Here is a 57,671-nt window from a genome sequence, read left to right as displayed (position 1 = left end):
GAGGTCTTAAGATGCTTGTATCCCTCTGCTTCACCTGCTCATCCTCTACCTCACGGTCTAAGATAGACTGTTCTCTATGCTCATTCATCTTGTCACTCCTCCTTAGCAGTATCCGTTCTCCTGCTTCCAGTATAGGAGGTTCCCATTTATATTAGCTGTGCTATTATTTATATATATTGCGATTTGTCAGAGCCATATCAAGGAAGGGGTGATGTTAGGTTGAAGCTGATTGAGCAGCTGCAGCTCGGCAGTGATTCCATATTGTTCAACCACGAGTCGAAGCATGAGGAGAGACATTTTTTTCATGCGCATCAGGGGTTCGAGGTTCTCTATATTCGTGAAGGTTCCGGGGAAGTTATCGTGAATGGGGAGATGACGCCGGTTCAGGATCATACCTTGCTGTTCTTCCAGCCGTTCCAGCTCCATCGAATTCGTATGAGGCAGCAGCAAGACGAATCCTATACCCGATCGGTCTGTGTATTCGATCCCTCCCTGCTGCATCCTTACCTTCAGCTGTTCCCGGCCCTTAAGAGGTTCTATCATCAACTGCTGAGCGGCACCCACAGGAAGCAGAGCGCTTCCCTTGAAGATACTTCAAGAATTGAGCAGCTGTTCGAACGTTATGACCGGCAGCGACGAACGGTTGGCAGAGAGGACACCCAGGAGACGAAGATCTGGTTCCTCCTTGACTTGGTTCGTCTGCTAGAGGATGTGTTCGGTGCGAGCTCAGTTGATTCTGCATTGGTAATAAGGCAGAAGAAGGCCAATCCTCATACCGATAGAATCATGGCCTGGGTAGAGCAGCATTATCATGATAGCAGCCTCCAGCTTGATAGGCTTGCTCACCATCTGCATCTCTCGCCCTATCATCTCTCTCACCTGTTCAGTCAGGATACCGGCGTCACGATCTCCGAATATTGGACAGCGCGCAAGCTGCGCGAAGCTTGTCTCCTGCTCGTATCAACCGATGAATCGATAGGCAGTATAAGGAGGAGAGTGGGCTACTCCAGCGACTCCTACTTCTGCCAGACCTTCAAGACGCACATGCAGATGTCTCCCAATCAATATCGAAGATCCGTCAGGAGCGCATTCGCTCCTTAAGACTTGCGATATTCACGAGGCGGCATGCCCGTCTCGCGCTGGAACAGCCTGGAGAAGTAGAAGGAGTCGGTGAAGCCGCATGCTTCAGCGACTTCAGCAATAGGCTGAGCAGTGCTGCGAAGCAGCTGCTTCGCATGATCGATTCGAATCTTGTTCAAGTAGCGGATTGGACTTACGCCAGTATGCTCCTTGAACAGCACAGAGAAGTAACCGGGGGACAACGATACATGGTCAGCCAGCAGCTCACGGGTCAGTGGATTCTGATAGCCTGCCTTCATATATTGAATGGCGAGGTGAACCGCCAGCTTGCCTGAACTCTCCTCCTCGCTTATCGCCTGCAGCTCATGAATGAGCTGAATCGTCTGGAGGAATTGCAGCCGAAGCTGCCATTCGTAGTCAACGTTCTTGCCGAGCCACCATTCATATGCTTGCTGGAACGATTCTTTTACCGCCTCATGGTTCAGTCTTCCGAGCTCTAGAGGCAAAGGACCTAACACTTCACGAACAAGCATCTCTCCGCTCTCCCAGTAGACACAGCGGCATTGGAATTGATACGACATATAATGGAGCGGAGCGCTGTGGCTCGAGGTAATGGTCATCGCTTCCCCTGGCCATACCTGGAACAGATCTCCTTGCTTAAGCGGCTGCCGCTTCCCCCCTAAGGTCAGCTGCCCCTCCCCTCCCAGTACATAGGCTAGAGAGTGGAGTGTCGTTCGATTCCGCTGTATCTCATAATTGAACTTCTCCCAGAATAGCCGATCCCGTACCGCCACTTCGATGATGCGAGGGGTCAGGCCAGCGAAGAACTCGTAATCCATAGTTGGCAATCCCCCTATATTCGACTACCTGTCAATTACCAAGCTGTGGCATAGCTATCCGGTTATCCAGCTGATTGCTCCCGATATTGGCCTGGCGTACGTCCCACATGCTTCTTGAATACCCGGTTGAAGTGAACGGGCTGATACCCGACCATTGCAGCCACCTCATTCACCTTGAAGCATGTATCGCGAAGCAGCTCCTTCGCCTTGGTTAACCGAAGCTCTGTTAAGTAATCAATGAAGTTCACACCAGCCATATTCTTGAATGCTGTGCTTAGCTTCTGCGGATAGGTGCCGCAGGCTTCCGCGCAAGCTTCAAGCGAGAGGTCCTGTGCATAATGCTCTTCCAGATAGGCTATAGCCTTGTCAACCAGAGCCTTGTGATTCCCCTGAACCGCTTGAACATACTCGGTTAGAAAAGGCGCCAGAACCTGGCACTCAAACCATACTCTCAGCTCTTCAGCGTCCCGTATAGCGAGCAGCTCCGTATACAGATTCACATCCCCGAATAGAGATTCCCTGCTGAAGCCCGTCTCCTCCACTATAACATACACCCGGCCTAACAGCTGCAGCAGCGACTGCTGCAAATCATCGAAGGTGCCGCTCTGCTCTGCACGATCCACATATCGCTCATACAGACGCAGAGCTTCCTCGCTTAGACCCATCCGCAGCGCTTGAATAAGGTCCCGATCCCCCATGTCGCGATCTCCGCCAGGCTCATTCGGGACTTGCACCTTCAAGTAGACATCATCCATATCGAGTATCTGATTATGCTCACCAAGATGTCTATGCCTTGCTGCTTCGCGCGTCTCCTTCACCAGGCTTGGGAAGTCTCGCAGCCTAGGATGGAGACGGCTGATCAGTACCGTGGCATGCAGCTTAAGCAAGGTCTGGAGCGTTGCTGCTGCTTCCTCTCCCAATCGATGGATATCCGACTTCAGCATACCTTCATGACCTTCGGCAGACATAGACAAGAATACACCGACCGAGAGATCCTGGAAGTTCAATATCTCCGCAGTCCACCCTTGCTGGGACACCAGTTCCCCAATAATATTAGCCGCGGCGAATGAGATCAGCGGCTCATCTCCGGAGGTGAATCGGCCGGACTGATTCAGCTTATAGAAGCCATGCAATTGGAAGAGCAGGAACGCGTATTGCCGATCCGTCGTCTCCCAGCCATGCTCTTCCAGCCGAGCCCGGAGATCCTCCTCCGAGAAGCTTCTCAAGTGCCCCTGCAGCAGCTGGAGCAGGAAGCTGTTCTTAATGGTAGGCAGCTGCTGTTCATAGCGCTGCTGCAGCACTTGACTCTCCCGGTTCAGATGCTTCCACTGATCTTCGATCCATGCGAATTCATCTTCCGGCTGGTGCCGGCCAATAAGCCTCTTCATTGGCTGATAGAGCTTCTTCGACAGAATCCAGGACAACCCGGCAGCTAGCAGCAGGCATACTCCAGCTGTGAATAGAACGAAGCTGGACAGCTTCTGTACCGGACTAATGACATCAGCTACGGATACAGCCGATACATAGGACCAGTCGCCATGCAGCCTCCGGAACTGGCCTGAGGATACCGTATAGAGGCCCTTATCCTGCTTCCATTCGAAGCTGCTGGCCGGTGCGGTCTCTGAAGATCTGCTCTGGAATGCCTTCATCAGCTTCATGGTGTCTTCGCGATTCTCACCTATGCCAGGTATAATAGAGCCGTCATCCAGCAGCAGCAGCGAGGTTCCCTCCTTGCCTGCATTTAGTTCGGCCAGCATACGGCCCATATAGGCATGATCCAATTCGATGAGAAGAATGCCGTAGGTTGCTCCGATACCCGGCAGCTTCATGGTAAGAAGCAGCGGTTCATCCCGCTCAGTGAAGGGAGCGGCGGCGGGTCCCCGCTGCCAGAATACAATCTCCTCCCTCTCCAGCAGCTCGCTCACGAACGAGCGGGATGGAGCGGATACAGAAGCCGCAATTCCGCCGTCCGACACAACCCAATCGCCGCTCTCGGGAAGGACGAGATAGGTCTGTCTAATGAGCGGGCTCGAGCCCTTAATTACGGATAAGGCATGATAGATCTCGTGGGTTTCCGTGAAGGAAGTGCGCAGATTAATATGGCGGAGCCGTTCATCGAACTTCGGACTAAGCATCCACTCTGCAGCCATCAGTTCTAGATTAGTCAGCGTGTCATCCATTCGTTTCGTCGCATTTGCCAGCATCATTTGATGCGTTTCTGCGAAGTCATTTTTAATGGAAGCGGTTCCAACACTATAGAACAAAATACTGATTACACCAGCTGGAAGACAGGCCGCGACGAGCACCCAGATCAAGCTTCGGCGAAAATATCTGCCCTTCCACAGCATGACGATTCCTCCTGACTCACGATTATCTATGTTCATTATAGTCTTCAGATGAAGATAGGAAAAGACCGAAGCTTCAGCTCCGGTCCTCCACAATCATCGGGCAGCTCTTGCCGCATTCATCTCTTCCGTCATCTTCTGGAATGTCGGGTCCTTCTTCAGCCCTTCGACGAACGTATCCCAAGCCTCAAGCGGTTCCTTCCCCATAATGACCTTCGTCTTCATGTCTTGAATCTTCTTCGCATAATCGGCTCCATACTTCACTGCAGTATCGGATACGAGATTGTATGCAGGATCCAGCACACTAATCTCTGCACGCTGATCGATTACAGCTGTATTCTGATCATACATCTCCCTAGGGATGCCCGGCAGGAACGCCCTCTGGTGCTTGACGAATTCTCCATAGATCTGGCCGAGATAATTCTGTCCAACGAAGTCTGTCTTCGCTTGCTCAGTGGCGACCTTGAACCCGTTATCGTCCTTATAATGAACTTCAGGCAGGCCATAGTTGGCAAGCTCCGATCCTTCCGTTCCATAGCCGTAATCCATGAAGGCAAGTATCTTCTTCAGCTTCTCCTCTGAGACGGTCTTAGGTATCGCATAGATGCCAAGTACGCCGCTGTCCTTCCCAGCGAACTTGCCATGCGGCCCAGTCACATAAGGAAGCGGATACATAAGAGCGTTAGGATCAATCTTGCGAAGCGCTTCGGTGAACAGCCACTGCGGATTAATGGCTGTACCGATCATGCCGGCTTTGCCGCCCATCAGCAGATCTCGGGATTGGCTGTATTGCAGCACGGCAAAGTCCTGAACGAGCACCTTGTCCTTGTAGGCTCTATTCAGCCAAGCAAGCGCATCCTTCATCTCCGGCAGCTCTACCGATGGTGTAAGCTTGCCGTCTATATCCTTCCAGCTGCCTGGTACACCGGTATAGATTTTCTCCACCCATGCCAGGTTGCCCATATTATCAAGATTGACTTGACCGGTAATACCGAAGGTGTCATCCGTCCCGTTGCCGTCAGGATCCTTCTCTGAGAAGGCTTTGGCTGTCTCATATAATTCTTCAATGGTCTCCGGCATCTTCAGACCAAGCTTCTCCACCCAATCCTTGCGAAGCATGGGAAGATCCCCGCCCCCGTCTGTCGGGCGAACCCTCGGCAAGCCGTATATTTTCCCACCCGTTCTCGCATTGTCCCAGATCAGCTTAGGCAGCGCCTTCATGTTAGGATAATCTTGCACATAGGGCTCAAGATCCCAGAAGGCTCCTTGCTTGGCCATGGTCGTGAACTGGGCGTCCGTTGTGCTGCCAATGAGCATGAGATCAGGAATATCGCCCGAAGCAAGTGTCAGCTTGGTCTTCTCCTGCAGCGTATTAACTGGCGTCCATATAATATTGAGCTTCGTATTCGTACGCTTCTCAATCTCCTGCAGGACAGGATTGTTCTCTGGCAGCACCTCTGGCGTCTGCTGGTTCGTGAAGATGCTGATCTCTGCTGGAGCTTCCTGCTTAGCCGCTCCTTCGCTGTCTGGCTTAGGGCTCACTTGATTGCTGGTGTCCTCTGCGTTGTTCCCTCCCGTACAAGCGCTTAACAGCATCACGGCTAGTACGGCGGTTACTCCTTGGTAATGTCCTCTCTTCATAGCTTGCTGCCTCCCTTAATTAATATTGTACTTCATTGTTGCTATAAGCTCATCCCTTCACAGAGCCGATCATAGCCCCCTTGGCAAAATGCTTCTGAAGGAATGGATACACCGCTAGTATAGGTACGGTTGCAATAACGACGGCAGCCATCTTCGCGGTCTCGGATGGAATAGTCATCTCGCTGGCTATGCTGTTCATGAAATCGCCGGAAGCGACGCCTGACCCGTCGATTAACATAATCTGGAGAAGAACTTGGAGAGGGCGCTTATCCGGATCATTAATATACAGCACACCTGAGAAGAAGGTGTTCCAATACGCTACGGCGTAGAATAATCCAAACGCGGCCAACGCGGCCATAGACAGCGGCAGGATGATTCGAAAAAAGATGCCTACATCCGTACATCCATCTATCTTAGCTGCTTCCTCCAGCTCACTTGGAATGCTATCGAAGAAGCCCTTCATTAGAAGAACATACCAGCCGCTCGTTAATACAGGCAGGATGAGCGCCCATACACTGTTGATGAGGCCTAGGTCCCGCACCAGCAAATAATGAGGAATCATACCCGGGTGGAACAGGATCGTAAGCAGAATGCCTAGCAGCATGATACGGCGTCCTCTTAGCCGCTTCCTGGACAGGGCATACGCTCCCGCAGAGGTGATGACGAGACTGCAGGCCGTTCCAACGAGAGCCAGGAAGCCGCTGACCAGCGTCGCATCGAGGAAGGAACGATTGGACAGCAGATATTGGTAAGAGATCAGTGACCAATCTGTCGGGAACAACACAAGCCCCTTGCGCAGGAATTCGGTCGGGTCCGTGAAGGACACGGCAAATACATAATAGAGCGGGAACAGGGCCAGCAGCGTGATGATGAACAGCAGAGTGACATTAAGAGCAACGAACAGCCGATCTGAGATACTGGTCATTCTCAACTTAATACACTCCTTCTTCCCCGAATTTTTTGGCCAGCTTATTCGCCCCAAGGACAAGAATAACCCCAACCACCGACTTGAACAGACCGATCGCTGTGCTATAGCTGAACTCCGCATTCTGAATACCCGTACGATAGACGTACGTATCGAACACATCTGCCACTTGAGATACAGCTCCATTCATCATGAGATAGACTTGCTCGAAGCCGACATCAAGAATATTACCGATCTGCAGGATGAGCAGGATAAGAATGATGCTTCGAATCGCGGGCAGCGTGACATGCCATGCCTGACGGAGCCGGCTTGCTCCATCGATCCTTGCTGCTTCATACATCTGCGGATCTATGGAAGCCATGGCCGCAAGGAAGATGATCGTGCCCCAGCCTGCCTCCTTCCAGATCGACTGGACGGTCAACAGCAGCCAGAAGGTATCGGGATTCGTCAGGAAGTCAATCTTCGTTCCTCCTGCAGCAGCGATCAGCTTATTCACAATCCCTTCTGATTGGGATAGGAGTAAGTACGTTATTCCCGCAATGATAACCCAAGACAGGAAGTGGGGCAGATAGATCATCGTCTGAACGAATCGCTTGTACGCCACACTCCTTAACTCATTAAGCATGAGAGAGATAATAATGGGCAGCGGGAAGAAGAATAGAAGATTGAGCAAGCTGATCATAAGCGTGTTGCGGAACAGCATCGGGAAGTCGGAATGGCTGAAGAACCGCTGGAAGTGGTCCAGCCCAACCCATGGGCTCTTACTGAATCCGAGATAGGGTGAGAAGTCTTGGAAGGCAATCAGCACCCCCCACATCGGGTAATACTTGAATAGGATGAAAAAAACGATCATTGGTAGAGCAAGGGCATATAGCAGCCGATCCCGCTTAACCTCTCTCCACAGGACCGCGGCTGCCGCCCTTAGCTGAGCTTGCTTGGCTATACCCATCATGCCGTAATCACTCGCTTTCCTTTTGGGATACCTTCACCCTACTTCAGCTATGGATTACGTGCCATATCCCTTTTATCGTTTTCCATTACATCGGGTATGCATTTTTTCTACGCGCACATTTGTTTGTTTTCGAATCGATACCTCAGGGTAATAATGTTGCAATGAAGGCATTGATACCCTTAAGGAGGAAGAGAACGATGAGATTGCACAACAAGGTTGCCTTGGTCACTGGGGCAGGTTCAGGTATAGGTCGTGCGGCAGCGCTTCGAATGGCTGAGGAAGGTGCCAAGGTTGTCCTGGTTGACCTGCATCAGGAGGAATTGGACGATGTGAAGCGCAGAATTGAGAGGGCCGGCGGAGAGGCTATTACCGCGCAAGCGGATATCTCCAAGGAAGAAGAGATTGGAAGTGCATGCAGAGCAGCTAACGAACAGTGGGGCAAGCTTGATATTGTTTTTGCCAATGCGGGTATTAATGGTACTCTGTCTCCTATCGAGACGATGGAGCTGGAGGACTGGAATCAGACCCTTAACATTAACTTGACCGGCACATTCCTGACGGTGAAGCATGCGGTTCCAGCGCTGAAGAAGCAAGGCGGCAGCATCATTATTACAAGCTCCATCAACGGCAATCGTGTATTCTCCAACTTCGGAATGAGCGCATACAGTACTTCCAAGGCTGGTCAGACGGCCTTCATGCAGATGGCAGCGTTAGAGCTTGCCCAATTCAAGATTCGGGTGAACGCAGTATGCCCGGGTGCCATTGAGACGAATATCGGAGAGAACACGAATCGCAAGGATGAGGTGGATGAGATTGCAATCCCGGTGGAATTCCCTGAGGGCGATCAGCCTCTAAGAGATGCGCCGGGCAAGGCGAGCCAAGTAGCGAATCTGGTCCTGTTCCTCGCTTCTGACGAATCTGATCACGTGACGGGTACCGCGGTCTATGTTGACGGTGCCGAATCTTTAATTCGCGGATAACCGCTAGAATAGACAGTCTTATTAGCCCCACCCCTTCTGTCGCCAGATGGGGTGGGGCTTTTGTATGATTTTTTTTTGACCGTGATATGATTCAATGGACCCTCCGTCCGTGTAATGGATGCTTAGAGCTAATATTAGAGATAAGCGGAGGGATTAGGACATGCTGTTGGAATGCTTCTATCATGCACCTCGAAGCAATTGGGCTTATGCCTATGACAAGGACACGATTCATCTGCGCATTCGGACGAAGAGAGATGATGTGGAGCGCGTAACGGCTATTGCCGGAGATAAGTATGACTGGAATGCCCATCATACGAATTATGAGATGCAGCGCGTCGCTTCGGATCGTATGTTCGATTACTGGGAGGTCGGCATCAAGCCGAAGTATAAGCGCTATTCCTATGGCTTCCAGCTTGAGGCTGGGGATGAGACGGTATGGATGACGGAGACAGGCATTCACCATGAGCAGCCTACCCCGCCCGGGGGCTACTATGAGTTCCCGTATATTCATGAGATCGATATCTTCACTGCCCCAGACTGGGCCAAGGAAGCAGTCTTCTATCAGATCATGCCTGATCGGTTCGCTAACGGCGACCCCAGCAATGATCCTGAAGGCACACAGGAATGGGGCGGGCAGCCCCAGATTGACAACTACTTCGGAGGAGATATCCAAGGCGTCATCGACCATCTCGATCATCTGGAGGACCTGGGCGTTAATGCGATCTACTTCACGCCGCTATTCGTCTCTCCGACCAACCATAAGTACGATACGGTCGATTACCTGAAGATTGATCCCCAGTTCGGAGATATTGAGCTGCTTAAGAGGCTGGTGGAAGTCTGCCACGAGCGCGGCATCCGCGTCGTGCTGGACGCGGTATTCAATCATTGCAGCGAGCAGTTCGCCCCGTTCCAGGATGTGCTGGAGCATGGGGAGAAGTCCAAGTACCGCGACTGGTTCCACATTCATGAGTTCCCAGTAGGGGTACATGATGGGATTGCGAATTATGATACCTTCGGATTCTATGGACATATGCCTAAGCTGAACACGGGCAATCCAGAGGTGAAGGAATATTTGCTGGAGGTAGCTGACTTCTGGCTGAGAGAGGTTAAGATTGACGGCTGGCGGCTTGATGTTGCGAACGAGATTGACCATCACTTCTGGCGCGACTTCCGCAAGACGGTCAAGTCTGCTAATCCTGAAGCCTATATTATCGGGGAAGTATGGAGCAACTCGCTCATGTGGCTGCTTGGTGATCAGTTCGACTCCGTCATGAATTATCCGTTCTCGGATAAGGTGCTGCAATATTTCTCAACAACTTATATGGATGGAACGACCTTCTCGAACGAGATTAGCCACCTGCTCATGCGTTATACCCAGCAGATGAATGAAGTAATCTTCAATCTGCTGTCCAGCCATGACACGCCGCGTGTATTGAATCGTGTCGGCGGTGACAAGCGGCGCCTGAAGCTGGCAGTTGTGTTCCTGTTAACTTATATCGGTACCCCGTGCATCTACTACGGCGATGAGATTGGGCTCGATGGCGGGGATGATCCGGACTGCCGCAAGTGTATGGAGTGGGACCGAGAGAAGCAGGATCGCGAGCTGTTCGACTTCTACAAGCTGCTCATCGCCCTGCGCCGCGAGCACTCGGTTCTGCGCCACGGCCGCTTCGGCTTCCTGAAGGCTGACGATAACGATACGCGCATCATCTATGAGCGAATCGATGAGTCGATGCACTTCACGGTGTGGATGAACAACACAGAGGAGCACACGACCCTGTCCCATCCGATCGAGACCAATGATTGGTTCGACGCCCTGTCAGGCGAAGGCGTCCAGCCGGAGGACGGCGTCATGAACATCGAGCTCGATCCGCTTGGGTACAGGATTCTGTATCGCAAGATCGACTAAGACACATGCAAAGAGCGCAGCAGAGATGCTGCGCTCTTTTCTATTTACTCGACACCAATATAACGTGATAACAGTACAGTCGCTTCCGCACGCGTGATGAATCCACGAGTACGAACATACCAATCTTCGTCCCCTTCCACCAATCCGAGTACATACAGCTTCTTTAATGATGTTTTGGCCCAAGCATGTGTCTGATCATAATCAACGAAGTAGATCTCATCATCAGACGGAACTGCCATGTTAGAGAACTCAGGAGAATTGCCAAGCATGGTGAAGGCTTCTTCTCTTGTTATTGGCTTTGTAGGTTCGAATAGACCTTGTCCTACTCCCTTGCTTAGACCCGCTTGATGCAAGGCAGCGATGTAAGGAGCAGACCAACGGTTATAAGACACATCGGTGTAAGGAGATTTACCACTAGTTAACTTAGGAACTGCAAGCTCTAACGTCCGAGCAAGAATAACGGCATACTCTTCTCTTGTAATCTGATTTTTGGGCTGGAAGCTTTCCTTCGTTCTGCCTGATACAAGTTCTAATCCATGCATCACTTCTATGTTGCGTCTAGCCCAGTAACCTCTAGGTACATCTCTGAACGAATTCTCTCGATCAATAAGAAAGAATCTTTGGGTAACCATTTCATTCGTATTTTGTCTACCCAACTCCTCTTCGTTAATCCCTATCCCATGAAAAGTTACTTTATGAATCCCCTCTTTTAAGCTTGCAGGATTCAAGCTAAAAGTAAAAGAGTTCTTTATTTCAGGAACCGGATAAGCAATCGTATCATCAATTATAATCTCAAGCTTGTCATAGTGCTTGCCAATGGCAAATGTCCATGTCTCCTTTAGGTCCATAAATAAGGGCATGTCAGGTACACTAAAGGATGGTTTCTCCGTATCAATATCAAGGCCAGGTCCCTCTATGTAGAACACGAATCCGTAATCGTCCTGTACTTGTGTAGTCAAAACATAGGACCCGCTTCCTGGTAAAGGAATAGAGGTAACCGCGTTATGCTTGATTTGCACGTCGCCAACTTTTTTACCGTCAGGTTTCCATATTGTTATGGTTCCTTTGTTATTATAAGCATAGAAGTTCAGACTTCCTCCTTCTGCCTTAAAGTTCACCCTGTAGGCATACATCCAATTATCGTAGCTTCCAAAGCCTAGACGAGCAGAATTCATATCCGTGTCATTATTCGTATGGAGAGGGATTCGAGCTTCTTGCAAGAAATAATTCTTTTCCCCCTTATAATGCAGTTCCGGGACGACCAATGTATAGGTAGAATTGGCCTGAAGGGTCGGTAGTTCAAAATAGCATTCGTCAGAAGTCGCCGCATCCTTGCTTTGCGGGGTGGGAATCTTAACTCCTTGTACATCCTCAATGGTAACAGCGTAAGCAAAACACCCACTACTGAAGGACAAACGAAGTTTATCCGTATCCCTGCTAATAGCCCCATTACTCCCCAGTATAGTTGAAGTTGAATTCTGAAACTTGTCCTTGTAGGCGTGAACTCGTTGAAGTTCAACCTGTATTTCTTCCGGCTCTTCGGGCTCTGCATGAGCAGGCATTGGAGAGCAGAGGAAAAAGATCGTGCATAAGAAGGTTATTACTATTGAGCTTCTAACCAATGCAATTACTTCCTTCCAGTCTTGAAATGATGAGCAATTCAATATACCTCCACTCCGGCAAAAAGTTTCGGTTACCCCCGCATCCAAATTCATCCAGACAATACGATGAATAAAAAAATCACTGAACCAAGGTTGGTCCAGTGATAGTTAATCATTCTATAAAACTTGAGGTGATAATCCAGCAGTCGGTCTAGCTCGTTGACTATCCTCACTGAGGTCACTTCGTGCTATTGACTGTTCCACAACATCATTGTCTGCTATTAAACGATTATCAGCTGCCGCTGCCTCAGCATCTGCTGCTTGCGCTTCAAGCTGCTGTATCCTGCGCTCAATTAGCTCTTCATAGATCTCGCGGTACTGTCTGGCGGACTCCGTCCAGCTGTAATCCCCGCTCATTGCGGTGCGCACCAGCCTCTGCCAGTCGTCCGAACGAGTGTAGAAGGCAATAGCTCTGCGGATGGTGTACAGCATATCATGCGCGTTGTAATTGGTGAAGGAGAAGCCGTTGCCTTCACCAGTGAACTCGTTGTACGCCTGCACCGTATCGTTCAAGCCGCCTGTCTCGCGTACAATCGGGATGCTGCCGTAACGCAGCGCCAGCAGCTGGCTCAGCCCGCATGGCTCGAAGCGGGAAGGCATGAGGAACAGATCAGAGGCTGCATAGATCTGCCTGGCCAATCCGTCGTCGAACTTCGTCTGAACGGCGAGCTTGCCCGGGTACCGAGCGGCATAATCTCGGAACATCTGCTCATAGCGGTCATCGCCGGTTCCTAATACAACAAGCTGGACATCATCCGCTTCCATCACCTCATGCAGCACATGAGCAACGAGATCGAGGCCCTTCTGGTCCGTTAGTCTGCCTACCATTCCAATGAGAGGCACACTCTCATTAACGTCCAATCCAACTAGACGCTGCAGCTCCTTCTTGTTCGCAGCCTTGCCCTGTATCGCATCTTCCTCACTGTACATCTGGAACAGCTTCGCATCCGACCTTGGGTCATACAGTTGGTCGTCAATACCATTGACGATGCCTCGCAGCCGGCCGCCAGCCCAGCGCAGCGCACCGTCCAGCCCCTCGCCGAAGTGGGGAGTGCGAATCTCATCGGCATACGTTCGGCTCACTGTCGTGACAATATCGGAGTAATTGATGCCGCCCTTCATGAAGTTCACACAGCCCTCATGCTCCACCCGGTCATACTGGAAGTAATCATGAGTCAGCCCTAGCAGCTCATTGAAGACACCGTAAGGATAGATGCCCTGGAATTGCAGATTATGAATGGTATACACGGTGCGAATTGAAGTATAGAACAGATCATGCAGGTAATGCTTCTGCATCAGGACCGCGATCATCGCCGCATGCCAATCATGGCTGTGGATAATATCCGGCTGGAATTCCAGCTCCGGCAGCGCCTGCAGGACTGCCCGATTGAAGTAAGCGAATCGCTCTCCATCATCGTAATAGCCGTAAGCGCCATCCCTGGCCCCGAAGTAATACTCATTATCTATGAAGTAAAATACAACTCCATCATATACCAGCTTGAACAGCCCGCAATAAACCCTTCTCCAGGCGAGCGGCACCTCGATATTGCCGAGATACTCCATTCGATTGCGATATGTCTCTGGAATGTTTTTGTATCGCGGCATAATGACGCGAACATCTACTCCGCTCTCCTTCAGCGCCTTCGGCAGAGCGCCAATGACATCGGCAAGCCCTCCAGTCTTAAGGAATGGACTTCCCTCTGCTGCCACTTGGAGTACCTTCATCGTATTCACTCGCTCCCCTCACATTGTCCGTACCTGTCTCATTAACATTACTCTGCTCTAGTCTCAGAGCTGTTCGCCAAGCCTATTGAATCGTTATATTAAGCTTCAGCAGTGAGCCTCTTGCGCCGTCTAGACTTAACACTCTCTGCCGCCTTGCTCTCCGCTTCCTTGCCGCTGCCAGCTTCAGCCTTGATCTTGCTTGCTGTGCGGACACCCTTCTCACGCTTCAACCATATGACGCTCATTGGCGGCATGGTAAGCTCAAGGCTGAACCGCTGATTATGCCAAGGAATACGTTCAGCCTTCAATGAACCTCCAGACGAGATTCCTTCACCGCCGAATTCCGCAGCATCACTGTTCAACAGCTCTAGATAACTTCCCGACATCGGCACGCCAATTCGATATTGATTCCTCTGAACCGGCGCGAAGTTGCAGATAACGATGATCTGCTCTCCTCTTGCCTTGCCTTGCCGCAGGTATACGATAATGTTCTGAATGTGATCTTGATGATCGATCCAGGAATAGCCGTTCCAGCTGTGATCGGCCTGCCACAATGACTTCTCCTTCAGATACAGATGATTAATCGTTCGTGTGTAGTGCTGCATCTGCCGATGCTTCTCGTAATCAAGCAGCAGCCAGTCCAGTCCTTCTTCGTCCTTCCATTCGATGAATTGGCCGAATTCGCCGCCCATGAAGAGCAGCTTTTTGCCAGGAGAAGACATCATGTAGCCTAGCAGCGTCCGCAGACCCGCGAACTTCTGCTCATAGGAACCCGGCATCTTGTTCAGCAGCGACTTCTTGCCATGCACCACCTCATCATGAGACAGCGGAAGCGTATAGTTCTCTTCGAATGCATAGGCAATTGGGAATGTTAATAGAGATTGGTTAGCCGCCCGATAGATCGGGTTGAGCTCGACATACTTCAGCGTATCGTTCATCCAGCCCATATTCCACTTGTAGTTGAACCCTAGCCCGCCGCTCTCCACAGACGCCGTCACACCCGGCCATGAGCTGGATTCCTCCGCCATCATGAGCGCCTCTGGATAATGAGCGAACACCTCACGATTCAGATTCTGGATGAATAACACCGCACTAAGGTCCTCACGTCCGCCTTGCTCATGAGGACGCCATTCCGTTCGGTCGAAGTCTCGCAGCAGCATACTCGTAACGGCGTCAACTCGAAGGCCGTCGATGTGATAGACGTCCATCCAGAAGAGGGCGCTTGAGATAAGGAAGCTTCGCACCTCAGGCTTGCTATAATCGAAGCCAAGCGTACCCCAGCCCGGCTTCTCGGAGATGAGCGGATCCGCGTGCTCGTACAAGGCGGTTCCATCGAACTGTCTTAATCCATGTGCATCCTTCGTGAAGTGAGCAGGCACCCAGTCCAGCAGCACGCCGATTCCGAGGCGATGGCACTCATCCACGAAGTACATGAAGTCCTTAGGCGAACCGTATCTGCTAGTTGCGGCAAAATACCCCGTAGCCTGATATCCCCATGACTTGTCATAGGGATGCTCCGTAATCGGCATAATCTCAATATGCGTATAACCCATCTCCACGACGTAGGGAACAAGCTCTTCAGCCAGCTCTCGGTAAGTATAATAGCTCCCGTCCTCATGCCGCTTCCAGCTGCCCAGATGAACTTCATATATATTAAGAGGACGCTCATAGGGACGCTTACGTCCCTTCATCCACTTCTGATCCCGCCAAGCGTAACCGTCAAGAAAACTAGTAACCGAAGCCGTCTTCGGCTTGACCTCGCATTCGAACGCATATGGATCAGACTTCAGGAACACTTCTCCAGATTGAGAGGTGATCTCATACTTGTACAGAGTTCCTTCGCCCATTCCTTCTATGAACAACGTCCAGAGACCTGAGTCTTCCATGCGGGACAGTGCATCATACGTACCGTCCCATCCATTCTTATCAGACACCAGCCTAACCTGTCTTGCATTCGGAGCCCACACGGTGAACCTAACTCCAATCTTGCCATCTTGTTCTACTCTGTGCGCTCCCATCATACGATAACTTCTATACAAAGTACCCTCATGAAACAGAAAAACATCGTTCGGCGGCAGCGTTGCAGTCAGCACCAAATCACCCACCCGTTCCCCATTTTTTTTTAAAATCTATTACCCGTTCTGAGCGCTGTTGAACCATGAACGAATCCTCTACTCTATTATTCGCTGCTCCCTCCCTTTTTTCCCTCTTCCTGATTCAATTTGGGAGCACGAGTTTAATAGAAGATACCAAATGATTCCGGGAGGGACTTACATGTCTACGACAAACTGCATCGCACTTATTCTTGCCGGCGGAGAAGGCAAGCGGCTTGCGCCCTTAACTCAGAAGATGGCGAAGCCTGCTGTACCTTTTGGAGGAAACTATCGAATTATAGATTTCCCGCTGAGCAACTGCATTAACTCTGGCCTGAGTACGATTGGCGTTGTAACTCAGTACAAGGCTGAATCGTTACATGACCATATCGGCAGCGGCGAAGCGTGGAGCGTTCGACAGAATTGCACGATAGATCTGCTTCCACATACGAGGGTGGGCACGTCAGAGTATGCAGGCACGGCTGATGCCGTCTATCGAAATATGGACTATCTGGATCGAGTGAACCCGGAGCACGTATTAGTGCTGTCGGGCGACCATATCTATCATATGGACTACCGAGAGATGCTGGAGCAGCATGCTTCCAGCTCTGCGGATATGACGATCGCGGTTAAGCAAGTGCCTTGGAAGGATGCCCATCGCTTCGGTATCTTGTCAGCAGACAAGGATTCCCGTGTAACGGCATTCCAGGAGAAGCCCGCCAAGCCAGAGAGCAACCTAGCTTCTCTTGGCATTTATATTTTCAAGTGGGAGGTCCTTCGGGAGCTGTTACATATCGATGCACAGAACTCGGAGTCCAGCCGCGACTTCGGCAAGGATATTATCCCTCAGATGCTGGAAGCTAAGGCGAACATGTACAGCTACACATTCGATGGTTATTGGAGAGATGTAGGCACGGTCGACAGCTTGTGGGAGTCTCATATGGACTTGCTGAACGGGGAATTCGAGCTGGAAGGCAGTGCTTGGCCGATGTATACGTCGGAGCCAGTGGCGGTTAACGATCGGTATCCCTACCGCTTCGCGGATGTGCAGCAATCGCTGACCCATGGCCGCTGCTCAGTCGAGGGAGACTTGGATCGATCGGTCGTATTCCGCGGTGCGCGGATTGGTCGCGGCAGCAACATTACGGAGAGCATAATTATGCCTAATGTACAGGTGGGACGGCATGCGCAGATTCATCGGGCTATTATCGGGGAAGGCACCATTATTGAGGATGGAGCCATCGTAGGAGATCCACATGGCGAGATTGTCGTTATCGGCGCGAACGAGCTCGTCCTTGCAGATGAACGCTTCCTGCCGAATGCAGCCCACGTAGTAAGCGGACTGTATGCGAAGACAGCAGCCATTGCAGATGATGTATCTCTGGTGAATACACCAGCCTAATGGATAATAAGCCCTAAGCGAGCAAGCTAGTCGCTAAGGGCTTTGTTTATGATAGAGCAGCTGAGCGCGTCATATCGTGCAATAAGTTGGCTTCTAAGTCGGTTCATTCACCATGCGATTCGTGATGGAGCCGAGCTTCTCTATCTCAATCGTCACGATATCCCCATCCTGCAGGTACACCTGCTTCTCAGGAGGATACCCTAGCACAACTCCTTCCGGTGTGCCGGTCAGAATAATATCTCCAGGCTCCAGTGTGAAGTGCTGCGAGATGTAGCTCACAATCTCATCACATGGGAAGATCATATCTGAAGTGTTCGAGCTCTGGCGCACTTCCCCATTCACCGTGCAGCTAATGGCGAGAGTATTTGGATCGCCGACTTCGTCCGCCGTAACCACATAAGGCCCAAGCGGGGAGAAGTCATCGCACACCTTGCCAAGCATCCATTGCGGGGTGCGCAGCTGCAGGTCGCGTGCAGACAGATCGTTAACGCAGCAGTAGCCGAACACATGATGGAGCGCTTCCTCACGTGATACATACTTCGTCTTCTTCCCGATGACGATGACGAGCTCAGCTTCGTAATCTACCTTATTCGTCGCTCTCGGCAGCGCAACATCACGGCCATGCGCGGTCAGCGTGTTCGGGAACTTGTTGAACAGGATCGGATACTCTGGAATCTTGGCATTCGTCTCTTCCGCATGCTTGCGATAGTTCAGTCCCACGCAGATAATCTTGCTAGGCGCCGTCACGCATGGAGCTAGCGATAGAGCCGATTCGCTTAGTAAGAGCGATTCCGCTGCATCATGACCGGCGGTTAGCACATAATCCTCAACCTTCTTAAGCGCAGAGAGCGCCTCCGCTCCTCCTTCAATGGCTTCATGAATCGTTCTCGGAGCAGCTATCCCCGCCTTGCTTGCCGCTTCAGCAACGGCAATGACCCCTTGCTCCGTCCGAATGCCAAGCCGGTTCCCATCTCGCTCGATATAAGTTAACAGCTTCATTATGTAATCATTCTCCCTTCCATTATTCGTTCGCTTGCTTTATTCGTTCCCTTGCATTATGCGTTCTTGCCGAATACGACACCGCCGTCAATGTACAACGGAGAACCCATCATGAACTTCGACTCGTCTGAAGCGAGGAACAACGCGGCTTGCGCCACATCCTCAGGCATGCCCAGCTCACCGCTGAGCTGTCTTGTCTTCAAGGATGCGATAGCAGCCTCAGGATCATCATAAGAGTTCTTCAGATATTGTTCAACGAATGGTGTGAAGATCGTTCCCGGAAGCAAGGCATTGACTCGAATGCCGTAAGCGGCATAATCGACTTGCATCGACTTCGTTAAGGCGAGCACCGCCCCCTTCGTAGCTGCATAGGAAGCTCTCCGCGCCAGTCCAATCTCCGCAATACAAGAAGACATATTAATAATACTTCCATGCCTGCGCTCCATCATATGCGGAACAACATATTTGCTAGTGAGATATACACCCTTAATATTAATGCTCATCACGCGGTCCCACTGCTCAGGCTCCACTTCATGAAGCGCGCCAACCCCGCTAATACCTGCGTTATTGAATAGCACATCGATAGACCCTTCTTGTTCAAGCGCCTGCCGGACCATCGCTTCAACACTGGCTGCATCCGTCACATCTGCCTGGATGAACCTCGCCTTGCCGCCTAGACTTACAATCTCCTCTACTGCAGCTTGCCCCTGTGACTCGGAGATATCATTAACCAATACAGCAGCGCCTTCCTTCGCAAAAAGAACCGCAGTACTTCTGCCAATTCCCGAGCCCGCGCCTGTTATAAGAACATTCTTGCCCGCTAATCTCATCGCTTGCCCTCCTCTCACATGGTTCTCTATAATAAACTTAGTTTGAAATATAAGATAAGATTAGTGTACCATCCCCTCCGAGAAATGGTCAACCGCTGTACAGCCGTATACAAAAATACGGCTCTGCCAGATCTCACAGAGACCTAAGCAGAGCCAATTGAGTTAGTTACTCCCCATTAAGGTTGAAGCTGCCACAAGGATGCTGCGGCCGCAGGTTCCCACCCATTCAATGACGTGTGAGCTTGTAAGCACTTATAGGTCTTCCCGGTATAAGTAACGAGGTCGTTAACCCGATAGGCCTTACCGACTGCCCAGGCTGCGGCGCCGTCCCCCCCTGAACCCGGGTCACTGCTTAACGTCACGATGAGCGGTGTGCTGGCCGCAGACACATTGCCTGCTGCATCCTTCGCCTTAACCGTGAAGGAATATGCATAACCGGCTGTAAGGCCGCTAATAATTGCCGATGTTCCCGACACTTCAGCAGTGAGTGTGCTGCCGTTGTATATCATGTAACTCGTTACCCCTACGTTATCAGCAGCTGCTGACCAGCCAAGCTGGAAGCTTGAGCTTCCTTGCGCTGAAGCTGCAAGGCCTGACGGGGCTGAAGGTGCGATGCTGTCTGTTCCGCCTGTTCCGCCTCCGTCACAGGTGCCAATAACCTTCCATACCCCATCCACTCCCGACAGATCCGGCCGGTCACCTTGGGTCCACCACTTCGCTTCATAGACTAAGCCATTATATGAAGCACGGTTACCTCCTGTATACACAGAGGTAGAGCTCCAAGCTGCTGCTGTACAACCTCCCGCTGCATCTGTTGTCACATTCACCGGAGTGCTGGCCGCAGATCTATTACCTGCAGCATCCTTCGCCTTAACGGTGAAGGTGTAGCTAGTTCCAGCCGTTAGTCCATTAACGGTCGCTGTTATCCCGCTGACGGAAGCAGCTAAGGAACTGCCGTTATATACTTCATAACCCGTAACACCAACATTATCCGAGGAGGCTGCCCAGGACAAGGACACCGACGAGGCCGTCTTAGAAGCAATTGACACATTAGCAGGCACCGTTGGAGCAATCGTGTCTGCAGGCGGATTCGTTGTCGTATCGGTCACAACCGTCACAGCAGTGCTTGCGGCAGATTCATTGCCTGCTGCATCCTTCGCCTTCACAGTGAAGGTGTAGCTCGTTCCAGCTGTTAGTCCGCTGACAATGGCTGTCGTTCCTGTGCTGGTAGCAGCGAGCACGCCTCCTCTATACACATTGTAGGAGGTTACAGCCTTGTTATCTGTTGAAGCGTTCCAGCCTAGAGATACTGTGTTCTGTGTCTTACCCGTTACGGTAAGTGAGCCAGGCACGGTAGGTGCGATCGTATCGGCAGGTGGAACATTACCCCCTCCGAGCAAGTCGGCTGCTACCTTATCCAGCAGCTTAGGACCGCTGCAGCTATAGTTGCTGCTGACACGGCAATCGGAGGACAGCTCCCAGAACATGCCTCCGCCAAGCCCCTTCGCCTTCAAGTATTGCAGCTTGTAATCCATGGATTCCAGATCATCGTAGGAGATGTATACCTTGGATGAAGCATTGTACAGATAAGGAACCTTCGCTGTATCGTTCCAATACCTGGTGAACCCATTCTTGTTCACATACTTGGAGATGAGATCGCCATAATCGAATACTCCAGCTTCCCAAGTACCTGCAGGGAGCCCCGTACAATTCTCATACTGCCCGTCACCCTCCGCACCTGGAACGCAGCCGCTCCAGCCTCGGCCATAGAAGGGCAGGCCCATTACAAGCTTGCTTGCGGGCACGCCTGCATTCAGATGACCTTGCACTCCGCCTGCCACATGGAAGGTCTCTGCTCCTTCAACTCCCGCTTGAATCGCAGCTGGGTCTTGGTAGAGTGGAGCATTATGAGCCGACAGCTTGCTCCATCCCCCACTGAAGTCATACGACATAATGTTAATCCAGTCTACCGTTGCAGCAATCTGTCCCAGCTCCGTATTCGTTACATAAGAGGGGGAGGCGCCTGAAGCAATCGTCAGCAAATATTCCTTGCCATCAGTCAGTTCAGCGGCATCAAGCTCCTTCCGAATATCCTGGAGCAGCAGGGTATAGTTCCGTTTATCCTCCGGTCGCACACTATTGCCCGCAAGTCCTCCGCCAACCGGATACTCCCAGTCGAGATCGACTCCGTCGAAGCCGTAATGGCGCAGGAAGCTGACCGCCGACTTAGCGAACACCAGTCGGTTCGCTGCTGTAGCAGCCACATCGGAGAATCGATTGGACCAGGTCCATCCGCCAACTGAGATAATGGTCTTCAACTGAGGATTAGCCAGCTTCAGCTTATTAAGCTGATTAATATTGCCCCTCAGCGGCTGATCCCAAGTGTCGCCAGGATAGGCCTTCTGGGCATCAATCCAAGGATCTCCGAGGACAATCGTGCCGTTAGGAACGTTAATTACACCAGCTTCGTCTTGACAGGACCAAGTAGCTGTATTGGGTCCGGTAGGGTCCGGGTTGCCATGAATGCCATTCCAGCAAATATCCGCGAACGCGTAATTAATATGAGTCAGCTTAGAACCATCGATATCTGATACATTATACCCTCTGCCGTATGCTCCCCATGAAGGATAGTAGCCAACAACCTTGTAAGAGCTGCTCTCAGCTGCCTGTACTTTCTCCGGAGGAGCGCTCAACAGACTTGCCAGAGACAGCAGCATAGCGGCCAGCATCGTGAATACCCCTGCTCTCATCATTCGACTTTTGCTTTTCATTAACATCTCTCCCTTAACCTTTAATAATGTTAATTAAATCCATATAATTAACATGGGTACAATTCTATTTTGCTGGAAGATTCATGCAGCTGCATAGGGGGACAATTATTGAAGAATGGGATAAATTCCTATTGGCTTCGGACAATCCCTCGCCATTTGCAACCAAAAGAGAGCGATGCCAGCTCGGCATCGCTCTCGAATACAAGATGTAAAAATTTAAAATTATTAAATCACTTAATAAATAAAATTAATAAATTAGTTCGAAAGTAATATAAATAATGAATTAATACATACCAATTACCTAATGTTGTCATGCACTATTCCCGAATAGCAGAACGATTAAATCAATCACCGATGGCTTATGTCCTAGCCGTTAATGGCCGACGGCTCCTGCCTTGCTTGCTGCTGCTGAGCAATGAGACGAACAGCCAATATTCTTCGAGCCTCGGCTGTCGTGAGCAGCAGCTGCACCGACATGGGAGCTGCCTCTATCGGTTCCACTGTTCGGACCTCCGCCAGCTTCACGTGCGCCCCTTCGAGATCCTCTCGGATATATGCGATCACATATCCCGAAGATAGATAAGTGTCCAATAACTTAACTTCCTTCAACACCTTGGCGTACTCAGACGGCATGCGAATCTCCCCTATCTCAAGTATTGGCTCTTGCTGAAGTCTGTCTCTTCTCTGGCTCCATGACGGCCTCTCCGCCGCTGAACCTGCTGCGCTTCAGGAACTGTCCAGCCCCTGTCCTCCCAACGAAGGTAAGATCCCGAATAACGAACTCCCCGCGGGACAAGACAGATATCGGCTGGCCCATGACGACCATCCCTTCATAGGGGTTATAATCGACATTCATATGATGGGTGGCAGCTGACAGTTCTCTCGTGACCGACGGGTCGAAAATAACAAGGTCCGCATCGCTCCCTACCGCTATCGTCCCCTTGCGCGGGAACAGCCCGAACAGCTTGGCGCTTCTGGTCGATACGAGATCAACGAACTGATTCAGGGAGATCCGGCCCTTAGCCACTCCCTCTGAGTAGAGTATCGTGAAGCGATCCTCAATGGACGGCCCGCCGTTAGGAATCTTGCTGAAGTCTCCTCGCCCGAGCTCCTTCTGTCCCTTGAAGTTGAAGGAGCAATGATCCGAGCCGATCGTCTGCAGCTGCCCGCTTCGCAGCCCGTCCCATAGCGCTTCTTGATGCCACTGCTCTCTAAGCGGCGGTGACCAGACATACTTAGCCCCCTCGAAGTCCGGCTGCTCCAGAGATGACTGGTCCAGAACCAGGTATTGCGGACAAGTCTCCCCCCATACGCTCAGCCCCTGGCTCCTAGCTTCAGCAATGCGCTGCACCGCTTCTGCACAGGTGACATGAACGACATACAGCTGAGAATCAGCCAGCCCCGTGAGCAAGGCTGCTCGGCCGGTTGCCTCCCCTTCAATCGCTGAAGGTCTAGTCAGGGCATGGTAGATCGGATCGGTATGCCCAGCAGCAAGCGCTTCGCGGATTAGCTGGTCGATGACATCGCCGTTCTCCGCATGAACCATGACGAGTGCTCCGAGCCGTTTGGCCTCTACCAATGTTCGATAGAGCGTGCCATCGTCGGCTTGGAACACATTTTTGTAAGCCATGAATACCTTCAGTGACGTTATACCTTCCTCTTCAATCATACGCGGAAGCTCTTGCAGCACTTCATCACCGAGACTGGCAATCATGAGATGGAAGCCGTAGTCGATGACCGCCTGACCTTCTGCCTTCGCCTGCCATATCCGAAGCGCTTCCTCTAGTGATTGCCCCTTGCTCGTTAAGCAGAAGTCAATGATCGTCGTCGTACCGCCGTAAGCAGCCGCTCTCGTGCCCGACTCGAAGTTATCGGCCGTCACCGTCCCTCCGAAGGGCATATCAAGATGAGTGTGCGGATCTATGCCGCCTGGGAATACATAACAGCCGGAAGCATCTACGACCTCAGCCTCACCTGCCTCCAGACGCTTGCCGATGGCCTCTATTCTCCCATCCTTAATCATAATCTCTCCAGCATATAGATCAGTCGACGTCACAATCATTCCGCCACGAATAAGCTTCGAACCGGCCATTATCTGATCGCCCCCTCTTCCTCATCCGCCTCAAGCCTTGCCAGGCTCCTCTGCCTCTCATTCCACGACATGGGCGCAGCCTGTGCGGGAAGCTCTGCCATCTCGATCGCCCCATCCACAGGACATACGATGGAGCATAGGTTGCAGCCTACACAATCCTCTTCTCTCACCAAGAGATAAGGCTTGCCCGCTTGATCGACATGCCGCTCAATACATTGATGCGACGTGTCTTCACAAGCGATATAGCACTTGTTGCAGGTTATACAGACTTCAGTATCTATCCTGGCTGTCACCTTATAATTCAGATCGAGATCCCCCCAATCCGAATAACGGGAGACCGATCCGCCGATTAGCTGCTGCACACTCGTCAACCCGCGGCCCTCCAGGTAATGGTGAAGGCCGTCTATCATCTCTTCTACGATTCGGAAGCCATGATGCATGGCAGCGGTACAGATCTGGACGCCAGTCGCTCCCATCAGCATGAACTCTACCGCATCCTTCCAGTCCGAGATGCCTCCTATGCCAGAGATAGGGACACCGACCTCGGCGTTCCTAGCGCATTCGGCAACCATATTGAGCGCGATCGGCTTCACAGCCGGACCGCAATAGCCGCCGTGCGCTCCCTTGCCACCGACATGAGGGATCGTGTTCCAGGTGTGAATATCCACTCCCGCTAATGAATTAATCGTATTAATTAGCGAGATTGCATCAGCACCGCCGCGGACAGCCGCCTTAGCTGTAGCGGTAATATCCGTTATATTCGGAGTTAGCTTGACGATGACGGGGGTACTCGCTGCTTCCTTGGCCCACATCGTCTGCATCTCTACGAGATCAGGCTGCTGCCCGGACGCCGAGCCCATGCCACGCTCCGCCATCCCATGCGGACAGCCGAAGTTCAGCTCCAGTCCGTCTGCCCCAGCCGCTTCCGCCTTGCGGACAATCTCATGCCACTTGTCCCGCTTGGGCTCTACCATTAACGAGACGACAAGCGCACGGTCCGGGAACCGCTTCTTCGTCTCGGTGATCTCTGCGAGATTCACTTCGAGCGGACGGTCGGTAATGAGCTCGATATTGTTGAAGCCTGCGACACGCTGGCCATTATAATGCACAGCGGCGAATCGCGAAGAGGTGTTAATAATGGGATCACCTAACGTCTTCCATACGGCTCCTCCCCAACCTGCCTCGAAGGCACGCTGAACTTGATAGCCCGTATTCGTAGGAGGAGCCGAAGCGAGCCAGAATGGATTGGGAGACTTAATACCAGCTAAGTTAATCGACAGATCCGTCACTTGACTCCTCCTTCAGGTTTTGCGGAGCAAAACCACTTCGTAAGCTCGAGCTTAGGTTTTGCGGAGCAAAACCACTTCGTAAGCCAAGCTGTTCATTCAACGCCCAGGCCGCCAGCTTGCCCTGCTGTGCCGCTGACACAACCATGGCTTCACCTGCTCCAGAGCCGAACAACACATCTCCCGCCGCATACACTTGCGGATTGGACGTCTGATAGGTCTCAGGATGAACCTGAATGATGCCCTTGTCATGCGCAACGCCCAAGCTGTCCAGCAGTCCAACTAGTCGCGACTGGCCAATGGCTCGAATGACGGCATCGGCAGGCAGTATGACCTCTGATCCCGGAATAGGTTCAGGCACCGCTCTCTCGCCCGCACCACCAGACTCAGTTAATCTCATCCTGACACACTCAAGTCCGGTCACTGCCCCTCCCTCGTTCCCTATCATACGCTTGGGAGCAAGCAGCCAGCGGAACTCCACCCCTTCCTCCTTGGCAGAAGCGTACTCGAATGCATACGCGGTCATCTCCTTCTCCGTCCTGCGGTACACCATCTTCACGTTCGCCGCTCCGAGCCGTACGGATGTGACTGCAGCATCGACCGCCGTGTTGCCAGCCCCGATGACCAGCACTCGGCGGCCGGATAAGCTCGGCGGTGACTCCCCCTTCGTGGATTCAACCAACTCGATCGCATCATATACCCCTGACAGCTCTTCTCCCTCTATCCCTAGCCCCGGCACCTTCCCCATCCCAATCGCCAGTACAACGGCATCGAAGCCCCGAAGCAGCTCCTCCGCTGCCAAGTGCTTGCCCACTTCTATGCCGGTATGAATAACAACACCCAGTTCACGCACCTGTTCCACTTCCCAATCAGCAACCGCTTCCGGCAGCCGATAGGAGACGATACCATAAGCATTCAGTCCGCCAGCCTTGTCCTTCGCCTCATAGATGACGACCTCGAAGCCCAGCCTCGCAAGCTCTCGTGCTGCAGACAAGCCCGCCGGCCCGCTTCCAATGACAGCTGCACGCTTACCATTAGGTGCACCCGCGCGGAACAGATTCGCCTTATTCTTCATCGCCCAGTCCGTTGCATAGCGCTGAAGGTCGCCAATGCGAATCGGCTTCGACGTATCGTTCAGCACACAGGCACCCTCGCACAGCTCTTCCGTTGGACATACCCGAGCACAGCTTGCTCCGACGGGATTCGCTTCCATGATGGCTGTCGCCGCACCCTTCAGGTTGCCAGTTGCAATTCTTCGGATGAAGGATGGAATTGGAATACCTGTAGGGCAAGCCGTTATGCAAGGCGCATCATAGCAATACAAGCAGCGGTTCGATTCCTCGGCCGCTTCCTTGGGCAGCATGCCCGCCTTCATCTCCGTGAACCTTACTCTCCACTGATCCTCGCTCTCTAGCCTGTGCGACATCTACCCGCCTCCTCCTGCGCCTTCGTCAGCATTGCACGGAGCTGCTATTTCCGCTTCGCAATGCCCGACCCAGCGAGCTCATATACCGCCTCATAGAGCAACTGAACGCCAAGTGCGATATCTTGCGGTGAAGAATACTCCTTCGGATGATGGCTGATTCCCCCCTCGCTTCGGACGAAGATCATCCCGTAATCACACCAATGAGATAAGGCCAGCCCATCGTGAAAAGGACCGCTCATCAGCTCAGGCGCGCGAAGCCCCATCCGTCCTGCCTGCTCATGCAGCAGCCCCTTGATCCAGTCCGCGCAATACCTCGGCTCGCTATTCGTATCCTCGCGAACCGTATAGGTCAAGCCTCCTGCATCCGCAGCCGCTTGCAGCAGAGCATACAGCTCACGCTCGAGCCTGTGGCGGCGAGCGAGATCAATATCCCGCAGGTCAAGTGTGAAGATGACCTTCTCAGGAATGATGTTGCGGGAATTCGGGAATACCTCCACGGAACCTACGGTGCCGACCGTCGGTGCCCCCTCTTCCCGCCTTGCCAGCTCATGCAGCCCGGTAATAACCGCTGCACAGCCAACGAGCGGATCCTGCCGCATGGACATCGGCACGGAGCCTGCATGTCCGGCTGTCCCTGTCATCTCTACTGTCAGCCAGAGCGGCCCGGATATGCCCGTCACGATGCCTATCGGCTCGCCCATCGCTTCAAGCACCGGCCCTTGTTCAATATGCAGCTCCAGATAAGCGCCGATAGATCCCTGTTCATATTGATCCTCTTCGAATCGTTCGGGATCACCGCCGAAGCGGAGAAGCGCGTCTCTTCGGGATATTCCCTGGCAATCCTCTCTCTCCAGCTCCCCCCTGGCGAGCCGTCCAGTGATGCCTCTGGAGCCGAATAGCCCTTGCTTGAACCGGCTCCCTTCTTCATCGCAGAAGGCAACTACCTCAATAGGCATCAGAGTCTTCCTGCCGCTCTCGACTAAGGATTGTACCGCTTCAATTGCTCCCAGCACCCCTATAGCGCCATCGAACCTTCCGCCATAGGGCTGTGAATCGATGTGCGAGCCGAGCATAAGAATAGGTGCATCCTTCTGCAGCCCCTCCAGCCGCCCAATCAGGTTGCCGAAGGCATCCAGCCTTGTCCATAGGCCGGCTTCTTCCATCCACGATCGAACTAGACGCACCCCTTCAGCATCCTCAGGAGATAAGGCCAAGCGGCATACGCCGGTCTCTCCGAACCGTCCGATCTGCGACAGCTGATCCACTCTTGCATGAAGACGCTCTTCACGAATAGGCATACGCTTCCAGCTCCTTAAGGGCATTGGTTAACACGCTTATGATCCATTCCAACTCTGCGTCGGTCGTGATGAACGGCGGAGCTAACGTTAAGATGTTGGCATAGCCGGGGACGGTATCTCCGTTGCGGCCTATGAGGAGCCCTTGTTTTTTGCAACTTGTCATAACGAATTGCACCTTATCTGGCACAGCAGGCTCCTTCGTCAGCTTGTCTTCTACAAGCTCTATCCCGCACATGAAGCCGAAGCTGCGAATATCGCCGACATGTCGGATGTCTCTCAGGGGCTGCAAGGCATCAGCAAGCTTCACCCCGAGCTCAGATGACCTAGACACCAGATCCTCCCGCTCCAGAATCGCCACATTCTCTAGTGCAATCGCACAGGAAGCCGGATTGCCTCCGAACGTATTGACGTGGCGGAAGTGATTGTCTGGACCGCTACCCTTGAACGCCTCGTACAGGCCAGCCCGGACGGCTGTCGCGGACAACGGGGTATAGCCGCTCGTTAGACCCTTCGCCATCGTGACGATGTCCGGCTCAAGGCTGTAATTGTGGTGCCCGAACTTATGACCGGACCGGCCGAAGCCGCATATGACCTCATCGACAATCAATAGCAGCCCATGCTTGCTGCAGATGCGCTGAACCTGCTCCATATAGGATGCCGGGGGGACAATCATGCCGCCGCCTGTAATGACCGGTTCAATAATCATTCCGGCTATCGACGAAGCCCCTTCCCACTGGATGACCTCCTCTATATAAGCAGCACATTCCACCTTGCACAGACCTTCTGCCTGCCCGAACGGACAGCGGTAGCAATACGGCGGAGGCACATGGACGAAGCCGCTTCCGAGCGGCTCATACTTCAGCTTCCGCTGAGCTTGACCGGTCGCCGCTAGAGCTCCCATGGAATTGCCATGATAGGCGCGGTAGCGGCTAATGAACTTCGTTCGCGAAGGCTCGCCGTTCTGCGCATGGAATTGACGGGCGATCTTGAACGCGACCTCGTTGGCATCCGACCCTGAGTTCGAGTAGAAGATGCGGTACTCTCCTCCCAGCCATTCATTCAGCTTCTCCGACAGTCGAATGGCAGGAACATGCGCATTCATGAGCGGCGTATAGGCAAGGGTTCGAATCTGGTTGTAGGCTGCCTTCGCTATCTCTTCGCGTCCATGACCTACATTGACGCACCACAAGCCCGACATCCCGTCGAAGTATCGTTCTCCCTTCACATCGGTCAGCATGCAGCCCTCTCCCGTGACAATTAGCGCGGGCTCAGCCTGATGCGGGGTCATCGGATGCCACACATATCTGCGATCCGCTTCCAGGAGCTGCTGCACATCGAGGGAGCGCTCCCCTTCCGGGAGCTGCTTCGCATCCAAGCTATCGTCTGGTGTCGCAAGTCCCATCCCACACCTTCCTCTCTTATATGTCCAAGCTCAGGATAGCTTCGAACTGATTAGCCATCAGCTCCGAACCGGCCAGAGGAGGGCCATCTTGCTTCAGCTCACACAACGTCACCAGGGCTCTGAACGAGTTGGAATGCTCTTACTACCATCTTATTGTGTTGGTAATCGGAACATGCTCCCTGCAGCTGAGGAATAAGGGTTAATTGCGCTACGTTCATGCCAACACTACCTTATTAACGTTAAGCTCCGCCCTTCTCTTCATGGAGTTCACCCTTATTCTTAATGAGCAGCATGAGGACCATCGCAGCCATCAGCACACTCTTCTCCTGTCTGCGCCTGCTAATCTTCTTAATCGCCGCCATATTGGAACACTCCTCCCGTATCCTTGGATGAGTACAATAATAGGTTGGAATATAATAGTTATTTAGTTTATGTTAGTTTACATGACATATGAACGCTTTGCACTAGGTAATCTGTCGCACAACTGACATCCGACACCATACGATATAGTCTGCGGTGTGATGGTTCATACTAGTGTAATCAATGAATAAGGAGGGGATTAGACTTGGCTAAGCAGCAGGGGCATGGCAGGAAGAACACCCAGACCAAGACATCTGACAAAAAAGGCAACTCGTCCGGCAACAACCACTAACCCATATGTAAGGCTCGTAAAAATGGAAAAACAGCCTTCCGGCAATCGCCGGAAGGCTGTTTTATTCAATAAATCTGATGCGACTGGTTCCCGTAGCTGCTTAACAAGCGCAGTTGCATCAGTTTCTGATGCTGCCAACCCTAAGAATGACTTGGCCCCTCAACGTCCCCCCGCTGGCTGCATTTAGGTGCATTTCTTATAAAGGCACCTATCGGTCAACCAGAGAGGTCATGCCAGCGTCGATAGGGCATAAATTGCACCTATTGGTTACCCAACAAGGTCATGCGAGCGTCAATAGGGCATAAATTGCACCTATCGGGCAACCAACAAGGTCATGCCAGCGTCGATAGGGCATAAATTGCACCTATCGGGCAACCAACAAGGTCATGCCAGCGTCGATAGGGCATAAATTGCACCTATCGGGCAACCATCGAGGTGCATACGAATGAAACAGGGTATAACATGTACCTATCCACTCTCTCCTCCCATGGTTACGCCCCGTTACTGTTGCCGGTGGAGCAACTACTACAATGTTCTGCATACCGATAACCAAGTTAAGAATACCTATGCAGATTTCATTTCTGCACCTTATTATGCTCGGCTTAATTGAATCCCATAGTTTAGTAATCGGATACTGGAGCATCCGAGCAAGACTAGTTGGACTCCAATGGCGCATAGAGTCTCACACAGCAGCGGACATCCGCGGCAACTCCCCGGAACGCCGAATAGCACCGGATTCCGGTGCTCTAAAACCATTCTATAGGTCTATGCCGTCTCAGACTGCGCAGCAATCTTACTCGGCTGTATTTTCTTCTTCCAAGTTGACAGACATTCTGCGGAATATATCGATAGCTTGAGACATCTCCTCCGCGCTCATTCCATGGAACAACTTCAGCATGAGCTCTTGTCTGACTTTCATGATTTTCGAGACGAGCGCCTGTCCTTCCTCGGTCAGCTCCATCATGACGATGCGCCGGTCCTGTTCGCTTCGCTCCCGCTTAATATAACCGAGCTCAATCATCCGATCGGCAATGCCCGTGATGGCACCGCTAGTAATGGAGAGCGCATCTGCCAGTGCGGAAGCCTTCTGCGGCCCCTGCTCCGACAGCAGAATAAGCATCTTCCCATGCGTCATGCCAAGCCCATGAACGTTGTTCTTATTCCACTCGGTGAAGATGAGTCGGCGAACTTGGCGGAAGGCTTCGTCGAGCTCCTGCATAAGGGATAGCTTGTCTAGGTTGCCCGGTTCCATCCTCTTCCTCCATTCTAATCTAAGGGTGAATCTGCTTCCCTATTAGTCTGCAACAGTATACGGCTTCAAGGATGCACAGTCAATCGTCGATGAGCTCAGCGTGTGACCTCAGCGTGTTGACCTCAACAATAACCTTCCTTGTCGCTAACCCCTATCACCGGTAACACTCCTGTCGGTCGGTTAGCACGCCTGTCGATCGGCCAGCACTCCTAATCAGCAAACACTCCTATCGGTCGGCCAGCACTACTAATCAGCAATCTCTCCTATCAGTCGGCAAGCTCTCGCTCCTCCTGACAGCAGCTGCCCTCATAACTAAGGGGACTGCCCATTGAATCAACGGATTCAAGGCAGCCCCTCCTTCACCCTTATTTTATCCAATCTACCGATTCCAGCTCCGTAATGACCTTCCGCGCCTCACGCCAGACGCTGCGAAGCGTCTCCTCTAATATCCAAGCCGAAGCAGCGCCTGCAGTAACCGCTAATCCGTATCGATAAGTAGCAGAGATACCCGCAAGGACGGGGTGGCTCTCCCTTACAGGAAGCTCCAGCAAGTAAGCCTTGAGCTGCTCTACGTGCCCTTCCTTCAGCCGGTCACCGAACACATAGAATGTTCCCCAGTGGGTCAGCTCCTCGAAGCAGCCGGGCGCCCCAAGGCGCTGGACCCCAGGTTCTATCCGCTGTCTCTGCGTATAGATTAGCTCATCGCCATATCGCACGGTCAACTCATTACGGAATAGCTGGTAATCGAACTGCTCGCCTCTCATTGTGCGTCCTGGACATAATACCTCCGCTTGCATCCAGACGGAGCCGGGAGCTAACCGGACCTCAGTCTGGCTATGGAACAGCGCTTCGCGGTAGAGCATAACCGGCTCTGGCATATGCTCGACGATTGCCCCCTCCTCCAGCACGAACGATTGCTGCATGGAAGAGCCCAGCTTCGCGCTGGGATGAACCTTCGTATACGATTGATTCGTGATGAGCACATGCGTACCGGGGCCGCACAGCCAATGAAGCCGATAACGATCCCCCTCCAGCATGCCGGGAGATACATCCATCACTATGATTCCCAGCGCTCCGCCATGCAGCGGGAATGACTTGGCAATCTTGATAGGCGCCGTATGATACCTGCCCGACAGGATCGTATTCCCGCCGCGGCACGTCAGCTCAGCCCGCAGCTCGGAGCTGCGCTCCCCAGCTTCCTTCCCTGCAGCAACTCCAGCTTCCTTCCCCGCTGTCAACTCTGGCGCATCACCAGCTGCCTTGCCTGGTCCATTCCCTGCAGCCTTAATTGTGAGACTGTTCAGCATGCGTCTTCATCGGTCCTGTAGTCAGCTGAATCGTATGACTGTGCTCAACTCCGCGGGCGTGAGCCACTTCATGCTCAATCCAGGCGACAATATCATCCACGCCGTCACCGCCGAACATATTGGAGAAGATGAACGGACGGCTGCCGCGCATCTTGCGGGAGTCGGACTCCATCACTTCCAGACTAGCCCCAACATGAGGCGCCAGATCAATCTTATTAATGATAAGCAGGTCGGAACGCATAATACCAGGTCCGCCCTTGCGCGGAATCTTCTCGCCTTGAGCGACGTCGATAATATAGATGAACCGATCGACCAGCTCCGGACTGAAGGCCGCCGCCAGATTATCACCACCACTCTCGATGAAAATCATATCAAGCCTCTCGAACCGCCGCTCCAGCTCCTCAATCGCTTCAAAGTTCATGGACGCATCCTCGCGAATGGCGGTATGTGGACAGCCGCCCGTCTCCACGCCGATAATTCGCTCTTCCGGCAGAATGCCCGTGTTCAGCAGAATACGCGCGTCTTCCTTCGTATAAATATCATTTGTAATGACGGCCATCTCATACTTGCCATACAGCTCACGTGTCAGACGTTCCACCAGCGCCGTCTTGCCGGAGCCAACCGGGCCTCCGATTCCAATTCGAATCGGCCGCGAGCTGTCCATTGCGGGCTGTTCCCATTCTTGATGCGAGTGTCCTTGTCCTTGGCACATTTTGAATTCCTCCTATAGGTTTTTTGCGAAGCAAAAAATCCGCTTCGTAAGCATATTAAGACATGAATAGCCTGGAATATAGATTCTCATGCCGAATCATAGCGAGCTCTGCCATTGGCATATTCGAATAGGCCTCTTCCGGCTCCAGCTGAGCTGCCAGCGCAGCTGCCTCCTCAGTTAACGGAATGAGCTTCGCAATTAACGCCTGTCCTTCGGTCTGGCCCATCGACATGAGCCTTAGAGCACTGTTGATACAAGTAACGATACAGGTGTACAAGTAGCCCTGTGCCGCCCGCTGCTCGCTTACCCCTAGCTGCAAGCAGACATATCCATGGACTAGCGGGTGAGTAACTAGGCATCGTCCGGACTTATGAGCCTCCGTCAGAGGCTGCCAGTTCAGGTCGGGATGAATGGCGACAGCGAGCTGCAGCAGTCTTCGCCCGATTTTCTCCACACCGCTCCTCGTCTCTGATGCCATCCGTTGGGTGTGAACGATCCGTTCCACTTCCCACAGCCGATTCCAATCTAGCTCCGGAGCATCCCGGTATACCGCCTTGATGACCATGGCATCGGAGGTCGTCCAGCTCTGCAGCATCATGGCATAGGTGTAGCTGAACAGCTGCGAGGTGGTCGTCATCCTGCCTTCCTGCACCAGTGTCTCTAGTCCGAAGGAATGGGAGAAGCTGCCGATTGGCAGTGCAGAGTCAAGCAGCTGCTGCATGGCTAGCCACGAGATAGATTCATTCATGACTGCACCTCTTAGAATAGGAAGTAGCGCTGAGCCATAGGCAGCACTTCAGCCGGCTCGCAGGTAATCGGCTCCCCGTCCACGCGCACCTCATAGGTGTCAGGATCAACTTCAATCTTAGGTGTAGCATCATTATGAATCATATCCTTCTTCGTTACCTTGCGGCAGCCAATGACGGGCTCGACTCGCTTCTGCAAGCCTAGCTCTTCCTTAATTCCCCGTGCATGAGCAGCACCGGAGACGAAGGTAATGGAGCTCTCGTACTTCGACTTGCCGAGGGCAGCGAACATCGGACGGCCGAACACAGGCTGAGGTGTCGGGATGGAAGCATTCGGGTCGCCCATCTGAGCATAAGCAATGCTGCCGCCCTTAAGGACCATGTCCGGCTTCACCCCGAAGAACATCGGGCTCCATAGCACGAGGTCCGCGAACTTCCCGGGCTCGATGGAGCCGACCAGATGGGACACGCCATGGGTAATAGCCGGATTAATCGTATACTTGGCAATATACCGCTTAATGCGGAAGTTATCATTAGCCTCCGTATCCGGAGCGAGCGGCCCTCGCTGCTGCTTCATATTGTCTGCCGTCTGCCAGGTGCGGATAATGACCTCGCCCACCCGTCCCATCGCCTGGGAATCGGAGGAGATCATGCTGAATACGCCCATATCATGCAGAATGTCTTCCGCTGCAATCGTCTCCGGCCTAATACGGGAATCCGCGAACGCCACATCCTCTGGTATTCGGCTGTCCAAGTGATGGCACACCATGAGCATATCCAGATGCTCTTCAATCGTATTAATCGTGTACGGTCTCGTCGGATTCGTAGAGGATGGCAGCACATTCAGCTCTCCGGAAGCTACGATAATATCCGGTGCATGTCCGCCCCCCGCTCCTTCGGTATGATAGGTATGAATCGTACGACCGCCGATTGCTGCCAGCGTATCCTCGACGAAGCCGGATTCATTCAATGTATCGGTATGTATCGCGACCTGAATATCGAATTGATCGGCTGCCTGCAGGCAGGTGTCAATAGCTGCCGGAGTAGTCCCCCAGTCTTCATGCAGCTTCAAGCCTATAACCCCTGCCTCAATCTGCTCTACTAGCGGCTCCAGGAATGAAGCATTGCCCTTGCCCGTGAAGCCCAGGTTCATCGGGAACTCCTCGGCTGCTGCAAGCATTCGCTTCATATGCCAGGCGCCAGGTGTAACCGTCGTTGCATTCGTCCCGGTTGCAGGGCCGGTTCCGCCGCCAATCATCGTCGTGACGCCCGATGACAGCGCGGTCTCGATCTGCTGCGGACAGATGAAGTGGATATGGGAATCAATTCCCCCGGCGGTGACAATCTTCCCTTCACCGGCAATCACCTCGGTGCTGGCTCCGACAATCATCTTCGGATGCACACCGTCCATGATGTCTGGGTTGCCTGCCTTGCCGACAGCTACGATGACGCCATCCCGCAGCCCGATATCTCCCTTGACAATGCCCCAGTGGTCAATGATGACCGCATTCGTAATGAGGGTGTCCAGCACACCCTCGTCACGCACTGCGCCGCTCGATTGCCCCATGCCATCCCGGATGACCTTGCCGCCTCCGAACTTGCATTCATCGCCGTATACGGTGTAATCATGCTCGATCTCCGCCCATAGCCCGGTATCAGCGAGCCGGACAGCATCGCCTGTTGTGGGCCCGAACATGCTTGCGTAGCTCTTGCGGTCCATCCTGCTCATGTACGCTCTCCTTCCCACTTCATCAGCCTGGCACGGACGTCTTCGGGCATCGCTCCTGCGATGGCCTTGCCTCGTGTAATATGATTAAGCCCGTATGACAGCTTAGAGCCTCCCAGCTCTACCAGCTTGACCGGCTTCTCCTCTCCTGGCTCGAACCTCACTGCGGTTCCTGCAGCGATATTCAGCCTCATTCCGAAGGCTGCTTCACGGTCGAACTTCAGTCCGCGGTTCACTTCCATGAAGTGATAATGCGATCCGACTTGAATGGGACGATCTCCTGTATTAACGACCAACAGCTCCGTCGTCTTGCGTCCAGCGTTCAGCTCAATGAAGCCTGCCGCGGTTCGATATTGTCCTGGAATCATCGGTGACTGCCTCCCTCTTCATCTATACTTCCTGCTGCGTCTAGCCTGCTATAGGGTGATGGATCGTCACCAGCTTCGTTCCATCCGGGAAGGTAGCCTCCACCTGCACTTCATGGATCATCTCTGGAATGCCGACCATAACCTGCTCTCGGGTTAGTATCTTCGTTCCGTACTCCATCAGCTGCGCCACCGTCAGCCCATCACGTGCACCTTCCATAATCTCGGAGGTAATGAGCGCGACACTCTCGGGATAATTCAGCTTCACCCCGCGATTCATCCGTCGCCTAGCTAGATCTGCCGCAATCGTAATGAGCAGCTTTTCCTTCTCGCGTTCTGTTAACTGCATGAATCCACCTCATTTGGAAGTAATATTTTTATTATAGAGGGGGCATTTACTGAAGTAAATCACTTTGCGTCAGATTTTGTGACATGTCATTGAAGTCGAAGCCATCAGGTGGAGGTATTCATGTGACATGAAGTGACATGTCTATTCTGCCAGCGCACGAATAAGCCGCAGCATGATCGCTGCGGCTCTACGGCTTAACCTTTTACTAACAATACGAACGTCTTAAGTAGAATCCACCGACGCCTTGACCTGCTTCCGATAGACAACTCTGGAGATCGTAATACTGATCTCATAGAGCAGAATGAGCGGCACGATGACGACGAGGTCGGATAGAATGTCCGGCGGCGTAATCGTTACGGCGATAATGACCAGCAGGAAGTACGCAAGCTTGCGCGCCTTAGCCAGCCTAGCAGGATTCACGATTCCGAGCTTGGTCAGGAACATGACGACCGCAGGCATCTCGAACAGCAGCCCGAAGGGCACGGTCATATGAATCATGAAGGTGAAGTACTTCTCCGCCGTATACATGGTCGTGAAGTCCTTCTCCGCAATCTGATTCATGAAGTGAAGCACCATAGGGAACAGCACGAAGTAGCCGAAGGCGATGCCGATGAGGAACAATACCGTAAGGCTAGGGATGAAAATAAGCGTAGCCCGCTGAGCCTCCTTCGGAACCGCAGGCTGGACGAAGCGCCACACTTGATAAGCGGCGACCGGAATCGTAACGGCCGTTGCAACGACCGCGGAGATCATCAGATAGACCCACATGACATCGGATGGGCCTAATACGACAAGCTGCTTGTCCATGCCTCTCACAAGCCAATGATAAATATCTCTCACATAGATGAAGGAAGCGGTCATTGACACAAGAAAGGCGATAAGGGTCCGGATAATCCGTCCCCTCATCTCCTCCAGATGACCGAATACGCTCTGCTCATTCCGGTTCGCCATCTTACTCCTTCAGCGCAGCCGGTGCAGCAGGCTGTTCCGCGTCCTTCTTCGTGTCGTCCTCGTCTCCGTTCACGAGCCCGCGCGTGGCCCCCTTGAATTCGCTTAACGTACGGCCGAAGGCGCGGCCCAGCTCAGGAAGCTTCGATGGTCCGAATATAATGAGGGCAATGATCAGGATGAGGACTAGTCCTCCTATACCAATGTTACCGAACGGCATATCTATCTCTCCTTATTTACCTAATTGGAAGCCGCTGATCGCTACGACGCCGCAGCGGGCCTTCTTGTCACCTGAACGGTGCGGCCACAGGCTGGTTGGGTTAGCCAGGTCTGTCGTATTCTCGCCAGGGTGCTGGACGGACAGGAACAACGTCTGCTCATCAGGGGTGAAGAACGGGCCGGTCAGCTCACTGTCATTCGGTCCTGAAGCGAACTGCAGCGCCTGTCCCTTGCCAGAGCCGCTGGTCGGGATGACGAACAAGCCGTTGTTCATGAACGTCTTGTGTACGCCCTTGTTCTGCGAGCTGCTGGATATATCGGTGACGACCCACAGATGACCGTTGGAATCGAAGGCCAGGTTGTCCGGTGAGGAGAAGCCCGATTGCCTGCCACCCGCAGCGAAGATCTCGAAGTCGAATTCGAGCGCGCCTAGATCGCTTCCCGCTTCGAAGATACGGGTAATATGGCCGTGGATATTGCCATGGAGATCATTGTTCGTATGACAGATGAACACCGTGCTGTCGAACGGGGAGATCTCGATGTCCTCCGGACGATCTGTCGGCGTACCGCCCACTAGAAGGCCTGCTTCTTGCGCATACGTAACGACATCTGCTTGTGTCTTGAACTTCGCTTTTTGTTCCGGCGTGCCCTTCTCAAGCGCCTTCGTCACGGCTTCAATCGTAACAGGCAGCCACTTGCCGGACTTCAGATTCGCTACATACAGCGTTCCTTCCGTCAGCAAGGCAGCATTCGTACGCCCCTTAGCCTTCACATATTTGTTCTTGGAGATGAACTTATACACGCAGGCGTCCTTCTTATCATCGCCCATGTAGACGACTACGCGGCCGTCAGCAGCAAGGCCCATCGCTGTGTTCTCATGGTTGAAGCGGCCAAGCGCCGTATGCTTCTTCAGGTAGCTCTTGTCGAATGGATCTACTTCAACTACCCAGCCGTAATGCGTGTCAGGCAGCTTCGCGGAAGCCGCTGTCTCGGAGAAGTTCTCTTCGCAGGACAGTACCGTGTTCCACAGAGTCACGCCGCCGGAGCAGTTCGCGAACGTTCCTTGAGCCGTCGTTGCGCTGCCCAGTGCAGGAGAGCCCTTGGCAGGACCTGTGAACTCGAACTTGGAGAAGCCGTTAATGCGGCGGGCGTGTGCAGACTTCGTGTCCATCTTCCAAGTGCCCTTCTCATCACGGAACACCTCAATGACGGACATCCCTTGATAGTACAGGTTCTTCTTCACTTGCTCCGCTGTCGGCTTATCGTTCACGATCGGACCTAGGGAGAAGATGGTTGTATATTCATGATTGTTAACGAGCAGACCATGCGTGTTCGAGCCGTCGATCGGGAAGAAGGCGTTATAGTCGGAGCCGGAGCCGAATTTCTCGCCAGCCGGGTTAATGACATCGTCGAATGCGGCAATGACATCGTATTTGAAGTTTTGCGGCAATAGGAGCTTGTCTTCTTTTGAAGGTGCAATAGGATTGAAGTAGCCGCTTACCTTGTTCGTGTTGAACCCGAATAGATGATCAGCCGTTTTGGACATCGCGGATGCTTTACCTTCCAGCGCCCCCAGACCAGCTGAAGCCGCAGCCAGTGCCGCAGCGCCAGTGCCTAAGTAGGACAGGAACGTTTTGCGATCAATAGAATTACTCAAGTGAGTCTCCCCCTCAACCTAATTTAGTGACAAGACAAGCATAGAGGTTGAATGTTAACGTATCGTCACGAATAATTGGATTTTTTGTAAAAGGAAGGAGGAGCCCCCTGCCATTCGTCATAGGCACAGCTGTGCTGGCCCCCCTCTAATACCTTCCTATTGCCTAGCCAATGGTAGTCCAATGTGATAGACTAACAAGTATTACATTCCACCCTGGGAGGGACTTCTTGTGGCACCTAAAAAGATGCGTTCAGACATGATTAAAAAAGGATTCGACCGCGCTCCCCACCGCAGCCTGCTTCGTGCGGCCGGCGTGAAGGAAGAGGATTTCGACAAGCCTTTTATCGCGGTATGCAATTCTTATATCGATATTATTCCCGGTCATGTTCACTTGCAGGAATTCGGCAAGCTCGTTAAGGAAGCCATTCGTGAAGCAGGCGGCGTGCCGTTCGAGTTCAACACGATTGGTGTCGACGACGGTATCGCCATGGGACATATCGGCATGCGTTATTCCCTGGCAAGCCGCGAGATTATTGCAGATTCTGTTGAGACCGTTGTCAATGCACACTGGTTCGACGGCATGGTCTGCATTCCGAACTGCGACAAGATTACTCCAGGTATGATTATGGGCGCGCTCCGCGTCAACATTCCAACGATGCTCGTCAGCGGCGGCCCAATGAAGGCTGGCAGAACGTCTGACGGCCGTGCAATCTCGCTCTCCAGCGTATTCGAAGGCGTCGGTGCCTTCCAAGCTGGAACGATTGATGAAGCAGGTCTTCAGGAGCTTGAGCAATACGGCTGTCCAACATGCGGGTCCTGTTCAGGCATGTTCACCGCGAATTCGATGAACTGCTTGGCCGAGGGGCTAGGCCTTGCCCTTCCGGGCAACGGAACCATCCTTGCCGTATCGCCAGAGCGTCGTGAATTCGTCAAGGATGCTGCCCGTCAGCTCATGAAGATCATTGAGCTCGGCATCAAGCCTCGTGATATCGTGACGAAGGATACGATAGATAATGCATTCGCACTGGATATGGCAATGGGCGGTTCGACGAACACCGTTCTTCATACGCTTGCTATTGCTCACGAAGCAGGCATTGAATATCCGATTGAGCGCATCAATGAGATTGCAGAGCGAGTTCCTCACCTTGCGAAGATCGCTCCCGCTTCGGATTACCACATTGAAGATGTTCACAATGCCGGCGGAGTCAGTGCGATTATTAATGAACTGTTCAAGAAGGAAGGCGCGCTTCACGGCGATTGCATAACGGTAACCGGCAAGACGCTCCGTGAGAATGTAGCTGGACATGAGATTCAGGATACCGATGTTATCCATACGATCGACAATCCGCACAGCGAGCGCGGCGGACTAGCTGTCCTGTTCGGCAACCTGGCTCCTCAAGGCGCCATCATTAAGGTTGGCGCGGTGGACAAGTCGGTTGGCGGCTATCACAAGGGACCTGCAATCTGCTTCGACTCGCAGGATGAAGCTCTTGCCGGCATTGCCAGCGGCAAGGTGAAGGAAGGCCACGTTGTCGTCATCCGCTATGAAGGTCCGAAGGGCGGCCCAGGTATGCCTGAGATGCTCGCTCCTACTTCACAGATTGTCGGCATGGGACTTGGCGCTAAGGTTGGTCTTATTACAGACGGCCGATTCTCCGGCGCATCCCGCGGCATCAGCATCGGACACGTATCGCCTGAAGCAGCCGAGGGCGGCCCTATTGCCTTCGTGCATGACGGCGACATCATTGAGCTGGATATGAATAACCGCAAGATGGAGCTTCTCATCAGTGACGAAGAGATGGAGAAGCGCCGCAGCGAGTGGGCGGGCTTCGAACCGAAGATCAAGCGCGGGTACTTGGCTAGATACTCACATCTGGTTACGAACGCCAGCATGGGCGGCGTAATGAAGATGTAGGCAATACCCCCCCAAAAAAAAGGTTGTTAGGAAGCTTTCGCTTCTTAACAACCTTTTATTTTGGTACGAGGTGCGCAGCTTTCTGGATCCTTACTTATGCCTCTAGAGGTCCAGCCAGGACGATGCTGCCTCGCGGCTGCGAGCCCTTCGCATCCGGCTCGAGCGTAATGGCAATCTGATCATACTGATCCGGCTCGAAGGTGAAGTACAGCGCGCCTGTCCCGTTATGCGTGAGGAAGGTGCCTGCATTAACCGGCTTGCCGCCCTTCAGCAGCCATACCTGGAACGCTTCGTTATCCTTCAGCTTAGGCAGGCTCTCGGCTTGCACGATGAGATGCATGCCCTTCGCATCGATAACGATCGTCGCCAGCCCTTGTGCGACTAGATCCTTGGCAGGCGACAGCGAGACGACATGGTTCACTTGTACACCCGTAGCTGGATTCTCTGCTGCAGCCACCTGCTGCTCCAGCTCGTTCACCTGCTTGCCGAGATCAGCGGTCTCCTGACTCAAGGTGGATACTCTCTGGGCGAGCACTGCGGATAAGATTAACAGCACCGCCGCTGCTGCTGTCATCACCCGGTTGAGCGTGGAATTGCGGCTTCCAGTAGGGCTTCCAGAGCCTCTCTGTGGCAATTCGTTGTACTTGTAGGCAGCCGTCGTGATTCCCTCTAGCTGATCCTCCCGTCTGCTCTCTGTTACGCTGTGCAGATTCGCTTCCAAGGAAGCAGCCTCTTCATCCTCAGTCTGTGATGAGCTAAGCACATTTGCCAATATTCTTGCCTTCATGCCTTGCGGAGGTTCTGCCTCATCTACAGCCCAAGGGAGAATATCCATCATAGGCCTCATCTCCTCCAGCTTGCGCTGACATGTCATGCAATGCGGCAAGTGAGCTTCCACCTGCTTCTTCGCTTCTTCATCAAGTCCGCCTAGCATATATAGTTCAACGTCGTCACATCTATTATGGATCATTGCCGCACCCCCTCCTTCCATCTATGATCGAATCGCTTGCGTAATTGACCGAGGGCGAGCCGTACTCGGCTCTTCACCGTGCCAAGCGGGATATCATGCTTCGATGCCACTTCCTGCTGCGTATAGCCCATGTAATAGATCATCTCAACGACCTGCTTCTGATCCTCATTCAGCTCACCAATCGCTTCCCTCATCTGCTCACCGAGCAGCCTTTGCTCAACTTCATGCTCGGTGCTGACCGGCTCTGCCGTTCTCTCCCATACCTCTTCCTCCTGCGCTTCCAGAGGCCTTCTGCCCTGCTTGCGTAGCCAGTCAATGGACAGATTGCGCGAGACCGCGAACAGCCATGTGCTGACCTTGCCTGCCGACCCGTCTGTCTTCATTCTCCCCGCTGACTTCCACACTCGCATGAACAGCTCCTGAACCACTTCTTCCGCGGCCATCGAATCCTTCACCATTCGAAGGACGAAGGAATAGATTGGTCGTTCGTATTTGTCATAGAGCTGCTCCAATGCCAGTGCATCTCCTTCGGCTATTTGCCTGATCAACTGCTCATCTGCGGCCGGCTCCCCCATGGGGCTGATCCCTCCCTGCATGATCTGTTATGCCACCATCATACCTTGCTGATGCGAGATGTCCAGTCTTTTCACCACATTATTAAAATATAAAAAAAACCTATGAGAAATTGTGATCCGAGCGGCCAATCCCATCGTACTACCTCAATTAAGCAAAAAAATAACACGATTATCGTGTTATTCATTAAGGAATATATTGCTGGACAATTCGAATAATCTTCCCGTCTTGTACGGTGCAATGGTAAGGGTAATCCCGCATGCTCCAGTCTTCGTTCTCTTCAATGAGAGTGATGAATTCCTTCAGCCCAATCTGTTCATTCCAGATGATGTCCGCTTCCTCCGCCTTACCGGTCCGGTTATAGATCTGCATGAGCACAACCGCATCCGTCGCTATTGGCAGGGAGGTAATCGATGAATCGGAATCGATTATGTAGTACCCGTCTGGAGGTCCCTCCTCACCTGACTGCCCCTCCTGCTCCTCGAACTTAGCCTTCGCAGCTTCTCCTTCGTACCATTCAATCTCATTAAGCTTGGCCACCCATGTTCCTTCGGCCCATTCCACATTGTGCAAATATCCGGTAAAAACGGCTTCCGTCTGCTGCACCTTCATATATTCCATCTCCGAAGCCGTTGCCCCCTGGATGGTTGCCAACGTGACCAACGTGATGGCTGACAGTATGCTTAACCATGCTCTACTCTTCATCGGACCATCGCCCCTTCTACCTCCATCCTATTCTTAATTCTAGATGGAATCTATGGGCAAAAGGTTGCAACAAATAGAAAAAACCCTCATTCCTAAGACATGGGAATGAGGGAGTCTTATGCTCGAATGCTGTCTGTTAATAGGCCGAGGAACGGCCAAGCGCGGAATCCTCGCTTGCCGAATGAACAGCACGCTGTGAGCCTTCTCCAAGCGATAGCGCCCCATCCTGAACAGCGGCAGGTACAAGCGGCAGGTATTGTCTGACCCTGCCCATCGGCATAATCAGCATGCGCGGGGTTACCGTGTTGCGGCGCTCCTGCCCTCTGGAGCTGCGCTTGCCAGGTGACAGCACCTTAAGCAGGATGCGGAGGTAGACGCCTGTCAGCTTCTTGAACCAGCCGTCCGGCAGCTGGAAGATCTCGAAGCCAAGCCGGTCAGCGCCTCTATGAATCATCGTAACGCCGTACACGGCCCTTGCTTCCTTCGATGCTGGATCTTCCTTCAGCTGCTCAGCGAGGACTGGAAGAGCTCTCTCCACTTCCCTCAGCATCCGGATGCCTGTCGCAACCGGCGAGGAGGACTGGGCAGCTATACCGGACAGCTTCTTGTTGTCGAAGTGCAGCTCTACAATCTGGTCTCCCCTTGCGAGGCTGCCGCCTTCAGCCAGCTGCAGCGTATCCCCCTGGTAGGTCGTTATCCGGTAATGGAAGGCAGGCTCATGCTCGCCTACCTTCTTCATGGCGAATACGAGGTGGAACGCCTTCTCATACAGGAGCCATAGCCCGATGAGCATCCTCTTCCACAGCTTAGGCTGCTTCTCCCGGTACTGATCCGTCAGCTTCATCATCTCATCGATGCCGACGAATCGATAGCCTCGCTCCCTGCCCGCCTCAAGATAGCGGCCGAGCGCTTGAAGCATATGCTTCGGTGCATCTTCATCCGCACCAAGTGTGAGCCCGCAATCATGAAGCAGCAGTACCTCACCAGGCTTCAGCTTCCGCATCATCCGCTTGCTTAGACGCTTCGTGCCAACCTTGGAACGCCAATCGCCGAACATAGCAGACCATAGAATAATCTGCAGATAGCCTAGATTAGAGTAATCGAATACGTTGACGATGCCCCATGGCGGGCGGTAATACGCGGCTTGAATACCCGTTGCCCTCTCAATAATGTCCGATGTCCGCTCAATCTGACGCTTCACCGTGCTCGGACGCATGAGCCAATTCGACTTATGAACATAGTTATGAATGCCTATCCTGTGCCCTTCCTCCGCCATCCTCTTCAGCAGCTCAGGATGAGATTCCGCATGTGAGCCCACGACGAAGAATGTCGCCTTCGCGTCGTATCGAGCGAGCAGATCAAGCAGCTGCGGAGTATAGATCGGGTCTGGTCCATCATCGAAGGTAAGTGCAATCTCTCGCTCAACCTTGCCCTTCTTGAAGACGCGGAAGCCGAAGGTTCGGCTGATGAGCCCCGGGAGGAACGCGTAGAACGTTAGCAGGTAGAATCCCCACAAGAGCAAATTCTCCATCATTTTTTCCCCACCGTTATTTTGGTTTATAGTGTAATCATACAAGTCATATGAACAACGACGATAACCTTAATTGTAACATAACGCAATAAAAAATAGGCATCTTTTTAAAAACTATAGTACAATCATTATGGATTTATGATACTAGAAATTAAAGGAGCTTTTACTATATGCTGCCCTTCTACAAAAAATATTGGCGGACCGCATTTGACATTGCGCTGATCGCTCTCACGGTGTACCTGGTCATGTTCGCCTTCAGCTACTTGTACCGTATTGCCACGCCTATCTTTTTATCCTTTGTTATTTATATGTGTATTGAGCCCCTCGCGAAGCGGCTTCATCGGCTTGGCATGAAGAAGTCTATCGCATCCGGCATTGCCGTCCTGCTGTTCACGCTCATCCTGCTGGCTGCCTTGTCGGGGCTCGCTTATGTCGTGACGAAGGAAGGCAATGACATCATTAAGCAGCTGCCGGCCTACCAAGAGCTGCTTAGAGAGCAGGTTGACCGGAATGCAGCCATCATTAATGAGCGTATCGATGCTCTGCCTCCTGATATTGGCACGAAGATCACTGAGTTAATTAAGGGCTCAAGTGAGAAGCTGACCGGAATTGCCACGCTTCTGCTAAGCAGGCTAGTCGGCTACGCCACTTCCTTCTCGACCTTCTTGTTCAACTTCGCGATTGGCATCATACTCGCCTACTTCCTCAGCATTGAGATTACACAGTGGCGCAAGACAGCGAGTGACAAGACGCCAAGAACGTTCAAGAAGGCCTTCTACTTCCTGAAGGACAATGTGTTCAAGGGAATCGGGGCCTATCTGAAGGCACAAGCGAAGCTGATTACGATTACGTTCGTCGTCATCTTCATCTCGCTCCTGCTGCTCGGTGTGGATGGGGCGCTCGTCATCTCCCTCATCTCTGCGCTGTTCGACATCTTGCCGCTGCTAGGCGTCGGAACGGTGTTCGTCCCATGGATTGTGTACTTGATTATCGTGGGAGAGACTACGCTTGCGGTCTGGCTGACCGTACTGTTCCTTGTTGTCGTCCTGACGAGACAGATTCTCGAGCCTAAGATTACGGGCGACACGCTGGGCGTATCCGCCTTCACCATGCTGGCCTTCATGATTATCTCTCTATCGCTGTTCGGCATTGCCGGTGTCATCCTGTCGCCTATCCTGATGATTCTCATTAAGGCGCTGTATGATCAAGGATACTTCCACCGCTGGATTCGTTCACCTCAAGGGGAGTTCGACCCTGCTAACAGCAGCCAGCCTGTTGACGATCACAACTCTGTATAATGCCAAGCCTATATGGTCAAAAAAGCCTCTGCCCGATTCAAGGGCAGAGGCTTATTCTGTACGTGACAAGCACAGATGCCTAGGTCTATGCTTGACGCGCTGCTAAGTTAGATGCTCATGCATGCCGCTGGAATGCGGACGTGCGATGTTGCTCGCGGCGTATATGGTGCTAACGCGCTGGCTTGCGCGCGTGCTCTGCTTCGTGGGCAGCGATGAGGTCCATGACGCCGCGGAAGAGCTGTGTGGCCTGATGGGAGCTGTCAGGCGACCGATTCTCCGCCAGCACAGCAACCGCGTAGCGGGGGGACTTCGCCGGGCCGTAGCCCGCGAACCACTGGTGGTCCAGGGCGGCTCCGGCGCGCAGCACCTCGGCGGTGCCGGACTTGCCGGCAAGCGCCCAAGTGCCTTGGCGGATCGATCGACCGGTTCCGTGGTCGACGACCGCTTCCATGCCGCGGAGCAGCGCTTCGGCTGTGGCCGAATGGATTCGGCCATAGCCTGCGGCAGGCGCCTCCTGCGGAGCAAGCTTCACCATCCGCTGACCGTTCGCATAGCGGATCTCTTGAACGAGGCGCGGCTGCATGACGCGCCCATGATGGAGCAGCGTGACCATCAGGTTCGCTGCCTGCAGCGGCGACATCAGCACATCACGCTGGCCGATGCCGCTCTGGGCGAGCAATCCGCCGTCCCTCGCGCCTCGCTCTCTGCCTCCAGCGGACTTACCTCCGCTATTCGCGCCACCCTCTCCTCCTACAGCGGACTTACCGCCGCCCCCCGCGACTCCAGCGGGATCAGCAGCGGTTGCGAACACTCTGCCGCCTTCCTCTTCCTCGAGCAGCCGAATCGGCCCTCTCAGAGGCCCATAGTTGCCCTCTGTAGCCCAGCCAACCCTTCTCCCGATGCCTAGCGCCTGTGCCGTTCGCTGCAGTTCCCCAGCACTTAGACGCTCGGCTATCGCAGCGAACACGATATTGCACGATTGAGCAAGCCCCTCTCGCAGCGTCAGATGCCCATGCCCTCCCTCCTTCCAGCAGGAGAGCCCGTACTTGCCGTACTCACCCTCGCAGTTGAAGCTCTCTCCTTCTCTCGCTGCCTTAGTCTCCAGTGCAGCAGCTTCCGTCACCAGCTTGAACACGGATCCTGGCACTGCAGCCTTAAGTGCATGATTGGTCCAAGCCGAAGACCCGACAGGTTGGTCTTCAGGCTTCAGCATGGGCATCGATATACTCGCCAGCACATCCGCGTTACGAGTATCCAGCACTACGATGGCCCCCTCAGCAAGGCCTTGCTGCTTGGCGTATTCCTCAATCTTGCGTTGGAGCTCAAGATCTAATGTCGTAATGACCTGGAGCGGATAATAGGGATTGTGGGGCTGGCTTATCCGCGCATCAAGGCCACGGAGCGGCCTATTCCTCCCATCCGTATAGTAAGCGATGGAAGAGGCGCCTGTCCCCCGCAGCAGCTCATCCAGAGACTTCTCCAGCCCTGCTCCTCCGATGATATCATCCACCCTTCGAGACCTGGCTGCGAGCTCTCTGGCATGATGCTGCCGCATCCATTCCGGATGCTGGCTGACATATCCAATCATATGAAGGACAGATCCTTCTGAGCTTGTACGGGACCTGTAAGGAACTACCCTTATGCCGGCAAGATGCATACGGCTAATCTGTTCCTTCTGCTCATGATTAAGCCGATAAGGGCTGCTCGATCCTTCTCTCATCCAGAATGAAGGCTCAATCATGCCCTCGAGCTGTTCGCGAAGCTTGTCCTCCCGAACACCAAGCAGGTCAGCGAGCCTCTTCAGCTCCTCCGAGCTTCCCCGTTCATTAGCTGAAGGGAATAGAGCAAGCGAATGATAGGTCACGCCGGTAATGACCTTCCCGTTACGATCCACGAAGTCGCCTCTCCCTGTATCCAGCACAAGCCGCCGCTCTCTCTGGGCAACAGACGCCTTCTTCCAATCGACAGGAGTCTGTGCATGAGAAGGAACATGTGGCGGCACGAGCTGCAGCCAACCTACCCGTATCAGACATACTAACAGCAGCCCGCATAATAGAGCCCCTGCTGTGAAGATTCGCTTATCCAACAACTCTTGTTCCTCCTGCGCGAAGTTCTTACCTCTCATTATGATCCTTGTCCTTGCAAAACAAACCGCCTTCCCCATAAGGGAAGGCGGCATGATCATTACCTGTATTAATCAATCTTGAACTTAGACAATGACTCCTTAAGCTCACGAGACACCGTATCAAGCTTGTCGGACAATCTCACCAGTCCGTTGCTAATGTTCATCTGCTCGCTGCTAAGCGAGGCTACTTCCTCTGAAGTAGCAGATGACTCCTCCGCCACCGCGCTGACATTGCTCATTGCCTCAGACAATACGGCTTGCGATTCGTTCAGTGAGCCGATGGATGAAGTTACTAAGTCTAGCCTCGTAATGAACTCGCCCATCTGGCCTTGTACAGTCAGGAAGATCTGATTCGCTTCCTTCACAGAGCCAATCTGCTCTTGGAAGAGCGGATAAGCATCAGATAGAACACTGACCGTTGCATCAATCTCCTGTTGTATCGTATCCGTAATGCTTGCTACTACACCAATGGATTGTCTGGATTGATCAGCCAGCTTGCGAATCTCATCGGCAACGACCATGAATCCCTTGCCAGCTGCTCCCGCACGAGCTGCTTCAATCGTTGCATTAAGTGACAATATGTTCGTCTGCTTCGTCAGATTGTTAAGCACGTCGAGTATTTTGCGAATGGAGCCTGTGCTCTCCTTCAGCTTGTCAACCTTCTCAACCATCGAGCGGGTCATCTCTTCGGTCATACCTGTCTTCTGGATAAGAACACCCATATAGGCTGTTCCTTGCTCACTTGCCTTCTGGGCTTCAGCAGCTGATTCCACCATCTGTCCGTTGGAGGAGATGACCATCTTCATCTGCTCGTTGATACTGCCCGTCAGATCACTGCCCTTCTCCGCTTCCATCGCCAGACTCGTTGCACCGCCGGCAATCTCCTCAGTGGCCACGGCAATTTCCCTTGCTGATAATGCAGTCTTCTTAGAAGCATCTGTCAGCTCGCTTGCCGTCTTCCATACTTCTTCAGCTGACATCGTCGTCTGCTTAGCCAAGCTTGTAATCTCAGCCATCATCCGATTGAAGCTAAGGGCCAGCTGGCCAATCTCGTCCTGACGCTTCGTCATGGCAGAGCGGACAGTCAAGTTCCCACGCTCGCCCTCATTCATGAGATTCCTAAGCTGTACTAGAGGGTGCGCAATAGTACGAATGACGATCATACTAATGATCAGAGCAAGGATCGAAGCGAATAACACAATGATCCAGGTCAGATTGCGAATCACATCGGCATCCTTGACCAATTCATGGACAGGAATCGTTGCAACGAGCTTCCACGGCATAGAAGTAAGCTGCTTGTAGGAGACTAGCACGGCTTCGCCGCTCGTCGTATCCATATGCTTGGAGCCTGAATCATCCTTCAGTTGAGCAATATTGGCCGGTTCTGTAATTCGTTCAATATCTACAGCGGCTGCTACATGATTTTGTTGGTCAATAATGGCAACGGCACTGCCTTCTCCTAGCTGGAGTGAGCTGAACTGAGCGATAATATGTCTCACTTCAACCTCCATGATGAGCACGTAGACAGCTTCATTCGAGCTTGAATTTTTGAGCAGTCTGCTCACTGCGATGGTTGCAGCCTTTTTATTGGCAATTCCGTCGGTTATTCCTTCTTTCTGAGGAGCTACCCACACCGCACCTCCGCCAGCTGCTTCCACTGATTTGTACCATTCCTTGCTCTTAATCTCTTGCAGATTGACAACTCCGCTTGATCCGGCAGAGATTGGCTGCAGCTTTTCATTAATTGGTACCAGCAGCACACCAGCTACGGTGTTGTTCCCCATAACGTAATTAGATAGCTTCTCTGTAAGCTTGCGGCTTGACTCGAAGTAGGAGAAGTCATCTGCCGCCTTGCTCATATCGTCAATATGTTGGTGGACCTCTTTATCAATGAGAATCTGCATCGTCAGATCTTCATAATTTTTGAACATAAGGTCAAGCTTACCAGCGGTCTGGTCAATCGTCTGGTAGCTAGCACTGGATACCTTCTCTTCCACAATACCCTTAGACTGTGAATAGGCAATCAGGCCAACAATGAGTACACATGCGACTATACTGCAGAATATGAATAGGAATAGCTTCGTCCCAACTGACTTAGCAGGGTTGGTGAGAGCCAGCTCTTTTAACTGCTTGGCTGAGGAGTTAACTAAGTTATGGCGACTTGTTTGCGCTTTCACATCCCCCTCTGCAGAAGAATGGTTCCCTTGCGAAGAGCCGCTAGCTCCATTTTTCTCTTTGTTTTTCCCATTACGTCCAATATTTAACTTTTTCATATACGGCACCGCCCTTTATCAAGCTTTACCAGATATATCGGTTCAATATGAACCATTTGTGAGGTTTAAGGCTCAAAAAAAAACGCCAACCTTTACAATTACGTAAAATTGGCGCTTCTTCATGCCTAGCTGCTTATGATTCTTAAGACCTAGCCTTGCCGATTCTCTTACGCATCATGTCCATCGGCTTAACCGGATGCTCGGTTCTCATCTGAATAGCTTGAAGAGGATGTCTAGCTGCATCGAGGATCTCCCCAGCTTCATTCCTAATCTCAGGCACGAGCTGCTTGAAGAATCTGCCGCCGGGACCTACGAATTCAATCTCTTGTCCAGGCTTGAAGTGATTCCTCTGCTGAACAGTAGCAATACCTGTCGCTTCGTCATAAGCAGTCACAATTCCTGCGAAGTCATAAGGAGCAGGCTTATCCTCCGACTCGTAGATGTGGTCCTCTGCTCCAGGAGTATCCAGGAAGAAGCCAGTATTGACCGGACGATTAGCCGCCTTGTAGATCTCCTCCAGCCATTCCGGCTTCAGGACGAAGCCTGCTGGATTGTCGAAGTAGGCATCGATCGCTTGACGGTATACATTCACGACGGTTGCTACGTAATGAATGCTCTTCATTCGACCTTCAATCTTGAAGCTGTCAACCCCGACTTCAATGAGTTCAGGCAAGTATTCAATCATACATAGATCCTTGGATCCCATCGTGAACTTGTCCTCATCTTCACCGAACACTTGGGCATCATCCTCGAAGAGATCATACTTCCATCGGCATGATTGGCAGCAGCCGCCTCGATTCGAGTCTCTGTCGGTGAAGTGGTTGGACAACACGCATCTGCCCGAGAAGGAAGAGCACATCGCTCCATGAATGAATGCTTCAATCTCGATATCGACCTTCGCCTTAATCTCGGCAATCTCCTCGAAGCTTGTCTCGCGGGCAAGCACGACTCTCGGCAGTCCTTCATCCTTCCAGAATTGAACGGCTTGCCAGTTAAGGGTAGACTGCTGAGTGCTCAGATGGACCTCTACCTTAGGCGCTACTCTCTGGGCCGTCTCGATAACCGCTGGATCTGCTGCGATGATAGCTGCAATCCCCGCTTCCTGCAATCCGCGCAAGTAGTCTTCCAAGCCGCTAATGTCTTCATTATGTGCATAGATGTTCGTTGCAACGAACACCTTGGCTCCGTAACGGGCAGCGAACTCTACGCCTTCCTTCATCTCCTCGAAGGAGAAGTTATCCGCATTCGAACGGAGACCATACTTCTGTCCGCCGATATAGACCGCATCTGCTCCATAATGTACCGCGAACTTAAGCTTCTCCAGATTGCCTGCCGGCGCAAGCAGCTCCGGCTTATCCAATCGATGCCGCTTCCCTGTATATCTTGGAGTTGTCTTAACTAAGTTAGTCATCGCTCTTGTCTCCACCTCCTGTACCTATCATTAATATACTTGCTCCTTGTAGAAGAAGCCGTAGCTAAGCTCTCGATCCGGATCCTGCACCTTGCGAATGGCATCCAGCCAGTGCTCCTGGAACTCGTATCCTTCCGGATCAGCATAATAAGCATCAATTGCTTGGCGATAAGCACGTACAACCACTTCATTGTATGCGGTGCTCTTCAGCAAGCCTTCAATCTTCAGACTGTCAATTCCAGCTTCTAACAGCTCATGAATATTCTCAAGCATACAGATATCATCAGAGCTCATAATATGCGTACCGTTCGCATCTTCATAGATCGGGAAGCGTTCATCCGGACGCTCGGTCTCCTTCAAGTAGAGACCGCTCTCCCTATCGGAGTCCTTCAATCGGTCCAGCGATTGCTGATGATCCAGATAGGACTCGACGAGGGAGCGCTTGGAATGGTAGATGTTCGTGAGACCATGAACCTGCACCTCAAGCTCCAAGTTCGTCTTCTGTCTCGTATCGATCACTTGATCCATATTCAGCTCGCGGGCCAGGACATAACGGGTCGCGCCTCTGCGTCCCCAATATTCCGCAGTGACCACATTCGTCGACGTCATCTCTGCGTTCCAGTGCAGCGCAAGTCCTGGTGCTGCTGCCTTAGCGGCCATTAATACGGACGGATCACCGAACACGATCGCATCGACCCCAGCATGAACGAGCCCCTCTATATATTCGGGAAGGTCTTCGGTCGTCTTATTATCGACGAGGTTATTCATGGCTGCATAGATCCGAACCCCTCTCGGCTTCGCAGCCTTAACCGCTTCGGCAATCAGGTCCAAGGTGAATTCACCTGGCATACGCAGTCCGAATCTGGACTCACCGATTACGAAGCTGTCTGCACCTGCATCCATCAATCTAATTAGTTCATCCATGCTTGCTGCTGTCGTCAGCAGCTCTGCTCTTCTAATCATCTCGCTCAATGGTTCAACCTCCTTGCTCAGCCGTGCTGTTACTCTTCTTAATGTTACGCAAGTGCTCTTGGTACGTTCGTGCGAATAGATGGGCTTGGGAGCCGTCCTTCTTCGTCACATAATACAGATAGTCGGAATCCTTCGGGTATAACACAGCTTCAATAGAAGCCAGACTCGGGCTTGCAATCGGCCCTGGCGGAAGTCCCTTAATCTTGTACGTATTGTAAGGACTGTCTACGAGCAGATCCTTCTCGAACAGCCGCTCCTTAGGCTTATCGAGCGAATACTGCACGGTCGCATCAATCTGAAGCGGCATCCCTTCAGCAATGCGGTTATAGATGACACCCGCGACAAGACTGCGTTCATCATCCACTACCACTTCGCGCTCAACAAGAGATGCGATTGTCATTAGCTGATGCATGTTCAGCTTGCGTTCTTCCATGACTGTATCCCAATCCTCTGGGAGGCTCTCCAGCTTACGGTCCAATTCGTTGATCATTCGCTGTAGATAGTCCTGCTCCGTGCTTCCACTTACAACCTCATAAGTCTCCGGGAATAAGTATCCTTCCAGTCGATGACGAAGCTTCACATCCCCAGGTATTGAACGTACCGCCTCTGCATCTCCCCAATCTGTAACAGACTCAGCGAGCGAGAGGAACTTAACTTTATCAATTAACTTTTCTTGAGATAGCTTATCAGCGATCTGCACAATTGTATAGCCTTCAGGAATGGTAAAACGAACCATCTCCTTGGCGACGGTCTCCCCTGCATTCAATGTGGCAATGACATCAGCAAGCGGTGTTCCTTGCTTGAACTCGTAGACGCCCGCTTGGAACCGGCCGCCTTCGTCCTTCAACTTCAGATAGTATTTGAACAGGAATGAATTCTTAATAATGCCCTGCTGCTCCAGCATGTCAGATACCTCGAATGCTGACATTCCCTTCGTAATCTCTACTCTTACATCCTTCCCTGCGGCTGGCGCCTGAAGGCCATTCCATATATAGAATGCTACGCTTCCTGCGCCTAGCAGGAGGAGCGATATAAGACTGATGACCACCCAGAAGGTAACGCGGCTGCGTCTAGGTCCTGTATAGGATGGCTGGTCGGATGAATGCTGCACTTGAATGGCTAACCACCTTTCTCCTTACTCCGCGAAAAAGAGCGGAAGGATCCGCTCTTCATCCTGAAGCTTATCTAATTGTAGAACTGGTGCCTAAGGCCGTTCATGATCTGCGAACAGCAGCTCATCATAACCCTCGGAAGCCAGCTCCCATTCCTCATCATCTTCAATCGTCTCAAGCTTAGGCTCACCGTTCTCCTCAATGACACGGAACAATTCGACTTCATCGTCCTGCTTCATCCTGGCGGACTGCAGGGCAGCATACACAGCAGAGCCTAATTGGAATTCGGCCTTAATGACGAAGATCTCCGCCTGTCCGCCCTCGGCAATGAGCTCGAGCTCGGTACCGTACACTTCCTTCAAGCGCTCGCTCTTCAGCGGGAGCCCAGGCTCATGACCTGACATTAGCCTTCTTCCTCCATCTCACCGAGCAAGGTGTTGAAGGTCTCTTCGACCATGTTCCACTCTTCCTCGTCTTCAATGGTGAACAGCTTCAGATCATCGCCGTCTTCCTCATAACGGAAGGCGTACACCTCGTCCTCTTCCGATTCTGCCTCATCGGTCACCGGTACGACCATCATATATTTCTCTTCAGAGCCATCCACTTCGAACTTCATGATGACCTCGAATTCTTCTTCGTTGCCTTCTTCATCCGGAATATAAATAATCTCTGGTTCTTCGAACTGCATGTCGTCCTTTGTCATCGTAACCCTCACCTTTTCGTATTAGAATCGAGATAATTTTGCAAAATGAGCGTTGCCGCCATTTTGTCGATTACTAGCTTGCGCTTCTTCCGGCTGACATCCGCTTCAATCAACGTTCGCTCGGCGGATACCGTTGTCAGCCTTTCATCCCAAAGGTGGACAGGTAAATTTAGTGTCTGCTGTAGCTGCTGTGCAAATTCGATGCAAATTTCGCCACGCGGTCCAATCGTGCCATTCATATTCTTGGGCAGACCGACAACAATCTCACTTACTTCGTGCTCATTGACAAGCTCCGCAATGCGATCCAGCTCACTGCCGTCCCGCCTGCGTTCAACAACCCCAGTTCCTTGCGCCGTCCAGCGAAAAGCATCACTGACCGCTACGCCGATTCTTCGGTCGCCATAGTCCAATCCCATTATTCGCATGTCTCGTCATTGCCCTCTGCCGTTAATTGTCCTTCTTATGATTGAGATAGAACCGGACCAGCTCTTCAATTAATTCGTCTCGTTCTTTTTTGCGGATTAGGCTTCTGGCGTTGTTGTGCCGCGGAATGTACGCGGGATCTCCGGACAGCAAATATCCGACGATCTGGTTAATCGGATTGTAGTCCTTCTCTACCAGCGCATCATAGACCGCTAGCATGATGTCCTGAGAGGATGTCTCCATTCCTTCTGCCTTCACGTCAAACTTCATGGTATTGTCCATAGAACTCATCGCCAGCACCTCGCTTTCCTAACAGCAATTGGAATTAAAAATACATGTCTATCATATCACATTTGCTTGTGTGAGGACCAGTTCTTCTGCAAGTTTCAAAGCCTCGCCTAATTGTGAAGCATCCTTGCCGCCTGCCTGAGCCATATCAGGTCTGCCGCCGCCTCCGCCGCCGCAGCGAGCCGCCGCTTCCTTAATCAGCTTGCCTGCATGGAAGCCCTTCTTCACTAGATCGGCTGACACTGCAGCAACAAGATTCACCTTGTCCTCTTGCACAGCACCAAGCACGATAACAGAGGACGGCAGCTTGCCCTTCAGCTCATCGACAATCGCACGAAGAGCATCCATAGATGGAGCGTTAACCTCAGCTGCGAGCACCGTCACTTCACCGATAATCTTAGCCTGAGTCTCCAGGGAGCCTGCCTCGATGCGGCCAAGCTTCGCTTGCAGCGATTCATTATCGCGACCAAGCTCTCTCACTTGTCCGAACAGAGCCTCGATCCGCTTCGGAACATCATTCGTATTCGACTTCAGCAGCGCTGAGGCTTGCTTCAACAGATCCAGCTGGCCTTCCATATATGCATAAGCATGGCGTCCGGTTACGGCTTCAATCCGGCGCACGCCTGAGCCGATTCCGCTCTCGCCGAGCAGCTTGAACAGACCAATCTGCGACGTATTGCGAACGTGGCAGCCACCGCATAGCTCCAGGCTGTAGTCACCGACTTGAACGACGCGTACGACGTCCCCGTACTTCTCTCCGAATAGAGCCATCGCTCCCATCGCCTTCGCATCAGCTAGAGACTGATCCGAGATGGATACGTCTGTACCCTGCCAGATCTGTTCATTAACTTTGCGTTCAATCTGCACGAGCTCTTCAGCTGTAATGCTTCCGAAGTGAGAGAAGTCGAAGCGGAGGCGGTCCGGTTCAACGAGCGAGCCCGCTTGATTGACATGGTCGCCCAGCACTTCTTTTAATGCTTGGTGAAGCAAGTGAGTTGCCGTATGATTCTTGATCGTATCCTCACGCTTGGAGCGGTTCACGGTTGCTTCTACCTGCTCGCCAGTGCGAACCGTTCCTTCAAGCACCAAGACGTGATGTACACTCTGGCCTTGCGGGGCCTTCGTGACATCCTCGACGCGTAGAGTGAAGCCTCTTCCTTGGATTAGGCCTCGATCGCCGACTTGGCCGCCGCTCTCTGCATAGAATGGCGTGCGATCCAGCATGAGGAGCGCCTTCGCACCTTCACCCGCTGTATCAGCCAGCTCATTATTTACAACAATGCCCGTAATTTGGGCCTCAGCTACCAACTCATTATAACCAACGAACTGGCTTTTAATCGTGAAGTCCGCCAGTGGTCCGCCTTGTACATTCATCCCGCCAGTATCCTGTCTCGCCGCACGAGCTCTCACCCGCTGCGCTTCCATCGCGGAGTCGAAGCCTGCACGATCCACCGTCATGTTATGCTCAAGCGCATAGTCCTCGGTTAAGTCGAACGGGAAGCCATAGGTGTCATAGAGACGGAAGGCATCCTCTCCCCCGATGATTGCAACACCAGCTGCCCGGGCTCCAGTCACCAGATCAGACAGAATAGCCAGGCCGTCAGAGAGCGTCTCGTGGAAGCGCTCCTCTTCCGTACGGATGACACGCTCGATGAACTCCCGCTTATCTACTACCTCTGGGTAGTACACGCCCATTACTTCACCGACAACACCGGTTAATTCGAATAGGAACGGACGCTCGATGCCAAGAGTCTTCCCATAACGGACGGCACGTCGAAGCAAT

The 57,671-nt window shown here is 52.6% G+C and carries 49 protein-coding genes (2 of these 49 cut by a window edge); 6 read left to right on the top strand and 43 right to left on the bottom strand.

Translation table 11 applies throughout. The features are described from left to right. Positions 1-88, bottom strand: partial view of a DUF455 family protein gene (locus tag ACFO9Q_RS07255; protein WP_379180212.1) — the start only. It extends 1,280 nt beyond the left edge of the window; the window shows 88 of its 1,368 coding nt (coding positions 1-88); it begins with the start codon at positions 86-88; its stop codon lies beyond the left edge, outside the window. A 131-nt stretch (positions 89-219) separates the two neighbouring features. On the opposite strand from ACFO9Q_RS07255, the gene ACFO9Q_RS07250 reads away from it, so the two are divergent. After that, complete coding sequence (locus tag ACFO9Q_RS07250) at positions 220-1,101, top strand: helix-turn-helix domain-containing protein (protein ID WP_379180210.1); 882 nt, start codon at positions 220-222, stop codon at positions 1,099-1,101. Here the strand turns inward: ACFO9Q_RS07250 and ACFO9Q_RS07245 are convergent. The 5 genes from ACFO9Q_RS07245 to ACFO9Q_RS07225 all read right to left on the bottom strand — a co-directional run bounded on the left by ACFO9Q_RS07245 (position 1,098) and on the right by ACFO9Q_RS07225 (position 7,782). Next, entirely contained in the window at positions 1,098-1,919 is an 822-nt protein-coding gene (locus ACFO9Q_RS07245) for a helix-turn-helix domain-containing protein (protein WP_379180208.1), read from the bottom strand. The genes ACFO9Q_RS07250 and ACFO9Q_RS07245 overlap by 4 nt on opposite strands. A 62-nt stretch (positions 1,920-1,981) precedes the next feature. Then, positions 1,982-4,267, bottom strand: a complete 2,286-nt coding sequence (locus ACFO9Q_RS07240) for a helix-turn-helix domain-containing protein (protein ID WP_379180206.1) — start codon at positions 4,265-4,267, stop codon at positions 1,982-1,984. 93 nt (positions 4,268-4,360) lie between these two features. Beyond that, entirely contained in the window at positions 4,361-5,905 is a 1,545-nt protein-coding gene (locus ACFO9Q_RS07235) for an extracellular solute-binding protein (protein ID WP_379180203.1), read from the bottom strand. A gap of 49 nt (positions 5,906-5,954) precedes the next feature. After that, the gene (locus tag ACFO9Q_RS07230) at positions 5,955-6,830 is read right to left on the bottom strand and encodes a carbohydrate ABC transporter permease (protein WP_379180623.1); all 876 of its coding nucleotides are present in this window, start codon (positions 6,828-6,830) and stop codon (positions 5,955-5,957) included. Positions 6,831-6,837: 7 nt separating this feature from the next. Further along, a complete protein-coding gene (locus ACFO9Q_RS07225) occupies positions 6,838-7,782 on the bottom strand; it encodes an ABC transporter permease (RefSeq protein ID WP_379180201.1) in 945 nt (314 codons plus the stop codon). A 197-nt stretch (positions 7,783-7,979) separates the two neighbouring features. Between ACFO9Q_RS07225 and ACFO9Q_RS07220 the strand changes: the two genes are divergently transcribed. Both ACFO9Q_RS07220 and ACFO9Q_RS07215 read left to right on the top strand, forming a co-directional pair. Beyond that, the gene (locus ACFO9Q_RS07220; RefSeq protein ID WP_379180199.1) at positions 7,980-8,762 is read left to right on the top strand and encodes an SDR family oxidoreductase; all 783 of its coding nucleotides are present in this window, start codon (positions 7,980-7,982) and stop codon (positions 8,760-8,762) included. 160 nt (positions 8,763-8,922) lie between these two features. Continuing rightward, positions 8,923-10,671, top strand: coding sequence for an alpha-glycosidase (locus ACFO9Q_RS07215; protein WP_379180197.1), 1,749 nt, complete (start codon positions 8,923-8,925; stop codon positions 10,669-10,671). 44 nt (positions 10,672-10,715) lie between these two features. Here the strand turns inward: ACFO9Q_RS07215 and ACFO9Q_RS07210 are convergent, their stop codons facing one another. The 3 genes from ACFO9Q_RS07210 to glgB form a co-directional block, all read right to left on the bottom strand. Beyond that, positions 10,716-12,293, bottom strand: coding sequence for an S-layer homology domain-containing protein (locus ACFO9Q_RS07210; RefSeq protein WP_379180195.1), 1,578 nt, complete (start codon positions 12,291-12,293; stop codon positions 10,716-10,718). A gap of 156 nt (positions 12,294-12,449) precedes the next feature. Further along, complete coding sequence (gene glgA, locus ACFO9Q_RS07205) at positions 12,450-14,057, bottom strand: glycogen synthase GlgA (protein WP_379180621.1); 1,608 nt, start codon at positions 14,055-14,057, stop codon at positions 12,450-12,452. A gap of 98 nt (positions 14,058-14,155) precedes the next feature. Next, positions 14,156-16,150: a 1,4-alpha-glucan branching protein GlgB gene (gene glgB, locus ACFO9Q_RS07200; RefSeq protein WP_379180193.1), complete on the bottom strand. Its 1,995-nt coding sequence runs from the start codon at positions 16,148-16,150 to the stop codon at positions 14,156-14,158. A gap of 181 nt (positions 16,151-16,331) precedes the next feature. Between glgB and ACFO9Q_RS07195 the strand changes: the two genes are divergently transcribed. Continuing rightward, positions 16,332-17,552 (top strand): glucose-1-phosphate adenylyltransferase, encoded by a 1,221-nt coding sequence (locus ACFO9Q_RS07195; protein WP_379180191.1) that lies wholly within the window; start codon positions 16,332-16,334, stop codon positions 17,550-17,552. 93 nt (positions 17,553-17,645) lie between these two features. On the opposite strand, the gene ACFO9Q_RS07190 is transcribed toward ACFO9Q_RS07195, so the two are convergent. The 20 genes from ACFO9Q_RS07190 to ACFO9Q_RS07095 form a co-directional block, all read right to left on the bottom strand. Further along, positions 17,646-18,551 carry a fumarylacetoacetate hydrolase family protein gene (locus ACFO9Q_RS07190; RefSeq protein ID WP_379180189.1) on the bottom strand — a complete coding sequence of 302 codons (906 nt, stop codon included), beginning with the start codon at positions 18,549-18,551 and terminating at the stop codon, positions 17,646-17,648. A gap of 56 nt (positions 18,552-18,607) precedes the next feature. Further along, entirely contained in the window at positions 18,608-19,381 is a 774-nt protein-coding gene (locus ACFO9Q_RS07185) for an SDR family NAD(P)-dependent oxidoreductase (RefSeq protein ID WP_379180187.1), read from the bottom strand. Positions 19,382-19,557: 176 nt separating this feature from the next. Beyond that, positions 19,558-22,152, bottom strand: a complete 2,595-nt coding sequence (locus ACFO9Q_RS07180; RefSeq protein ID WP_379180185.1) for a glycosyl hydrolase family 18 protein — start codon at positions 22,150-22,152, stop codon at positions 19,558-19,560. A 366-nt stretch (positions 22,153-22,518) separates the two neighbouring features. After that, complete coding sequence (locus ACFO9Q_RS07175) at positions 22,519-22,785, bottom strand: hypothetical protein (protein ID WP_379180183.1); 267 nt, start codon at positions 22,783-22,785, stop codon at positions 22,519-22,521. Positions 22,786-22,801: 16 nt separating this feature from the next. Further along, positions 22,802-24,244: a dihydropyrimidinase gene (gene hydA / locus ACFO9Q_RS07170; RefSeq protein ID WP_379180181.1), complete on the bottom strand. Its 1,443-nt coding sequence runs from the start codon at positions 24,242-24,244 to the stop codon at positions 22,802-22,804. Next, positions 24,244-25,533 carry an NAD-dependent dihydropyrimidine dehydrogenase subunit PreA gene (preA, locus tag ACFO9Q_RS07165; protein WP_379180179.1) on the bottom strand — a complete coding sequence of 430 codons (1,290 nt, stop codon included), beginning with the start codon at positions 25,531-25,533 and terminating at the stop codon, positions 24,244-24,246. The genes hydA and preA overlap by 1 nt, the downstream gene beginning before the upstream one ends. Further along, positions 25,514-26,956: an NAD(P)-dependent oxidoreductase gene (locus ACFO9Q_RS07160; protein ID WP_379180177.1), complete on the bottom strand. Its 1,443-nt coding sequence runs from the start codon at positions 26,954-26,956 to the stop codon at positions 25,514-25,516. The genes preA and ACFO9Q_RS07160 overlap by 20 nt, the downstream gene beginning before the upstream one ends. A gap of 44 nt (positions 26,957-27,000) precedes the next feature. Continuing rightward, positions 27,001-28,254: a Zn-dependent hydrolase gene (locus tag ACFO9Q_RS07155; RefSeq protein WP_379180175.1), complete on the bottom strand. Its 1,254-nt coding sequence runs from the start codon at positions 28,252-28,254 to the stop codon at positions 27,001-27,003. Next, complete coding sequence (locus ACFO9Q_RS07150; protein WP_379180173.1) at positions 28,241-29,656, bottom strand: aspartate aminotransferase family protein; 1,416 nt, start codon at positions 29,654-29,656, stop codon at positions 28,241-28,243. The genes ACFO9Q_RS07155 and ACFO9Q_RS07150 overlap by 14 nt, the downstream gene beginning before the upstream one ends. A 239-nt stretch (positions 29,657-29,895) precedes the next feature. Next, a complete protein-coding gene (locus ACFO9Q_RS07145) occupies positions 29,896-30,018 on the bottom strand; it encodes a hypothetical protein (RefSeq protein ID WP_379180171.1) in 123 nt (40 codons plus the stop codon). Between the two features lie 1,083 nt (positions 30,019-31,101). Next, a complete protein-coding gene (locus ACFO9Q_RS07140) occupies positions 31,102-31,560 on the bottom strand; it encodes a MarR family winged helix-turn-helix transcriptional regulator (protein ID WP_379180168.1) in 459 nt (152 codons plus the stop codon). 365 nt (positions 31,561-31,925) lie between these two features. After that, positions 31,926-32,867: an urease accessory protein UreD gene (locus tag ACFO9Q_RS07135; RefSeq protein WP_379180166.1), complete on the bottom strand. Its 942-nt coding sequence runs from the start codon at positions 32,865-32,867 to the stop codon at positions 31,926-31,928. Continuing rightward, the gene (ureG, locus tag ACFO9Q_RS07130; protein ID WP_379180164.1) at positions 32,845-33,579 is read right to left on the bottom strand and encodes an urease accessory protein UreG; all 735 of its coding nucleotides are present in this window, start codon (positions 33,577-33,579) and stop codon (positions 32,845-32,847) included. The genes ACFO9Q_RS07135 and ureG overlap by 23 nt, the downstream gene beginning before the upstream one ends. 55 nt (positions 33,580-33,634) lie before the next feature. Further along, positions 33,635-34,327, bottom strand: a complete 693-nt coding sequence (locus tag ACFO9Q_RS07125; RefSeq protein WP_379180162.1) for an urease accessory protein UreF — start codon at positions 34,325-34,327, stop codon at positions 33,635-33,637. Positions 34,328-34,338: 11 nt separating this feature from the next. Then, on the bottom strand, positions 34,339-36,054 hold the full coding sequence (gene ureC, locus ACFO9Q_RS07120) for an urease subunit alpha (protein ID WP_379180160.1): 1,716 nt from the start codon (positions 36,052-36,054) through the stop codon (positions 34,339-34,341). Then, entirely contained in the window at positions 36,051-36,419 is a 369-nt protein-coding gene (locus tag ACFO9Q_RS07115; RefSeq protein ID WP_379180158.1) for an urease subunit beta, read from the bottom strand. The genes ureC and ACFO9Q_RS07115 overlap by 4 nt, the downstream gene beginning before the upstream one ends. Positions 36,420-36,459: 40 nt before the next feature. After that, a complete protein-coding gene (locus ACFO9Q_RS07110) occupies positions 36,460-36,765 on the bottom strand; it encodes an urease subunit gamma (protein ID WP_379180156.1) in 306 nt (101 codons plus the stop codon). A gap of 222 nt (positions 36,766-36,987) precedes the next feature. Then, positions 36,988-37,716 carry a twin-arginine translocase subunit TatC gene (gene tatC / locus ACFO9Q_RS07105; protein WP_379180154.1) on the bottom strand — a complete coding sequence of 243 codons (729 nt, stop codon included), beginning with the start codon at positions 37,714-37,716 and terminating at the stop codon, positions 36,988-36,990. Position 37,717: 1 nt separating this feature from the next. Then, positions 37,718-37,933, bottom strand: a complete 216-nt coding sequence (locus tag ACFO9Q_RS07100; protein ID WP_379180152.1) for a twin-arginine translocase TatA/TatE family subunit — start codon at positions 37,931-37,933, stop codon at positions 37,718-37,720. A gap of 12 nt (positions 37,934-37,945) precedes the next feature. Then, positions 37,946-39,589 carry a PhoX family protein gene (locus ACFO9Q_RS07095; RefSeq protein WP_379180150.1) on the bottom strand — a complete coding sequence of 548 codons (1,644 nt, stop codon included), beginning with the start codon at positions 39,587-39,589 and terminating at the stop codon, positions 37,946-37,948. Positions 39,590-39,833: 244 nt separating this feature from the next. Between ACFO9Q_RS07095 and ilvD the strand changes: the two genes are divergently transcribed. After that, positions 39,834-41,504, top strand: coding sequence for a dihydroxy-acid dehydratase (ilvD, locus tag ACFO9Q_RS07090; protein ID WP_379180619.1), 1,671 nt, complete (start codon positions 39,834-39,836; stop codon positions 41,502-41,504). Positions 41,505-41,598: 94 nt separating this feature from the next. Here ilvD and ACFO9Q_RS07085 read toward each other — a convergent pair whose 3' ends face one another. The 4 genes from ACFO9Q_RS07085 to ACFO9Q_RS07070 form a co-directional block, all read right to left on the bottom strand. Then, positions 41,599-42,474 carry an anti-sigma factor domain-containing protein gene (locus ACFO9Q_RS07085; protein WP_379180148.1) on the bottom strand — a complete coding sequence of 292 codons (876 nt, stop codon included), beginning with the start codon at positions 42,472-42,474 and terminating at the stop codon, positions 41,599-41,601. Beyond that, a complete protein-coding gene (locus tag ACFO9Q_RS07080) occupies positions 42,471-43,049 on the bottom strand; it encodes an RNA polymerase sigma factor (RefSeq protein WP_379180146.1) in 579 nt (192 codons plus the stop codon). Before ACFO9Q_RS07080 ends, ACFO9Q_RS07085 begins: the two co-directional genes overlap by 4 nt. A 184-nt stretch (positions 43,050-43,233) precedes the next feature. Next, positions 43,234-43,752, bottom strand: a complete 519-nt coding sequence (locus ACFO9Q_RS07075) for a hypothetical protein (RefSeq protein WP_379180144.1) — start codon at positions 43,750-43,752, stop codon at positions 43,234-43,236. A gap of 136 nt (positions 43,753-43,888) precedes the next feature. After that, the gene (locus tag ACFO9Q_RS07070) at positions 43,889-45,286 is read right to left on the bottom strand and encodes a polysaccharide deacetylase family protein (RefSeq protein WP_379180142.1); all 1,398 of its coding nucleotides are present in this window, start codon (positions 45,284-45,286) and stop codon (positions 43,889-43,891) included. A gap of 167 nt (positions 45,287-45,453) precedes the next feature. On the opposite strand from ACFO9Q_RS07070, the gene ytvI reads away from it, so the two are divergent. Then, positions 45,454-46,581, top strand: a complete 1,128-nt coding sequence (gene ytvI, locus ACFO9Q_RS07065; protein ID WP_379180139.1) for a sporulation integral membrane protein YtvI — start codon at positions 45,454-45,456, stop codon at positions 46,579-46,581. A 169-nt stretch (positions 46,582-46,750) separates the two neighbouring features. On the opposite strand, the gene ACFO9Q_RS07060 is transcribed toward ytvI, so the two are convergent. The 10 genes from ACFO9Q_RS07060 to alaS all read right to left on the bottom strand — a co-directional run. Beyond that, the gene (locus tag ACFO9Q_RS07060) at positions 46,751-48,670 is read right to left on the bottom strand and encodes a peptidoglycan D,D-transpeptidase FtsI family protein (protein ID WP_379180137.1); all 1,920 of its coding nucleotides are present in this window, start codon (positions 48,668-48,670) and stop codon (positions 46,751-46,753) included. Between the two features lie 104 nt (positions 48,671-48,774). Then, positions 48,775-50,979, bottom strand: coding sequence for a methyl-accepting chemotaxis protein (locus ACFO9Q_RS07055; protein WP_379180135.1), 2,205 nt, complete (start codon positions 50,977-50,979; stop codon positions 48,775-48,777). A gap of 142 nt (positions 50,980-51,121) precedes the next feature. Next, entirely contained in the window at positions 51,122-52,390 is a 1,269-nt protein-coding gene (locus ACFO9Q_RS07050; RefSeq protein ID WP_379180133.1) for a peptidase U32 family protein, read from the bottom strand. Positions 52,391-52,420: 30 nt separating this feature from the next. Further along, positions 52,421-53,353, bottom strand: coding sequence for a peptidase U32 family protein (locus tag ACFO9Q_RS07045; protein ID WP_379180617.1), 933 nt, complete (start codon positions 53,351-53,353; stop codon positions 52,421-52,423). A 13-nt stretch (positions 53,354-53,366) separates the two neighbouring features. After that, entirely contained in the window at positions 53,367-54,473 is a 1,107-nt protein-coding gene (gene mltG / locus ACFO9Q_RS07040; RefSeq protein WP_379180131.1) for an endolytic transglycosylase MltG, read from the bottom strand. Between the two features lie 93 nt (positions 54,474-54,566). Continuing rightward, a complete protein-coding gene (locus ACFO9Q_RS07035; protein ID WP_379180129.1) occupies positions 54,567-54,878 on the bottom strand; it encodes a DUF1292 domain-containing protein in 312 nt (103 codons plus the stop codon). Beyond that, entirely contained in the window at positions 54,878-55,177 is a 300-nt protein-coding gene (locus ACFO9Q_RS07030; protein ID WP_379180127.1) for a DUF1292 domain-containing protein, read from the bottom strand. Before ACFO9Q_RS07030 ends, ACFO9Q_RS07035 begins: the two co-directional genes overlap by 1 nt. Before the next feature lie 8 nt (positions 55,178-55,185). After that, on the bottom strand, positions 55,186-55,602 hold the full coding sequence (ruvX, locus tag ACFO9Q_RS07025; protein WP_379180125.1) for a Holliday junction resolvase RuvX: 417 nt from the start codon (positions 55,600-55,602) through the stop codon (positions 55,186-55,188). A gap of 22 nt (positions 55,603-55,624) precedes the next feature. After that, entirely contained in the window at positions 55,625-55,891 is a 267-nt protein-coding gene (locus tag ACFO9Q_RS07020) for an IreB family regulatory phosphoprotein (RefSeq protein ID WP_379180123.1), read from the bottom strand. A gap of 51 nt (positions 55,892-55,942) precedes the next feature. Continuing rightward, positions 55,943-57,671, bottom strand: partial view of an alanine--tRNA ligase gene (alaS, locus tag ACFO9Q_RS07015; protein ID WP_379180615.1) — the 3' portion only. It continues 905 nt past the right edge of the window; 1,729 of the gene's 2,634 nt are visible here — the last part of the coding sequence; its start codon lies off the right edge, out of view; its stop codon occupies positions 55,943-55,945.

The organism is Paenibacillus sp. GCM10023252, assembly GCF_042653305.1.
Taxonomy (GTDB): Bacteria; Bacillota; Bacilli; order Paenibacillales; family Paenibacillaceae; genus Pristimantibacillus.
Note: the sequence above shows the minus strand (reverse complement) of the source record. Positions and strands in the feature narration are given on the sequence as shown.

Coding starts and splice junctions, on each gene's coding strand:
- ACFO9Q_RS07245 (WP_379180208.1), bottom strand. CDS start 1,919: ATGGATTACGAGTTCTTCGCTGGCCTGACCCCTCGCATCATCGAAGTG.
- ACFO9Q_RS07240 (WP_379180206.1), bottom strand. CDS start 4,267: ATGCTGTGGAAGGGCAGATATTTTCGCCGAAGCTTGATCTGGGTGCTC.
- ACFO9Q_RS07235 (WP_379180203.1), bottom strand. CDS start 5,905: ATGAAGAGAGGACATTACCAAGGAGTAACCGCCGTACTAGCCGTGATG.
- ACFO9Q_RS07230 (WP_379180623.1), bottom strand. CDS start 6,830: ATGACCAGTATCTCAGATCGGCTGTTCGTTGCTCTTAATGTCACTCTG.
- ACFO9Q_RS07225 (WP_379180201.1), bottom strand. CDS start 7,782: ATGATGGGTATAGCCAAGCAAGCTCAGCTAAGGGCGGCAGCCGCGGTC.
- ACFO9Q_RS07220 (WP_379180199.1), top strand. CDS start 7,980: ATGAGATTGCACAACAAGGTTGCCTTGGTCACTGGGGCAGGTTCAGGT.
- ACFO9Q_RS07215 (WP_379180197.1), top strand. CDS start 8,923: ATGCTGTTGGAATGCTTCTATCATGCACCTCGAAGCAATTGGGCTTAT.
- glgA (WP_379180621.1), bottom strand. CDS start 14,057: ATGAAGGTACTCCAAGTGGCAGCAGAGGGAAGTCCATTCCTTAAGACT.
- ACFO9Q_RS07195 (WP_379180191.1), top strand. CDS start 16,332: ATGTCTACGACAAACTGCATCGCACTTATTCTTGCCGGCGGAGAAGGC.
- ACFO9Q_RS07190 (WP_379180189.1), bottom strand. CDS start 18,551: ATGAAGCTGTTAACTTATATCGAGCGAGATGGGAACCGGCTTGGCATT.
- ACFO9Q_RS07185 (WP_379180187.1), bottom strand. CDS start 19,381: ATGAGATTAGCGGGCAAGAATGTTCTTATAACAGGCGCGGGCTCGGGA.
- ACFO9Q_RS07180 (WP_379180185.1), bottom strand. CDS start 22,152: ATGAAAAGCAAAAGTCGAATGATGAGAGCAGGGGTATTCACGATGCTG.
- ACFO9Q_RS07175 (WP_379180183.1), bottom strand. CDS start 22,785: ATGCCGTCTGAGTACGCCAAGGTGTTGAAGGAAGTTAAGTTATTGGAC.
- hydA (WP_379180181.1), bottom strand. CDS start 24,244: ATGGCCGGTTCGAAGCTTATTCGTGGCGGAATGATTGTGACGTCGACT.
- ACFO9Q_RS07160 (WP_379180177.1), bottom strand. CDS start 26,956: ATGTCGCACAGGCTAGAGAGCGAGGATCAGTGGAGAGTAAGGTTCACG.
- ACFO9Q_RS07155 (WP_379180175.1), bottom strand. CDS start 28,254: ATGCCTATTCGTGAAGAGCGTCTTCATGCAAGAGTGGATCAGCTGTCG.
- ACFO9Q_RS07150 (WP_379180173.1), bottom strand. CDS start 29,656: ATGGGACTTGCGACACCAGACGATAGCTTGGATGCGAAGCAGCTCCCG.
- ACFO9Q_RS07145 (WP_379180171.1), bottom strand. CDS start 30,018: ATGGCGGCGATTAAGAAGATTAGCAGGCGCAGACAGGAGAAGAGTGTG.
- ACFO9Q_RS07140 (WP_379180168.1), bottom strand. CDS start 31,560: ATGGAACCGGGCAACCTAGACAAGCTATCCCTTATGCAGGAGCTCGAC.
- ACFO9Q_RS07135 (WP_379180166.1), bottom strand. CDS start 32,867: ATGCTGAACAGTCTCACAATTAAGGCTGCAGGGAATGGACCAGGCAAG.
- ureG (WP_379180164.1), bottom strand. CDS start 33,579: ATGTGCCAAGGACAAGGACACTCGCATCAAGAATGGGAACAGCCCGCA.
- ACFO9Q_RS07125 (WP_379180162.1), bottom strand. CDS start 34,327: ATGAATGAATCTATCTCGTGGCTAGCCATGCAGCAGCTGCTTGACTCT.
- ureC (WP_379180160.1), bottom strand. CDS start 36,054: ATGAGCAGGATGGACCGCAAGAGCTACGCAAGCATGTTCGGGCCCACA.
- ACFO9Q_RS07115 (WP_379180158.1), bottom strand. CDS start 36,419: ATGATTCCAGGACAATATCGAACCGCGGCAGGCTTCATTGAGCTGAAC.
- ACFO9Q_RS07110 (WP_379180156.1), bottom strand. CDS start 36,765: ATGCAGTTAACAGAACGCGAGAAGGAAAAGCTGCTCATTACGATTGCG.
- tatC (WP_379180154.1), bottom strand. CDS start 37,716: ATGGCGAACCGGAATGAGCAGAGCGTATTCGGTCATCTGGAGGAGATG.
- ACFO9Q_RS07100 (WP_379180152.1), bottom strand. CDS start 37,933: ATGCCGTTCGGTAACATTGGTATAGGAGGACTAGTCCTCATCCTGATC.
- ilvD (WP_379180619.1), top strand. CDS start 39,834: ATGCGTTCAGACATGATTAAAAAAGGATTCGACCGCGCTCCCCACCGC.
- ACFO9Q_RS07085 (WP_379180148.1), bottom strand. CDS start 42,474: ATGATCCATAATAGATGTGACGACGTTGAACTATATATGCTAGGCGGA.
- ACFO9Q_RS07080 (WP_379180146.1), bottom strand. CDS start 43,049: ATGGGGGAGCCGGCCGCAGATGAGCAGTTGATCAGGCAAATAGCCGAA.
- ACFO9Q_RS07075 (WP_379180144.1), bottom strand. CDS start 43,752: ATGAAGAGTAGAGCATGGTTAAGCATACTGTCAGCCATCACGTTGGTC.
- ACFO9Q_RS07070 (WP_379180142.1), bottom strand. CDS start 45,286: ATGATGGAGAATTTGCTCTTGTGGGGATTCTACCTGCTAACGTTCTAC.
- ytvI (WP_379180139.1), top strand. CDS start 45,454: ATGCTGCCCTTCTACAAAAAATATTGGCGGACCGCATTTGACATTGCG.
- ACFO9Q_RS07055 (WP_379180135.1), bottom strand. CDS start 50,979: ATGAAAAAGTTAAATATTGGACGTAATGGGAAAAACAAAGAGAAAAAT.
- ACFO9Q_RS07050 (WP_379180133.1), bottom strand. CDS start 52,390: ATGACTAACTTAGTTAAGACAACTCCAAGATATACAGGGAAGCGGCAT.
- ACFO9Q_RS07045 (WP_379180617.1), bottom strand. CDS start 53,353: ATGATTAGAAGAGCAGAGCTGCTGACGACAGCAGCAAGCATGGATGAA.
- ACFO9Q_RS07035 (WP_379180129.1), bottom strand. CDS start 54,878: ATGTCAGGTCATGAGCCTGGGCTCCCGCTGAAGAGCGAGCGCTTGAAG.
- ACFO9Q_RS07030 (WP_379180127.1), bottom strand. CDS start 55,177: ATGACAAAGGACGACATGCAGTTCGAAGAACCAGAGATTATTTATATT.
- ruvX (WP_379180125.1), bottom strand. CDS start 55,602: ATGCGAATAATGGGATTGGACTATGGCGACCGAAGAATCGGCGTAGCG.
- ACFO9Q_RS07020 (WP_379180123.1), bottom strand. CDS start 55,891: ATGAGTTCTATGGACAATACCATGAAGTTTGACGTGAAGGCAGAAGGA.